Below are 57,671 nucleotides of genomic sequence, written 5' to 3'. Positions count from 1 at the left end.
CACGGAGGTCTTCGTCTCTCCCACGACTAAGGGGATGCCGTTCACCCACAGGACGATGTCGAGCCGGCACGAATGCCCGGGCACCCCGAATGTCACTTCATCCGAAACCACGAGTGTGTTAGCGGCGGGGTTTTCGAAATCGATCAGATGCACCGGCTCGTGAAATGCCGTACCGATGTATTGATGGTTTTCGTGTCCCCGCAGCCAGGACGTAAAAGTTTCATTCGTGTGCACGAGCCCGTCATCGGCCACCGCAAGTGGCAGCATCCGCAGCTGTGACAGAATTTCCTGCACGCGCGTAGTGTCCTCAGCGATCCTCGGGTTCAGCCGGATCAGCGCAGCGGTCAGGTCGTCTTCGATCAGTACTGATTCGGGAGCTCGATCCAGGCTCGTCCCTGAACGATACGTCCATCCGGCGGCCTCGAGCAGTCCCACAATCGGAGCCTGCACAGAATTTGCCTCATTGAATACAGCCGCCACTCGCAACGCTCCCCAGCTTCGTCAGAACCGCAGCTAGACGGCCGCGGACATGATCTCATCATATGTGGACGGAATCTCATGCCCTCCCGCCAGCAGCGCGGTCAGAAGCTCGGAACGAAGGTGGCGGAGCGAATCAGCATAGGCTGATGCGGCCTCCGCTTGGACAAGGAGAGTGCCGAAAAATGAGCCGACGTTTTGTTGAACGGTAAGACCCGGGTTTGGAATGCGAATCGATTTGATGGCTGATTGAGTTATGTTCCTCATATCGGACCCGGTCGTCAAGGCTTCAATTTGTGAGCGGGCCTCAGAGGACCTGAGATATCCGACCAGCCATTCAGCGTCAAGTTTGTCCCGGTTAGGAACGAGTCGCAACGTTTTGTCGCAAAGATAGTAGTTAGCTGGCGCCTCGGTGACCTGACAGACAGCTCCCACACGCGACAGAACGCCATTGGCGCGAACCATCAAAACGTCGCCAGCTTGCACTCGAGTTCGTTCGTCGAGAACCGTCGCCTTCGATACTGTCTTAACTTTGGCGACATCGAATCCCCATGTTCCTACCGCGCTGACCTTTAGTACGGCTCGTTCATTCCCTTCTGGCACCCGCTCCTCACCTTTCGGGCTTTTGCCTGCATCTATAGCAAGGAGTAGTTCGCTCAGCGGAGCAGCGTCCCCGGGCAACGATTGAATTTTTGCTGAATAGGCAGAACGCTGCACAGCTGCGGCGTGGTCAGCGGCCTCGATCGTGTCATCCAATGAAGCGGCTAGGTCCACGATGCGCCGCTGCTCATCGAACGACGGTACAACTACACTCAACGCTGCAAACGTCTTCCAGGGCAGGCTCCGGCGACGATCGATGCTTCCCTGTGCGTTGTCTGCGTACCGATGCAGCATCTCCGTACTGCGGAGCAGTAATTCGAAATAGAGGGGATTGTGCCCTTCTCCGATCCACCGCATGACCGTGTACATCGGGCTGACAACGCCGGCCCGTCCAGACCCATTTCGAGCGATTGAGCCTTCATCGATATGGATTGTTGAGTAAGCCCAGTCGGTCTCGTCAACAACCTTGTACTTGTCTAACTCTGCGGAAGCAATTCTCCGCCCGTGATATTCATCGGCAGGGACGAATCCGTCATACTTCGAGATGGAGAAGACGGTTGGTTCGCTCGTGTAACGCCCAAGTCGTTGAGCAGATGGCTCGAAGACCTCGGACAGTAGAATTTCCCGCCAGGCATCACACATTGAAACCCGCTGCTTTCAGTTTTTCGTCCAAGACAGCTTGGGTGGCGGCGAGCCGCTCTTGGGCTTCACGCATGAGGATGAGGGCTTCCTCCACGTTGGCTTCGGCGGCGGTTTCGCCCTGGATGTACCTTCCTAGGTTTAGGTCGTAATTGTTCTCGATGATCTCGGTAATCGGTACCAGCCGCAAGCTGAGGCCGCTTTCGCCGTCGATGACTTCGCCTCGTTTGTAGGCGGCGTTGACGACTTCGATGTCCTCTTCGGACATGGTGTTTTGGTTCTTGCCGGCCACGAACCGTCTGGTCGCGTCGATGAACAAGACGTGGTCCTTACGGCTGGCGGGTTTCGCGGCGCGGAAGATCAACAGGCACACAGGGATGGACGTGGAGTAAAACAAGTTGTTGGGCAGTCCAATGACCGCTTCAAGACGGTCCTGGTTGAGGATGCACTCGCGGATGCCGGCTTCTTTGCCGCCGCGGAACAAGACGCCGTGCGGCATAACGACGCCGACCCGTCCTGTCCCAGGCTTCATTGTGGCTAGCATGTGCTGGATCCACGCAAAGTCCCCGTTCTTGGCTGGGGGGACGCCGTATGAGGCCCTGTTGTAGGGGTCCTTTGCCCAGGCATCGGCTCCCCAGTTCTGCAGGCTGAACGGCGGGTTAGCCAAGGTGATATCAAACAGCTGAAGACCGTCGTCGTCGAGAAGAAGTTTAGGTTCGCGGAAGGTGTCTCCACGGACGATCCGGAAGTCTTCCAGCCCGTGAAGGTATAGGTTCATTTTCGCGATAGCGGATGTGGTCAGGTTGATTTCCTGGCCAAACAGGCGCAGTGTCCGCGGGTCTCCTCCGGCCACGCGGACAGCCGCAACCGTCTCGACAAGCATGCCGCCGGAGCCACATGCTGGGTCGGCGATCGAGTCGCCGGGCTTGGGATCCAGGATCTTCACCAGCAGGTGAACGACATGACGCGGGGTGAAGAATTCCCCGGCCTTCTTGCCGGACCCTTCAGCGAACTCCCGCAGCAGGTACTCGTAAGCAGAGCCGAGCATGTCACCCTTAACGGAATCCGCATCAAGTCGGACAGGGTGGAAGACGTCCAAAAGTTTGGTTAGAGCCGATTCCGGAAGGCGTTCTTTGTTGGCCCAATTTACGTCGCCGAACACTCCTGAAAGGGTGTCCGGATTTGCCAGCTGAATGCGCTGAAGAGCTTCACTGAGTTTCGCCCCGATCTGCTGCGCGGTCTGGTGCACGTCCGCCCAGTGGCACCCGTCCGGAATGACGAACGCGTGGTAATCCGCTTCAATCTCTTGTGTGAGCGAATCCCCGAAGTCCGCAACTGCCCGGGTGTGCTCGTGGTCCCAGCTGTCCGAAATCCATTTGAAGAACATGACTGGGAAGACGTAAGCCTTGAAGTCCCCCGGGTCCACAGGCCCCCGGAGGGCATTCGCTGCAGCCAACATTGCGGCTTCAAGCTGACGCTGCGTCAGATGCTGCGGCTCGGTGGAGCTAAGGGTCACTGGTTGTTCTCCATGTCTCATTGATCGTGGCAGCGCAAGCCCGCTGATTCTATTGGCTACTATGCCGCACTCGGCCCTCAGCGAGTGAACACGGCACCGTGCTCAAGGCCATCGCGGAACCTAGGGTGGCAACTGCTCCGAGAATATGGCGGTCTTCCTTAGTCCATGCAGTCAATAACGACCGTTTTTGAGGGTGCGAATGTTCTGCTTTCGATGTTTCTTGACACTCCTTTGTTTTCGGCAACTTTCCAGATGCTAGACTCATGCATAACTCGACTACGAAAACTAATTATTGGGTGTTAGTCAAAACATGTGGGGAGATGGTTTTTGATGGGTGCTGGGGTGCCGTCAGTTCTTCAAGTGGTGTTGGGGCTGGGTGCGTTGATAACTGCCTTGTTTGGTCTTTACAAGCACTTCAACGTGAGATCGAGTTCCTATACCCATGCGCTGAACGCTCTAGCGCTGGCTGAGGCGTATGAGAAAGCCCCGGTTCAGGGGGATGATCCTGTGGATGTAGAGCATAGGAAGTTGTTGCAACGGCGCTTGGCTGATGTTGCTTACTATCAGACCGGAATATTTTTGCGAGCTGCATCGCCCACAGTCACCGACTTCTGGCAGCCCGCAATCTTCTTTATTATCGGCATCGGAACTTTCATCGTGTACGCGATAAAGCCCGTTACCGGCGGCGAGCTCGATACAGCATCCTTCGTTGCGACAGCTGTATTGGCCCTGGGGATGCTGGCTTCTGGAGCTATCTTGCTGGAAAGGGTCGAACGGCACAAGATGCTGATGCGCTTGGCAGAGAGTGACCGAAAGAAGGCATTAACGAAAATACTCGGCATAGCTGAAGAAGAATCCAGTGCGGGCGGCCTGATACGAAAGATCTTGGGTATGGATAGCAAGAGAGTTGGTCTTTAGATGGCAACCTTGTTGGGTTACTCCCGGGTCAGTACCACTGATCAATCCGTTGATTTGCAGCATGATGCTTTGCGCGAGGCCGGATGTTTTCGGATATGGACGGACTTTGCCTCAGGTGCCACGGCCGACCGGCCCGAGTGGCAGGACTGCCTTGACCACCTACAGCCAGGCAACGTTTTGGTGGTCAACGACCTTTCAAGGCTGGGCAGGAACACAGCTGACCTAGCAAACATCGTGAAAGCTCTAGATGAGCGGAATGTTGGCTTGCGGTCCTTGACTGAGACGTGGCTGGATACAACGACGTCCCAGGGCTTACTCATGTTCCATTTCTTTTCAGCGATCGCTGAGTACGAACGGAATCGCTTGAGGGAACGAACGATGGCAGGTCTGGTGGCAGCTAAGGCTCGCGGGCGAGTTGGCGGGCGGCCTACGAAGATGACCCCGGACAAGGCCGATGTTGCCCGGAGCATGAGGGCGAAGAAGAAAACCATCGGCGATATTGCCAAGGCCATTGACGTTAGCGAGGCCACTGTGGTCCGTGAGCTTGCAAGGCAGCGTAAAGATCTACAAATTCCCCCTGTTTAGTATGTGTGACTGTTAATCCACCAGCTTTCGTTGTCCAGGAATGAGCGACGCCTTCGATAAGTTCGGCGCAGTCCTGGAACCTGATCCACGCACGAACACCGATCCCATGGACGTCCGTCTCGGAAGGGTTGTTCGCGAAGTCCAGTTCCTCGGGGGTAAGCCCGATAGGTTGGGCACGACGGGCATACCGGGCCTGTAATGCAGGTCTTTGCTCCGCATTCACCGCCCACACCTTTAGAACATATATACCCACAGCAAAAATTCATTACGAACACCAGTTCTAACCGGCGGCCTCTTCAAGTATGAACCCCAGGTCTGACAGTCACAGAAGTTCACGAAACCAAGAACGTAAAAATCCTGGCAAGCGGTAGGAAAACACCCGCCACATAACGACACGCCGCCGGGCACGACACGCGGGTAGCAAAAAATGTGGGGAACTCCTCCACAGGGTGTGGATGAACACACCTTAAACTGCGGAAATCCGGTGCTTTAAGGACCCCGGCCCTGTGGGTTAAAACTGCACAGAATGACATACTTGTAATACATCATCTAGGGGTCGCGGTGCATGTCAGCCCCTACATGTAGGCTTTTTGTTGGAAGATCCACTACATGGTGGATCTCACAAAAAAGCGCCCCAACGGTGTCTAGACCGTTAGAGCGCTTCGGACAAAAAATTAGAGGATCTGCACCACGCACTCAGAGTGAATGCGGTACGGACCACGGCTAAGTTTCTGACCATTCATCGTAGAAGAGGAATGTAAGAACAGGTTACGAGCGCTCTGAGCGACTGTCAAAGTCGCTGCTCACCGTGTTCCCGGTGATCCCGGAAAGGACGTCCAATCATGGCAACTCGTGTTGTGCGGATCCGCATCAAGCGGACCATTCGCATCATCCCCGTCCGACGCTAGGCGTTGAGTATGAGGTGTGCTCTCCGAGTGCTCGGCTCGGAGGGCACACCCAGCCCCTTTCCAATCATCATGAATCCGAGGCACATCATGGCTAAAAATAGCCGACAGACCAGCTCCACCGCAGCAAAAGCTGCCAGTAAAGTCCTGCGCAGCCCAAGTTCGTCAAAGGCCGCAAAAACCGCCGCTGGCAGCGCACTGTCCCAGAAAGGCAAGGGTACCAAGTGATCAAGACATCAGAAGATCACGACGAGTCCTTCTCCTGGGGATCACCTGATCACCCACACCCCTTCACGAAACATGTGGTCTCCGCTAAGTAGCGGAAAGTAATTCGTAGCTGTGGCCCTGCAGTAACTACTGCAGGGCCACAGCTACGCCTCCAACATTGTCCCCACCTCAGCGATGGTCTTCGACGCCTGAAAAGAGCGTCCACGTCGTCGACGCATCATAGAAAAACCCAACAACTACGGCGTCCCGCTGGCGCAGTCCGGCTCTTGGGTAGTGCCGGTCCGTCGCAGAGCTCCTGCCCGCCCCCACCAGTTTCTTTACGTCTTCGACGTTTTGTGGTTGCTGTACCTGAGGGTGATGTACCCACCACCGGTAGCGGGCGGGGGGTACCTGACTGGGATCGGTCAAATCATCTGGCACTCTGTGAGTTATGGGTAGAACACAAATAGCTGCGCAGCAGTCCGGTGAAGGTGCCAGCCTCCCCGAGCTCGCCATGAGCTTTGCGCGGGAAGGACTTCAACCACCTGGGCCGCTGCCGTCATGGCATGGTCCGCGGCGATGGTGGGGTGGACCCTTGGACGTCGAGGGTCTCGCCTTGGCTTCTGTCGCCGTCAGCGCGGCCGCCATTGAGCAATTTACGGGTCCGTCTCTAGCTGTCACTATTGATTCCAGCCGGGTGGCAGCTGCCTTCAACTCACTGGGGCACTTGAGGATTGACGGCAGGCAACCCGAAGGTTTCGCGGCCCTGTCCGGATTCTTTCCAACGTCTGACGGCTGGGTGCGGACTCATGCTAACTATCCTCACCATGCGCACCGCCTCAGCCTGGCTCTGGGAGCCAGAACCGTCGATGGAGTGGCTGGAGCATTGTTGGAAATGCCGGCGTTCGAGGCTGAGGAGCGTATCTGTGCCGCCGGAGGGATAGCAGCCGCCGTCAGGACACGAGAAGGCTGGGTAAGTTCATCCATGGCTACCCCCACGGAATCAGTGCAAAACTGGGCAACGTTCGATCTCTCACCCGCCGGAGGACGGAAGGTCCGTGGCGGGTGCTGGTCACCGACGGACGGTGCAGAGAGGCCTTTGGCTGGGCTTCGGGTACTGGACTTCACCAGGGTCGTCGCCGGGCCGACCTCATCGCGAACGCTCGCGGCCTGGGGCGCCGACGTTCTGCGTGTCGATCCGCCCGGAATGCCGGAGCTGTTGAGCCAACATGTGGACACGGGGTTTGGCAAAAGGTCAGCCATCATTGATCTCACCAACGCCGAGGAAGCCTCTAGGACCCACGCTTTGCTCGAAGCCGCCGATGTCGTCTTGATCGGCTATCGCAACGGCAGTCTGGACCGTTTCGGGCTCTCACCGCTGGAGCTGCGTGAACGCTATCCCCGATTGGTGATCGTGACGCTGGACGCCTGGGGCCAGACCGGCCCGTGGGCGAACAGGCGCGGGTTCGACAGCATCGTCCAGGCGGCTGTAGGGATCGCCGACCTGTATCGCGACGAGGACGGCCGGCCCGGTGCGTTGCCGGTGCAAGCCCTGGACCATGCGACGGGATACGGGATGGCCGCGGCGGCCGTCGCCCTGGTGGCCGCACGCGCCAGAGAAGGAGTCACCGGAACGGCGCGTCTATCCCTGCTCCGGACGTCCGACTCACTGTTTGCCACCCCGATTCCAGACGCACCTGTCGAGAACCTGGGGGATCCGGGTCTGGCGAGAGTCCCGAGTGCTTATGGTGAACTGGTTTACGCCCAGCCGCCGTTCGACCTGAACGGGAAAGCGGTGACCTACCCTTGGCCCCCGCGCAGGTACGGCTCGGACATTCCCATCTGGAGATGACGATCCTGCCTCTCCGAGGCGCATCGTTCATACCTGGCATTAGACATCGACGTCAGTCCACCCTCGGAGAGGGAGCGAATCCGCCGTCCACGCGAACCGCTCCGGCGAGTGTCCCACCGGAGCCGGATACGGGCCTCGCTGCGCTCGGGCAGTAGAAGCATTTTCTCTCTTTTGCTGCTGTCCGTTGGATCCCACGTGCCCGCTCCACCGGCTCAACCGTCCTGCGAACCGGCCACGCAACCGATGGGTTGTGGTCGGCGCTGCGCTGATTGCCTCCCGCAAACCATCCGCTGCTGGCCCTGCGGGTTGCCCCGGCTCCGTCGGGCACAGCTACGCGGTGCTCCGCCAGCAGGCAAAAAACATGGTGGGGGAGAGGGAAGCCGGTACTCAAGGCACCCGCCCTGCCCGAGCGAAACTGAGCCCCACCTCATGACCACACAAACCATGACCCGGACGGTCACAGCCGATATTGCGGAACCGGTCACCGCCCCGGCTCTTCCGGCCGATGACCGGGCCGGGGACGGGTACGACTGGATGGACACCCTCGAAGGCACCTCCTGATCCGTGCTGCCGAACTGGGGCAGCCAGGGCTGGGACGCCGGATCCTGGCTCTACATCATCTTCGCCGTCGCCCGCACCCGGAACGAGGAGCTGTTCAGCTATGGAACCTACGACGAAGGCGACACCGCCACGCATTGGTTCCGGTCCCAGGACGTCTGCTTCGAAGCCATTACCACGGAGGTGTTCTTCCACTGGGCATCCGGCCAATCCGACGGCCCGGACAACCTCCCCGCCACGGCCGCCGGGCTCCCGGCGCGGGACCGCAAACCTTACCCCGGCTGGACGGCCTAGAAACACCTCGGGTGCCCCGGCTGCGAACCGGCCGGAACACCCGAAAGGCCAGCATCCGTTGACAACATCATTGAGATTCCTCGGGATTCTAGGCGTCCGCTCTGCCGTGCCAAGCCAATATCCATTCCAGCACCGTACCGAAAACATGTTCCGCGCAGAGTTTTGCGACGAGTGTTGTGGAATAGATTTTGGGACGGTCGTATGACGCGGAATCTAGCGGTTTTGCCAGCGGTGGAGTGGTGCCGTGGGGGGAGTGTTCCAATTCCAAGGAACTGGAACGGTGTTGGTGGCCGTGTGGGCATCGGCTTTCAGCTAGTTGGTATCCCCGCAGGCCTTAATTGGTAAGGGGCGGGCAAGGAGAGCAAAAAACGCTCTCTACCTGCCCGCCCCGCGATACTGATAGTGCACTGGTCATCTCAAGCTGTCGTATGACCAGGTGTTACTGATGGTGCGCTGGTCATCTCAAGCTGTCGAATGACCAGGTGTTACTGATGGTGCGCTGGTCATCTCAAGCTGTCGTATGACCAGGTGTTACTGGATGGTGCGTGTTACTGATGGTGCGCTGGTCATCTCAAGCTGTCGAATGACCAGGTGTTACTGGATGGTGCTGTGTCCGTCTCCTCGTGCTTGACGGCCTGGTATTGCTGGTACTGCTTTGGTCATCTGTTGTGCTCTGATGACCGGTTGTAGTGCAACGGTTCTTCCCCCTCTGGACAAACAATTAGAGGTACTTCTTGCGGGGGAACATCCGTTCTCTTTTTCTTACGAGAAAAAATATAGTGACTCTCTGAAGACTCGTCAAGTCGCTTCTGGGGTGTGTCTGGAAACGGTTTTTTGAGCGGTTTGCTGGGGTCCACATACCCCTTGTAGGGGTGGGTTCTACAGCCTTCGCCCGTGGAGCCAGATCATTCCTGGCAGCTTCTGAGGTCCTTGTCGGATGGTCTCATTTTTCGGAGACGTTAGGACCGTGTGAGCTAGTGATCTTGGTCAGGCCACTGAAGCTTGGCCTCGTGTCTTATGTCATCTGATGTTGTGTATTTCACGATGATTTCTACGCAGTGATCAGCGGGTGTGAGGAGGCCTAGCTTCACGTGGTGTGATGCGCGGATCCGTGCAAAGTTTCGATCACGTTTGGTTGCTGAGTCCCATTGGTTTACCCGTGCGCGGACGTCGTACGCAGTGGAGCTTCCACTGTTGGTCAGGATTAGGAATCGCTTCGATGCGCGCTGGTGAGTAGGCCTTAGCCCATGGGGTGTTACAGAAGCAGGTATCGGGGTGGGGAGCTTTTCGAGAGATCGTTCAAGCTGGAGTATTGGCTCGTGCTCTAAACGTGTTTTCTGGTTGTTCCGTCGTCTGCTTCTTGAGAAAAACCAGACTCCGCTCAGTAGCAGTAGCGAGGCAGCTATTAGCTCGATAAAGCCCATAAGAGAACCATCTTCGTTGGTGTTCTCGGCAGCGAACGCGATCGCGGCTACGTGTGGGGCCTTCACCAGCTGACTCTATAACTTGCTGGGGAAGAGTTGAGGTTCAACGCTGTCTTGGTGTGGGGCGCCTTGACCGCTGAACAGCCGGCCTTTTTCTTAGAAGGCGGTTCCTGTCCATGGCAGCAGAAAGCCCCAACTGTCAGGGGGGAGAGTTGGGGCTTTCTATGTACTGTCCGAGGAGGATGTACAGGGCAAGAGTAGCCACAGCGACAGGCGTTCTCATAGTTCGTCTCGTCTTTCACGCCCACGCCACCGGCTAATCCTTCTCCCTCACACGGCGTCATTGATGGAGGTCAGCACCCAGCTAGGGGAGTGTGGGCGGCGGCGTATTTCCATGGTCCGCAGCGGGGAGGCTGTGTTGATGCGTACTTGTACGCGCCAGACTTTGACGTTGACGACGTCCACGCCGATGGGTGCCCGTGTCTGTGTGTGCCACCATGGTTCGCGCTCGAACCAGCGCAGCGGGTCTGCTGCCACGGCCCAGATGCGCCCGTCGTGGCGGATGGCCAGGGGAGTGCCGTCGAGAGTGAACCGCACGTCTACTGGTGTTTCTAGGGTTGTTTCGTCGTGTACTGCTGTCATGGCTTGCGTGTCCTTTCACCCAATGTTGTTTGCTTGAGTGTTTCCCTGGTGACGGCTGAGGCCCATACCCACGTCCGGTAGATCACGGGCCCGTCGTACCAGGTGACGTGCACAGCCTTGGAAGTCCAGGAGTGCGCCTCACCCTGCACGAGTTCGGCACAGTCGCTAAACCTGATCCACGCCTTGACGGGAATCCCGTAAATATCGGTCTGGGCAGGGTCGTTGGCGAGGTCCAGTTCCTCAGGGGTGAGTTCTATAGGCAGGGAGCGGCGGGAGTACCGCGCTTGCAGTGCCTTGATTTGATCCCGATCCACCTGAGAGATAACCCTTGTTAGAACTGGTGTACCTATAACACCGGAAAGCAAAGAACATAGTTTCGATTTTCTTACAGTCGTTCACTATGCCCGCAGGCTCTGACATCCGAGGCCGCCGAACGGTTCGGGCACCGCGCGCATGCTCAAGGGCACGCTTCAGACAAGGATCGGCAAGGGGGCCGGAACGGAAATTTTAGGCAGAAATATCGTTCATTCCTACGCTTAGCAAAACGCCGATAACCTATCTTATGTAAGGTAAGCCCCTCTGTACTGCTTCAGATGCATCGTCAGGTGTGCCCTTGGACGCCGTGGCGGGTCGTCGTGATGCGCTCCCGCGCCGTGTCACCCTCGCCGCTTTGAACTTAGTGGTTGAATTGGGCCGGCACGGTCGCCAGTGGACGAATTGGCCAATTCATCCAAGGCGAACGACGATGGTGTCGACATGTTCGGCCGTAGCAGTTGAATTACATTGGGTGCCTGAATGGGATTGGCCCCACCTGTAAGCGCGGCACAACTATGCTGGATAGGTCGGCCGCTTACTGATTGGGGAAACCGCTTGAGCCTGAATCCGCCTCCTCGTGTGATGCAACCCTTCGCCGCTGGCTACGACATCATTTCTTGCAAGGAGTGGGAGGATGCCCCCCGGGCGGAACCCTTCGATCTCGTTGCCGAACAGCGACACATAATCGCGGCTTCGACGAAGGAACTGACCGAAATCCGGTTCCAGGACTACGTGGCCTTTGTGAAGCGCATGACTGCCGGGACTCTCCTGCATGAAGATGACCAGCGAGATGTCTTCCCTGTCAACGGCGGACATGGGGAGATTTGGGAGACAAAGCCATTCGGCGAAGAGGACCTAGCTCGTCAATATCACGGCGAGCCTATCGAAAACGTTCTTCAAGTTGTTTTGTTGCTGTGCCATATGAAGGAGATCCAGGAGGATCACCAACAGACTCTCGACGCTCAGACAAGCTTGATCCAAGAAGCCGATGAGCGCTTCACCAGAGGCCGAAACTTCCAATGGGGTAACCGGCCCATCGACAACATGCGGCGGGAAGCGGCTTCTAGAGAACCGACTGGTTGACCCACACGTTCTTCAAACATAAGCTGGAGCTTATGTTTGAAGAACTGGCCGACAGCCTAGGACTAGACATCGAATCACCTTCGATGCGGCGCGCCGAGTATCTTGCCGAGCAACATCTTGAACTTCTGAGCTCGCTGGTTCGCGTGCGCAAGGAAGCCGGCTTGACACAGCAACAGGTCGCGGATCGTTTGGGGGTCACTCAGGCAAACATTGCCTCGTTCGAACGTCATGGTAATGATCCGAAACTCTCGACGATCAGGAAATATGCACATGCAGTAGGTGCTTTGATCTCGCACAAAGTTGAAGCTGATAGTGGACAGTTGACGGATCACCGCCGTTCAGAGTGGATTCCGCTTCTCAAAACTGAGAATGCTTTCCGAGTCACGGAATTGAACTTTGGAAATGGACGGTCAGGTCGCCAGATGTTCTTGGCTGCTGAATCACTCCGTAGTGATTTTGCGCTCGGCGCATGATGCCGACGTTCTCCAAGCCAGACGTAAGGGAACTGGTGTCCAATGTCGAATTGGTGGGTGTCAAGTACCTCCAGATATCGGGCCAGGCAAAGCCACAAGGGGAGGATTCTCGTTCAGCCAACGAGGATATTTCCTCTGCTGACGTCAACTTCAGCGTTCAAGAATCCCATGGCCCGTCAGCGATCGAGGTGCGCTTCAGGGTGCATGTAGATCACCCCCAGGCGCAGTACGACGTTGAGCTAGCGACCCGCTACACGTCGAATGTCGAGTATGACCTAGAGCAGGAAGTCGTACGCGATTTCATTGAGAAGGTCGCTGTTATGGCCGCCTTTCCATATGTACGCGAGGCGATTAGTTCTATGGCTGCGCGACTTGAGCTGGAGGTCCCTATCCTTGGGGTTCTTCGTCAGGGAGAGTTTTCATTGGGCCCGGTTGACAGTTCTTCTTAAATTTTCCCTGGGTGCGCGGATCAACTTAAGGTCCGACATTCTCTGTAGCTCATCCCCACCCAAAGCCTTAAAAACTCGTGCACTCAACGTTGATTTTGAAGCTTGAGGGTATGGGCCTGTCCTGACGAGCTCCTAGCGGGTGTGCCTCCAATCTGTGTCGCATTAGGCATCGTTGAAGCTTATATTGCCATCCGCCAATTCCTCCGGGCAGGCTTTCGACGGTTTGCCACCCCGTTCCATGAACGGGGTGGGTACCGGGCCGTTGGCAGAAGCAGCCCCTCCAGAGTTTGATCCCCATATTCGTCAACGTCCACGTGGAGGCAACTCTCCCGGCTGGACATTTTTGGCCGATAGCGAACGTTATGACAATCTAGGACTTTGGAGGATACGCTGCGACTTCTGTGCGGTCCGTAATCGAGGAGCCCCTATCCGGCAGTCGCTGGACAGCCGGTTTCGAGGGTGGAGCCTAGAAAATAGGTCATTCACCGTCGGGTAGACCGTCGTTAGCACGCTGTTCGAGGGCGGCTGTGATTGCTTCAGGTGAGGGGAGAGCTTCTCGTTCTTTCTGCGGCAAGGTCTCATAGGTATATGACGCCACGGCCACAGGTTGTGAGGATCCATCAAGTGCGTAGCGCACTGTTGGTTCGTGTTTGGACCCGCAGACAAGGATTCCCACGGTAGGCGCCATGCCTGGGAACTTCACGAGGTCGTTCACGGCGGCTACATAAAAGTTCAGCTGGCCGAGATGCTCGGGTTTGAATCTGCCGGTTTTGAGTTCGACAACGACGAACCTGTTAGTGGGAACATGGACCAGCAGGAGGTCGATGTAGAAGTCTTCGCCTTTTACATCGAGGTGGTACTGGCGGCCGTAGAACGCGAACCCTTTGCCGAATTCAGCTAGGGTTTGGGACATTCGCAGCGTCATGGCCTGCTCGATGGCGAATTCCTCGGCCTCTTCTGTGAGGCCCAGGAAGTCGAGCACTAGCGGATCTTTTGCTACCTCACGTGCCAAGGCAGTCCCTTCGCCTGGCAATCGCGCTTCAAGATTGTTTGGCGCAGCCCCTTCGCGGGTGTGGAGTTGGGTGAGTAGTTGATGTTCGAGGACAGCAACTGACCAGCCGTGTTCGAGGGTCTTGTTGGCATACCATCGACGGAGTTCGTGGTCGGTGAGCTTGTTCAGGAGTGCAACGTTGTGGCTCCAACTCAATTGTCCAGACGGTGTCTGGACAATTGGTTCCGCGTTGTTCCATGCAGCTGCGAAGGCCCGCATGTTGTAGAGGTTGGTGCGGGAAAAACCCCTCATATGCGGAAACTCTGAGCGCAGATCGCGGGCAAGCCGTTCGAGGACCTTACTCCCCCATTGCTCGGACTGCTGTCTGGCCAGAATAGTGTGACCGATGTTCCAGTAAAGCTCGATCATGGCTGTATTAACGACCCGTTGAGCCCGATGCTGGGCATCCCGTACGAGGCTTTTCAACGCCGTCAAAGCCTCGGCGTAGTCTCCGGGGAGTTTGGGTTCAATGTCAGGCATGGCTCCCACAGTAGCCGCAGGCCTTGACTGATTCCCGCATCCGCTTCCACCCGAGAAATGGGCGTCCCGGTGGCGCGGTCCGGCTGTGGGCCGGGGTTGTCGCAGAGCTCCGCCCATGTCCGGCCTGTTCACTTTGGCCTTACATCGGGCTGGGTTCTTCTCCGTACAAGGTCCCTGATCCTAGCGGGGCGGGGGCCCGAGCGTTCAACCCACGCGAGGACACGACCCCCACGCGGTCGCTTCGCTCCCTTATTTCGCGGGGATCGTGAGCTCACTCTTCGGGGTTGAGCGCCCACCCTCGACCGGCTGACTCAGGGGGCCTCGAACGAAAGGGGCGGGAAAGAGGTTGCTACATGAGCACTGATGAGCTGTTCAAGTTCACGACATCGGTCGTCAACGTGATCACAGCAGTCATCGCTCTACTTTCCACGCGGAACGCGCTCTTAACGAGCAAACGCCCCCGGGTTGCACCCCGGAAGCGTAAGCGTAAAGCAAGGAAGGTGTACCTACTCATCCGGTGGTCATAGCCACAAGGGCTATGGCCGCCGGTCTCCTTCCAAGTTTCGCGTCACCTCACCGAAGAGGAAACAGTCATGGACCCGTTCACCATCATCAGTTTCACCTGCTCACTCATCGACCTGGCCGCGACAACCGCGACCTATAGGATCCTGCACACGTCCACCCACAGGCAGGACTAAACGCCCCCGGCTGGGCCTACCCACCAGGTAGGCCCAGCCCCAGCGACCGCGACCAAAATACCCACTTCCGCATCACCCAAGCCTGCCCACGTCCTCGCTCTCGGAATCCCCATCCGAGACGTGCAGAGGACCGCTGCGCTTCGCCCGCCGATTCAGCCACTGCTCACGATACTGCTCAATTTCCTTAGCCCGCTTGTTGCCCCACCTCACGCCAAGCCACGCACCTAGCCCGGTACCTGAACCCAAAAGAACACCGGCGACCCACTCCCACCCAACAACAACCCCCACAATCACTGCGACAACAACGCCCAGGGCGATAACCGCGACTTTTCTCTTATCCACCACGTGACGCTCCGTATAAATAGATCATGACCTCACCCTAAGCTGCTCACCAATTCAGTGCATCGACCGCAAGAATCAGCCATAAACGCTGCGTCCACGTCGTCAACGCATCATGGGAAAACTCAACAACTACGGCGTCCCGCTGGCGCGGTCCGGCTCTTGGGTGGTGTCGGTCCGTCGCAGAGCTCCTGCCCGCCCCCACCTGTTTCTTTACGTCTTCGACGTTTTGTGGTTGCTGTCCTCCGGATTCTAGGGGTCCGCTCCACCCCGTCTAGCCCCGTTCGTTCCTCCGGGGCCTGCGGTGTGGACGATCAGCTACGGCGCTCCTACGTCGCTTATTTCCTCCGCAAATCCCCCACACCTTGCCACAGGTAGACAGGGCTCCGTCGGACCCCGAGCAAGCAAGCTTGCCAGCAACCAAAAAACAACGGGGGGAAGAAAGGCAGTAGCTGGCACAGTGACGCTGCCCCCTCACCTCATTCCTCAGCAAAGGACACAACACTATGACTGCTTCACTGCGCGCTACCGGCCCGGCCGATATTCTCAGCTTCGTTCCTCATACTCTGGGTAAAGTCCCGTCCGAGTCGTTTGTTTTCCTGAGTCTTCAGGGAACCAAGCTCGGCGCCACCCTACGGGTGGACGCCCCGAGCACTTCGGAGCCATTCGCTTTCGCCCATGCCATGCGCGACTACCTCGGCGTTGATACGGCCGCGACAGGTGCCCTGCTGGTGATCTACACAGAACAGACAGGCCAGGACGCGCCGCGCCCGTTCCACGGATTCGTTGAAGCGATCATCGAGGTATTCGAGAGCGCAGGCACACCCGTAAAAGATGGGTGGCTGGTCACTCCCACCCACTGGCAGAACCTGCTCTGTGATGACGAGGCCGCATGCTGTGAACCACACCCTCTGGAGACCATTACCGACAGCGCGCTGAACTCCGAACTGATCTACCGCGGCAGCTCCTACAACCAGAACACCCCCATCACCTACCCGCCGTACGCTGGGGATGAAGAAAGGGGAAACCTCATCGACATCACCACATGGCTGGACGTCGGGGACTTCACCAAGGCCCGTTCACTCTGGGCCACTGCGCTCACTACAGAGGAAGCAGTGAGTGAGGTTGACGCGGTGAGCTTGCTGGCAGCGTTCCAGATCCCGGCACTACGGGATGCGTTGATGGTGAACATCATCGACCCGGACCTTGAAAACGCTGAGGACTCAGGGAACCTGCTTATCGGTACAGGAATCGCACCGGACTGGTCACGCGTGGACAAAGCCCAAGCCCGCGCACAAGAACTAATCCCCCTGGCACCGCACGGATACCGTGCACCGCTGCTGAGCCTGATCGGCTGGATCAACTACCTCAAAGGAAGCTCATCGGTAGCAGCTGAACACTTCAACCTTGCCACCACCGACGCGGGCAGCTACCGCCTCGCGGAACTCCTGAGCGAGCTCATCAACCGGGGAACCGTCGCGCAGGTAGCGACGAACCCAGCCACCGCCTACCAGCGCCTGAACTAACCAGCACAGACGCGACGGGACCGGGCCAACAGGTTCGGTCCCGCCGCGGACGTGGGTGGCGGCGGCCTCCCCCGCAAGCTCCTCCGGCCGCCGGTAACGCTCGCGCGGGCGCAGCACCACCCCACAAGAAACCTCACCACCTGCCGGGTTAGAGTGGAAACACCACCAACCAGGCAGGAACACCATGAGCCACGGATTCATCCTCACGGTCGCCGACGCCGCACCCGAAAGCATCACTGCCATCGAGGAACACCTCGAAATTGCGCTCATGGACAACGACCCCAAAAAGGTCCCGGTGGATCTGACCTGGAAAAACGCAGGACAGCCCTACTAACCCCCAAACTCACCGCGCAGCAGCACTACTGCCCGGGAAAAGATTTCCTTTTGCTGAGGGAAAAACTGTAAGAGCCGACACCTACCAAGGTGCCGGCTCTTACTTTTTGGTCCAATGTTTGTAGTGCATCCACGTGGCCCACACCATGCCAACGAGGCCGATAACAGCAAAGACGATCATTGCAAATAGCTCTTTTGAATCGCTCACGTCAGTTCCCCCGGCATCATCGGATCCTTACACTCAGGAAAGTATAGCTATCTGCGCGGATCTGCTTCGGTCGCTCCATGTATTTCACGCCAACCGCTGATAGAGACTACTGCGGCATAAGCGGCACCCATGAGGATAAGCACCGCATTACCGATGAGCACCCAGCTTCCGTCGGCTATGAGAGCAGTACCGACACCCACAACAGACAAAACGACTGATGCCAGCGCACCAATCACCACCTGCTTCTTCTTACGTTCCATACGATTCAGCCTAGGCCAGGGACGATGATCGCAGGGGTGTTCACGCAGCTCGGTGCCACTCGCCCTGGTCTGCGGATCGGTTTCAACAAGGAAGAACGGGCGTCCCGCTGGCGCGGTCCGGCTCTTGGGTGGTGTCGGTCCGTCGCAGAGCTCCTGCCCGTCCCCACCTTTTTCTTACGTCTTCGACGTTTTGTGGTTGCTGTCCTCCGGATTTTAGGGGTCCGCTCCACCCCGTCTAGCCCCGTTCGTTCCTCCGGGGCCTGCGGTGCGGACGATCAGCTCCGGCGCTCCTGCGTCGCTTATTTCCTCCGCGAATCCCCCCGCACCTTGCCACAGGTAGACAGGGCTCCGTCGGACCCCGAGCAAGCAAGCTTGCCAGCAACCAAAAAACAACGGGGAGGGGCCAAGTAGCTGGCATGGGTTCGCACCGTCCCCTCACCCGTATCGATGAAACAAGGAGAAACAGACATGAGCGCAATCGCAGAAAAGCAGAGCACCACAACCGCTACCGCACCGGTGCTGGAATGGATCGATCCGACCACATTGAGCGTGGACGTCAACGTCCGCAAGGACGCAGCCCTGACGACCTCGTTCATTGCCAGCATCAAGGAACACGGCGTGCTGGAACCGGTGATCGCCCATCGTAAGGACGATGGCACCGTGCACGTGCTGATGGGACAGCGCCGCACCCGCGCTGCCGTCGAAGCCGGACGGAACCTGATCCCGGTCATGGTGATGGACTCCCCGGAAGAAGCGACACGGATCATCACGCAGGTAGTGGAGAACATCCAGCGTTCGGCCCTGACCGACGCTGATGAAGCGGACGCCTATCACCAACTTTCCCTGATCGGCGTGACAGCCGGGCAGATCGCCAAGAAAACCGGACGGACCAAGACCGCAGTCGAGGGTGCTTTGAAGGCCAAAGCATCCGATGCCGGGACCGCCGCGCTGGGCAAGGGATGCACCATCGAAGAAGCACTCATACTCGCTGAGTTCGAAGGAGATACGGACGCTACCGAGGAAATCGAGTCCGTTATCGCTGATGAACCCGAGCAGCTCGCCCACGTCGCCCAACAATTCAGGGACCGCAGGGCACAGGCCGCAGCACTTACTGCACTGATCGCGGAAATTGAAGCGACCGGCAAAACCATTGTTCAGGACGCAAGCTATTACGCAGGAGAGGACAACATCTATCCCACCCACGCACTGCGTGCTGATGGGCAAGACGCGAGTGAGGACGATGCGAACGCGGTCATCATCACCACCGACTACCAAGGCAACCACCGCGTCACAGCAGTCATTGCAGGATTTGAAGCACTTGGCTTTACCGCCAAGCGGGAGCGCTACACCGGGGAAACCACGGCAGCGAAAGGACCAATGACCGATGAAGAAAAAGAGACACGTAGGACCCTGATCGAGAACAACAAGCTCATGGTCTCAGCAACGACCGTCCGCCGAGAATGGGTCACCAGCCTGTTGGCGAAGAAGCAAGCCCCCAAAGGCTGGCAGTACTTCACCATCCACGCCATCACCCACCACAGCGAAGTAGCCAGCGGCTACGACGGCGAGGTGGCCGCAACCATGGCCGGAGCCAAGATGGAGGGAGAGAAGTCGTGGGCGTGGAACCCGCTGCGGGAGCACGTAGCGAAAACCACGACCCGGCCCGAGTTCTCACTGATCGCCCTGATCTGCGCAGGATATGAAAAGACCATCGCCAAAGACTCATGGCGGTCCCCCCACCAGAGCCACCGGGACTACCTCAACCAGCTCGTTCTCTGGGGATACACCGCCTCCGAGACTGAGCAGATCATCATCGACAGCGACAAGTAACACCCACCGGGCATAGAAAAAGCCCGGACCCTAGATATTCGAACTATCTAGGCTCCGGGCTTTTTTCTCCCACTATTCTAACCGAACATCCCCGATGCCCCCCAACAAAACACCGGGCCGGGAAAACAGGGCACAGGAACCGCTGAAAACGCGGGCGGTCCGCCGCACCAGGGCCCACCTCACGTGCGGACTCACCAGCGACGGACCGCCAATAAACCGCGACACATCCTTAGCCTCACCCTGGGTACAGCGCAGCAGTTACCGCCACAGAGTCGTGTACGCGTAACCGTTCCCATTAGGAACACAGCCCTCAACCAGGCGCACGAAAGAACCAAAACCTGGGCGCGCAGCATTCAATCCTGCTTCACACTGAGCCTTTGAACCATGCCAGTACACGTGCCGCTCAGCAGCCTGAGCTGGCAGAGCGACAGCGATTCCTCCTCCAACGAGCATTGATGTAGCAACAGCAGCGGACGCAAGCTTCCTCTTCAGATTCATCATTTCGTTAGAATAATTGCCGACGAAGAGAAGATCAATGGGCACCACTCCCCACCACGGCGCCAACCCCTCGCCCACCTGGGCACGGCAAAAGCTCACCCCTACGGGCTTTTCCCGCACACACCTGGACGACGGGACCCAAAAGTCCGGCTGACCACAACCACCAGGTCACTACCATCGAAGGACCTCACCACAGGTCTGCCGGCGATCATGGACAGCCTCTCAAAATGCTCGGGTACAAACCCCAAACCTCAAAGATCCAACGATCAAAAGATGCCTGGACCATCCACCGGAGCCGCCATGGCCACGAACGCGCCAACGGTCAGGTTTGGGTGCGCGGTGCGGTCTTCACGATGCTCTCTTTTCGAGGACCACGAACAGGGCGGCTCACGCCACAAAAACGACGGACCCACCACCCCAAATAGGCACCTAGAAATGGGATTAAACCGTCTAGAATAAAGGCTAAAACCCTGTTTATTCAGGTCAATAATTGCTAGAATAGAAGTATCAAGTCAAGCAGTCGAACGCAACTAAAACTCATACGAAACCAGGTACTGACAATGACTTCTCCAACCACCGATTACACGGTCTACACCAAGCCGGCCTGCCCCAACTGCGAGAAGACCCGCGCGTACTTCGAGGCCAAGGGCATCACCTACACGGCTATCGACATCACCGAGAACCCTGCCGCCCTTGAATACATCACCGCTGAACTTGGATATTCACAGGCCCCTGTCGTGGTCAGTGCTGCCGATGCCCAGGATCACTGGGCAGGGCTACGTCGGGACAAGTTGGTTCAGGCTGTCATGAACCACGCAACGGCTGCGTGAGTGTCATGGTTGAGTACCAGCGCAGCGCTGACCGGTTTGCCCTGTCTCCGCGAAGGATTACAGATGCTGACTGGTTTGGCTTGGAAGCCAACCAGTCAGGAACCATCCATGTCCCCATCATTAACCACTACACGGTCCAGCCGGCCCAGGGCACTGTCAGGGGCAACGAGAATGATGACGGGCACTGCCGCCGGCCTGCACGCCGACACTGATACCGAACCACTACGGGGGAGAACCTGCCATGACTGACTTTCACGACGAGCTCCGCGCCCGTGTCTACGGTAGCTACACCCTGGAAGCGGGAACTGAAATGCTGATCCGTGCCTTCGAGGGCCGGTTCGCTGAACCTGGCAACCCGTGGGTGGATGAGGATCCGATGAGCCGGAAAGTCTGGATCGACTTCGGGGAAATCCCCAACCACGTCGGCGCGCTCTCCGGTGGGGAACGGCGGTTCCTGATGCTGGCCGCCTCCGTGGCCACGAATGTCCCGGTGGGCATTGGGGAACTCATGGATGGCCTGGACCGGGACCTGATGGACCTTGCGCTGGCCGCGTTCGCGCATGCCTCCGGCTCCCACGAGGTGTGGTTCATGGACAATGGCCGTTCCATCGTCCACGGACAGTGGCCCGGGACCTTGCACCCTTGGCCGGAAACCGAATCCAAGGACTGATCATGGCGACGAAACCGACTTCACATATCACCCCGTACTTCACCCAGGACCAGGCGGACCAGGTGCGGGCAGCCCTGCAGGCCGTCGGTCATGCCGAGAGGTACGCGTCCCTGTCGGATCTGGTAGTCGCCGCGACCATGCGCGAAATCAAAAGACTCCAGCGCAAACACAACGACGGCAAACCCTGGGATCCCGTCCCCGCCGGAACGGCCCGCCCTGGCCGGCGGACTCGCGCCGAAACCGCAGCGAGCGAGGACCGTAAATAGGTTGCTGAGCGTGGTCTGTAGATTCGCTCGCCAGGTCACCATTGGCAGTGATCTTTCCACGGCTGACCGGCGAGAAGTTACCAACCGCTGCTCAGGTACGTGGGCGGCTGAAATTCGAGACAAAACAGTCACATGACTATGTGCCGATATTGTCTGTTGGCCCTCCCGTCCACAGGTGCACGGCGGGACCCATTGGACCGGCTGCACACAATCGCCAGGGAACCAGGGGAGCGCACGCTGCGGGAGGTGGCCGGCGATCATGCACAGCCTCACAGATGCCGGGCCTCTAAGGCCGAAACTGCGCATACCTTTTGTGGAGCTGAGTGTTTGAAAACGCAGAGGGCCACACCTTAGAGTGTGGCCCTCTTTTGTCTGCTGTCATCCCTGCTGAAAAGACGTAAGTAGTATTTGTGGTTTCCCGGCTGGGGCGTGTCTTGGTCCATGAGGAACTGGTCCGTGTTTGTTGCCGCGCTGGGTGGAGACTGTGCACAGCCACGGCTTCGCAACGGTGAGCTGTACTGCCCACGGTGAGGTGGTGGTTGTGTGCAGTCGGTTAGTTGGGTCCCGTCGTCCCCATGTGTGCGGGAAAAGCCCGAAGGTTTAGCTTTTGCCGTGCCCATGGGCGTCGAGGGGCAACGTAAACCCCTTCTCAGCTCACACCTAGTTTTCGTATGTTACCTGTGTAGCTTCGGATGCCTTGCGTGTGGTTTTGGTGCCGCGTGGACGCCCGCCACTCTTGCGTGTCGGTGAGGCGATGCCGAACCCGCGTAGGTCAGCTTCGCTCCACTCTGCACGCAGCGCCGCTGCATGGTCTTTGGCGTACTGCTGTTCGGCAACAGCAAGGGCTTCGGCTGCCTCGGTGACGCGCACGCCCGAGGCGGCGACTGTTTTGACGGCCTGAACTTTCAGGTCGCGGGCGGCGTCGATCTTCGCGGCCGCTTGTGCGGCAATGTCGTTGATGTCCATACCCCGAGCCTACCGAGGGTTTCGGACCCAAGGGAACCCGAGTTTTTCCGGTCGCCCGCAGAGGGCGCGAAAACACCAAAAGCAGACCGTGCGGAGCAAGCTATACATTTACACGGGTGTAAGTGGCTTGTCGCTCTCGACACTGCGTTCTGTTTGCGGCACACTTGTCAGTGTGGTCCCCGGGTTTCGGGGTCGCTGCGCTGGGCCTTTGAGGGAGGTTTCGAGGATGAGTGAAGTGGAAGGCTCTGGCCGTTCCAAGCTTTTTCGCCGTCGTCGTGAGAACACTCCGGCAGGTTCCAAGAAGCGTCGCGACGTGTGGGTCACGGTGGAGGAAGAGGCGGCTCTCGTTGCGAGAGCTGAACGCGAGAAGGTCACTGTCCCGAATCTTTTGATTTCGTCGGCACTGTCTGAGAAGAATGATTCTCCGACGGAGCGCAGGGCGATCATCGCGGAGCTGATGAGGCTTCATTTGTTGCTGGCTCGTTCTTCGAACAACATCAACCAGCTCGCTCGCCAGGCGAACGCGACGGGGGAGTTTCCGGCAGAAGCTTCTGAGGGTTTGCGCCACATTCGTTCTGTGGCGATGCGCATTGACGAAGCCATTGACGGGCTGACGCCGTAATGATTCCGAACATCACACGCGGTTCGCGCATGGGTGGTCTGATGATCTACCTGACGACGACGGACGCAGACCGGACAAAGAACGCGCACACGGACCCGCACCTTGTTGCCGGGGATTCTGCGCTTATGGCGTGGTACGACGATTCAACGCTTGACCGCGAGGATGCGCTGGCGATTGCCAAGCACCTTGACCGGCCCCGCAAGGCTTACGGCGTTGCAGTTCAGGTCAAGGATTTTGACTGGGACCCCGTGAAGAAGGAACGCATTGCGGTCGGCCATAAGGATGCGCATGTGTGGCATTGCTCGCTGAGTCTGCGCGCCGAAGAAGGTGCGCTGACAGATCAGCAGTGGGGCGATATTGCCAATGACTTTGTGGACTCCATGGGCTTCACGGAGACCAGCGGAAAAGCACAGTGCCGGTGGGCTGCGATCAACCACGGAACCTCTGAGAACGGTAACCACCACATCCACTTAGCTGTCTCTCTCGTGCGCGAGGACGGCACGAAAGCCTCCACCCATGGGGACTACAAGAAGGCCCAGCAAACGTGCCGCGAGCTGGAAGTAAAGTACGGCCTGGAACAGCTCTCCACGATCCACGCCACACGCGGCTACGGGCAGGCCGAAAAGGGCGCAGCGGTCCGGGATGAACGCGAAATGCACCGTTCTTCCCTGGCCCGTAAAGTGCGTGCTTGTTCATCGGCTGCTGTCTCCGAGGCAGAGTTTGTGCGCCGTGCCCGCGACACCGGAATGCTGCTTCGTCCGAGGTACGCGAAGAACACCACCGACGTCATCATTGGCTACTCGGTAGCCGAACGCCCCACCCATGGAGAGCGCCCCGTATGGTTTGGTGGCGGCACGCTCGCATCGGATTTGAAGCTGGGTGCCTTGCGTGAGGGATGGCACGATCTTGGCTCCGAAGCGATAGATGCCGCAGCGGAATGGAACGCCGCCGCACGGAACAAACGCACCGTGAAAAGGAACGGTGCCGAGCACTACGTTCCGCGTGAGGGCGACTGGGTTGAGTTCACCCGCAACGCCAACGCGCTGGTGGACAAACTCCGCGCCCATCCACGTGATGATCACGCCACCTGGGCGAAAGCCGCACGGGAGGTTTCCGGTGCGTTCGCCGCATGGTCCTACCGGCTTGAAGCAACACCAGGACCGCTTGCTGCTACCGCTGCTGAACTCTCCCGCACAGCACAACTTCGTGCGCCCAAGGATCACAGCAAACCCGTAGCAATGCCGTCGATCACCGGTACGGCAATGATGTTTATGGCCGCGTCGAGTAAGAGCAAAACAGCGGCCCAGGCCGCGCTGATGATCCAGCTGATCAACACCGCGTTCGCCGTTTATGAAATGCACGAACAGTCCGGACGGACCCGTGAAGCCCAACGCATCCGTTCAGTGATCAAGGACCAGCTTGGCCCGTTCACAGCGACGATGCCTAAGAGTGCTGTGGCGGTTGCTGAGAAGCCTCTGACTGCTGAGGAAAAAGCCGCAGCTGAGTCCAGGAGCCGTCGGCAGACGAGCTTCCCGCAACCACGTTCGGGGATTGTCGTTCCGGGCACGGTGACAAAAGCTTCACCGGCCAAGACTTACCAGCCGAGCCGGGATAGTTCCGGCCCGGGCATGGACAGATAAGAGACCAAGCGCACCACCAATTGCTAAGGGGAACACCATGAGTGAAACCGATGGAATGGACGAGTTCCTGGACGGAGGAATGCGTCAGACATTGATGATGGCCTCCCGCATTGCCGAGACCATTGCGCGCCGACGCCAGGAATCCGCCCGCCAGCAAGAACACCAGGACGCCCAAGCCGCACACGAAGCCCAGGCGCAGCTTGCAGCCCAGCGCACAGCGGCACAGGCAGCACTAGCCCCGGTGGAAAAAGATCAGTGGTGGGACAAAGCAGGGCCACACGATATTGCCACCGCGCACACCATCGCTGAGAGCTGGAAAGAGAACGACCCCATGGCGTTGGCCACGTCGGAGAAGATCCGTGAAGAAGTCCTGACACGCTACGGGATCGACACCCACGACGTCGGCAACGACAGCGAATACCTCGCCTCAGGAATCGAAGCAAGAACCACTGAAAAGACCAGGCAAGATGCCCTGGCACTCAGTGACCAGGAGAAGCGCAAAGCTGCCGCTGAACACGACAAGGCCATGGCACTTCTTGGGGCAGCTCGTGCCGAAGACCTCCGTGCCCAGACAGAGAAGTTCGCCCCTGAGATGGAACGCAATGGAGTCCCCGCTGAGTACCTGGCAAATCCCGATATGGTGACCGCTCTGGAACGGGCGCAGTCGGCCAAGACACCTAAGGCCCTGGCCGCAGCGGACGCGACCGTGCAGGAACGTAAGTACCTGATCGGTAAGGACGGGATCAACGGACCCGACATTGACCAGCTCCGCAAAGAAACAGAGCAGAACGTCGGCAGCGCCGACGCGTTGCACTTCAACGACGCCGATTTCGTTCACGCGGCCAAGAACATGCACGAAGCGAAAATCCTGGCCGAGGGTGGATTCAAGGGCAACGAGTTCTCTTCGATGGAACAACGCTACGAACGCGCTGAGAAGGAACTCTTCGCCCGCATGGAAGGCGTAGGCCGGGAAATCGAGAACCGCGTCACCGGCAACGACAACGCCCGGCTCAAAGACCAAGGACTCAAAACAGAGACCGAATCAGCGGCTAGTTACGGCTCCGCCGAACACAACGAACAGTTCGCAGAATCCCTCAAAGACAGTGGTGCCACCGAAGCGCAGATACACGGACGGGTAATCGCGGCCCGCAGCCAGGGCGCACACCCCGCCGAAGCTGTGGCACTGGGCAAGAACGCAAAGAAAGCACGCAAGAGCAGCACAGGCAAGTCTGTAGGCGCTGAGCGCGCACAGAGCGGTCGAAGCCGCTAACCGGGGGTCGGGGACCAATCGTCTGGAAACTGGCGCTAAGGACATCAGAATCATCCAAATAGAACGATCCCTCGACCTCCGAGCGCTCAAGAACCTCAGAACCAAACCGCCCGATCCCGAACGTCATCGCTGTCTCTGACACAGCACGACCGGAACCGATGACCGCATCCACCAGTGTCTCCCGAAGCCTGCGCGTGGATCGTGCCCGCCGCGGGACCTGGGGTGTCGGTTCGCAAAACGTTTTCCGCTCACACAGACGCTCATCACAGAACCAGCGCCGCTTGTCCCACAGGAGCACCACCGCACCGGCGACCGGAATGTCACGCAGCTTCTGGCACCGGCGCTCCTTGACCCGCGAAGCGATCATTCCGCATCTCGGGCACCCCGGCGGGAGCGTGGACTCCACAGTGACGTGGCGGATCCCGTCAGGGAGCAGGACAGTGCCGGCGACACGGTAATCGGGCAGGTTGAAGATCATGCTGGCAGCGTCATGGCCAGCCCCAGTAGGCTCTAACAAGGCTCGTGGTTCCTGTTCAGGTTGAATGCGTAGTAACACTCATCCCAGCAGGACCACGAGTCCTCTACTAGCTACAACACGAACCAATTTCCCCGGGAACCTTGAAGAGCCTGATTACCGTGATTTTCAGTTTCGTACAGTGTTACCTGGCAAATAATGCCAGGTTGGCCTCAACCTTATTAGGAGACGCATGCGGATTGGGCTGCCTGACCGGGCATATCTAGCTGACATAGAACGGTTCTTGTCCATGGTCGAAGAAGACGGATCACCGGACCTCACGTTCGCTCCTAAACAAGGACTTTTCTCACTTCACCCACTAGTTCTAAGCATGATCGTTTCGATGGCTGATCACTGCCGATTCAAGGGTGGCTCTGTAAAATTGGATGGCCTTGTTTTAAACAGCAGTACTCGTTACCTCGAGCGCATGGGGCTTTTCAAGCTTATGGAACAGGAAACTGGCCTTCCTGTTGTTGAGCACGACCCAGCAGGCAGATTCATACCCCTCACTCGAATTACAAACAATCAGGAATTGACCAAGTTCGTAACAGACTTTGTTCCGCTGCTTCACGCCACTCCGACCGAGGCGGACTCCGTGAAGTATGTACTTTACGAATTGATTAGGAACGTGCTTGAGCACGCCGGAGCAGTTGATCGAGGAGCCATTGCCGCCGCGCAAGTGACCTCAACCGGCCGGCTACTCATCGGGGTAGCAGACTCCGGAATCGGTGTCTGTAAATCTCTGAGTCGTTCACATCCTGTGACGGACCACAAGTCGGCTATCGAACTCGCGTTTCAACCCGGCGTGACCGGGACAACAGCGCGCTTTGGTGGTAACGAAACCAACGGTGGAGCTGGATTGTTCTTTATGAAGGCTATGAGTACCCTCGCTCGGCACCACATGGTCATGGTGACCGGAGATCAGATGATGAAACTGTTGACGCAACCTAAGCATAAGAATGGCAGCACGCCAGCCATCAAGTCGAAACTCGAGGATGACCGTGTGCGGTGGCGAGAAATGCCGTTCATGTACAGCGGGACAGCAGTGGGTGTTGACATCACTGTCAAAGAGACACTTGCTTTCAGTGATCTATTGAAAGAAATCCGGGAGGTTTACCATGTCAATGTTCGTAAATCGACTCGCCAGAGAAATAAAGCGAGATTTGTATGAAAATCGCAGAGCACACAGGTGCTTTTGCCGGGGATAAGGACGCCGCCGCTTCAATACGAGACGAATATATTAAACCGACTCTCGAAAATGGGAAGGATATTCTGTTAGATTTTGAAGGAGTTGACTTAGCAACACAGTCTTTTATACATGCTCTAATTGCAGCAGTAGTGCGAGAAAAATCTGAAAATCTCGATCACATTTCTTTTAAGAACTGCAATGAGAATGTCCAATCACTTATTGAGATTGTCGTGGAGTACGCACAGGATGAATTTGAATAAATATTAGCAGGGACGTTAGAGCAGCAAAATTGGGACCCCTGTCAGTGGTTTCACCCTCGAGCCCAACGCCTCCAGAGTGATTTCTTGCGTGCTGGTTCTGCAGTCTCCGCATGATTCTCATCTGCGCTGGATCGTGGCATAGGGGGTCAGGGACCAACCCTCTAACCCCCCCAGTCCAAAGAGAACGAGAAAGGGAGACCGCCTCATGGCGGTCTCCCTTTGCGTGATCTGTCTTTATGGTTGGTCGAGGCGGGCATCAACAAACCAACCTGGTGGAGCTTTCGCCAGCTCCAGCAGCTCCGGTTCCCTGTGGGTGGCCTTATCGCAGTTATGGAACGGGCCGCGTGGGTTCATCAAGATAGCCATGTGGTGGTCCGCATGATCCTTGTACCAAATGCTCAATCCCGTCGCGGCATCTAGCCGTAGGTTTTCCCAAGCCCGCCACATGGACTCAATCCGCTCGATGGCTTCTGGATGGTAGTACCACTGGGCACACCATGTCAGAGCGCGTCCGTCTATCTCGCGCACATAGTTGGGAAGCAGCTGCTCATGCAGGAACTCCTCAGCGGAGCCGTAGACCAGCTTTGCTGGCTTCTCCTGGCCCTCCTCGGGCACCATGGAGGACGACTGTGGGACGTCAGGGAAGGACTCGTTGAAGAGGCCGGTTTCTTCCTGCATCTTTAGATTCTCCTATTCCGTGACCCAAGGATTTGCCGCAGCGGGGGTTCCTACCGCTAGGGCTGGTTCTTCTGGCCGTGGGCTGTACTTCTTTATTGAAGCGGCAACCGCCTCCTTGTGTGGCCCGTTGTACCAGGGCATGGTTCGGACCAGCGTTGCTGGCGCACCGGAGGCGAGAACGACGGCGCGGCCACGATCCAGCTCCGCGAGGTTGGAGACGTCAAAGATACGTTCCTTACCCTCCTGGCGAGAGCGGGAGGACCCGGACTTACCGGAGGAAACAGAGACGTTGCTGTAGCTGTAGTCGCCAATGAGGTCCGAGAGCGCCCGCAGGAAACCTTCCTCGGCTACGCCGCCTCCGTAGACCTTGACGTTCGCAGCTGACCAGATTTTCCGCATGTTCGCCTCGCCCCAGAGTTCGACGCCTTGGGACCAGGACTGCAAGATGCCCATGACGATCAGGCCCTTGGAGCCGTAGTGGCTGAACTGATCCGGCAGAGCTGCCCACCGGACGACGTTCGCCAATTCATCGAGGGCGAAGAGTGCTGGTTTGGGGAGGCGCCCACCGCTGCGTTCGGCCCGTTCTTCCATGGCCTCAGCAATGGCCACAGTTAGTGCTGTGGTCAGTGGAGATGCCGTGCCAGCACCTTCCTTGGAAAGGATGTAGATCGTTTCCTGGGAGGCGGCGAAATCGTGCGGGTTGAACTGACGGCGGCTATCGGTGGCCACCGATGCCCCACCCGTGGGAGCAACCCAGCGCAGCGTGTTTCTGGATTTGAGGCACTGGATCATCTTCTCTGCGGTGCCGAAGATACCGTCACGCTGCTTGTCAGCGAGCTTCAACGTGGACTCCAGGCCCTTGTACTGGAGTTCGTAGTCATGGTCCCGAAGAATCGCAATCGGCTCTTTACTGACTTGTTCTGTCACCCACAAATAGACCTGGGTGATGGGCAGGTCACCGAGCGCGGCCGCGAGGAAGTACGAGGAAAGAACGTCCTCAGCTTTCGGATCAAAATACGCGTCCGGCTTGGACCCTGGCACACGGGAGCCTACGGAAAAGTGCTGAGTAAGTTTGTAGGCTTTTTCTTCGTCCGTGACGTAGGAGAGGGGGTTCCACCACCAGTGAGGTTCCTCCTGAGCGATCTTCTGAGGATCGAACACCCACACAGGAGCCACGAGCTCCCGGACTCCACGGGTGCCGTCCACGACGTCGCGCTTGTTCGAGGTCGAGACGACAGCGCCGGGAGCGTCCAGGATGGCGGGCATGACCCGGGAGGTGGACTTACCCGTTCGAGGCCCCCAAATATCCAGGGACAAATCCTCCCAGGACTGGAGGAACTTCTGACCCGTGGAGACGACTTTGCCGACAACGATGCCGGGAGTATCCGTCACACCGAGACGGTCAGCGGTGGCTTTTGCTCCCTTTTCGGAGAACGCGGCCAAGGACTTGCCCCGGCCAAGGTAGCGGGCTGCTTTGTCCACGCGGGCACGCTTGGAGGCACCCTTCCGCCACGCAACCAGAACAACAACAGCAAGAACAATAATCACCCCAGCCATGACACAGGCCGCGACCGTAGCCTGTGTTGGCCACGGCACTTCGCCTTTGATCAGACCTGCAATCAGATCAATTGGGTGCGCGGGCGGCGCTGGGAGGCCAGCGGCCCACGAACCCAAGTGCAGCGCAGCGTAGGTCCCGCCACCGAAGACGACGATAAAACCAATCGCCAACCAGACCAGCAGCGCATCGCCTAGGCCAACGCCCTTACGGTTCGGTGCGCTCATGGTGTGCCCTCTTCGATGGAGAGTTCAGAGGTTCCGCTATCAAGGACGGAGACCGGTACGGGTGCGTGCCATTTCTCTTCGGTGTCATTGACCCCGGCATCTCCTGTCTCCAGGGACGTCAGACCGATGACGACGGGGATACCAGGACGGCCGCCGACTTTGATCAAAAACTTTCCCCGTCCGGGAGGTTCAATGTCGGTCCCGCGTGAGTCCCAGGCTGGCGGGTCTTGCCAGGAGATGAGCTTTTTCTGTTCCTTATTTGAGAGCGGCACAGCCGCCGTGAGTAGGGGCATTTCTGAGGCGGGAAGTCCGCCGCAGATAACCATCCCGGAGCGTTCAACGAAGCCGCGAGCCTTCATCCTGTCTTCTTCTGCTGGCAGTGCCAGCAAGTCAGACATCGTGTGAGAAATCATGATCTGCCCGACGCCCACAGAGCGGTTCAGCCTGGTCAATGCATCCACCCGGTCCACCATGCCTTTACCAGCACGCAGGGCACGCCAGAGTTCATCCAGGACAACGAAGTAGTTCCGGCGCGGTTCAAGACCCACGTCCGCGAGAGCGTTGGCAACGTTGATTGTCCCGAACCCGTAAGACCAGCACGCCAGGAGAACCGCTGCTTGAAGCTCCATATCTGTTGGATCAATAGATGAGACGTCAAAGACCACAGCCCGGTCACGCATCATCGGTTCGGTGGTGTGCTGGGAGAATATTTCCCCGAGCTTGCCGCCACCTGTCAGACCCAGCAGGGTTGCTTCCAGAGCGCGGGTTTCCTGGAGGTAGACGTTAATGTCTCCCCTATCGAGTGCGACCTGTCGCAACTCATCTGGGGCCGAAACGATCACATCGAGAAGGTCTTTCAACACCGGAATACCCTCAAACTTTTCATCAAGGACGCGCAGGGCACGGTCCAAGATGGTCTGTTCCTGATCCGTGGGCGGGTTGTTTCGACTGATCGTGATCAGGGAGACGATCATCGCCAAACGACGACTGTGAGCATCCGCCCGGACCCGGGCAGCGTCTTTGTGGTGACCGCCCTCTTCTAGAAGCTTGGCTACTTCCACAGCCTGGCCGGGGTCCAGGATGTTCAAGTAGCCAACGCCACTGCCAACGCTAATGACTTGCCCGCCGAGGGCGCGAACGGCTTTGACGTGCTCGCCTTTAAGGTCCCCCAGGATCAACGGATTCACGCCCTGGGCAGAGAGGCCAATGAACATCCGCCGCACGACCGTGGACTTACCCAGGCCAGGCCTGCCGAGAATGAACGCAGACGGGTTAGAGATCAGCCGGGCACGCTGGAACCAGCTAATCGGATCACAGCAGACCGTGGCCTGTGTTTCCTCATGCCTACCCAGCGGCACCCCAATCATGGGCGAGGACGCGCCCGAAGAGAACGGCCACAACCCGCAGACCTGGACGGTGGTCCCCCGGTATTCCTTGACCGAGGGAACCAACTGGGCCATGCCCCCGCCCCTACCTGACCAACCACGCGGGCCAGGCCCAACCACACGGACAGGCTTCTTTGCTGCGGACTTCTTGGGAGTTGGCTTGGACTCTGTGACGGTTTTGGCGCGTCGGGTGGTGATCTTCATCCATGCCATTAGAGAGCGTCCTTAATCTCAGAGGGAAGCATCGAGTGTTTAGGCAACACCAAACCCAGCGGCAGGGACGCAGCAAACGCGGTGTCCTGTGCCCCGTAGGCTCGGCGCAGCAGCAACCGTGAAGTTCCTGAAGTTTGCTCAACAGCAGCCACGGCGTCCGCGAGGCGTTCCTTATCTGTGACCGTGGCGGTCACGACGAGACCGAAGTTCACCAACCCTGCCCCTTGGGCTTCTTCTTGTGCTGTCTGGACCGCTGAGCGTGCATCAACCAGGGCACGGGCCGAGGGCCTGTTCCCTGAGGTGATGCGGACGTTGGCGTTGTTCTGATCGCGTTCAACGACAGCAGCAGCCCGGGCGGAATCCATGGGCCGGTAGAGCAGGGAAATGCGTTTACGGTCGATGTCCCCGTGCGGGGCCAGAAGCCTGGACAACACAGCAGAGTTCACGGACCCGCGAGGGGCGCTGGTCATCGTCCATGACACGGACACAGCACTATCGTGCCGGTACGTATCCCAGGAGGCTTGTGTTGCGGACGGGCCTACTTCGCCCCAGCTCAAGGAGACAGGGGTTCCGGCTGCGTGGGCTTCGTCAATGATCAGCGCCGCTGGCGGATCATAGGCAACCCGGACAACCTCACAGAGTTCCTGAGCATCCATGGGGCGGGCAATACCGGCCCCGGTGGCCTGCAACCTGGCTGACAAGCCAGGAATGCGGGAGGCCAGATCGCGTGCAACGTCTTCTGCTTCGCGTTTCTTCGTCCCCGTGCGCAGTGAGGCATTGAACGTCAACGACACCCAGGCCCGCACTGTCGCCGAACCTTCCGGGTAGGTACGAACGACCTCGTGCAGAACTTCTTGGGCGAAGGCAGGCGCGTTCGGGTCAATGTTCATCTGGACCTCATTGCGGAGCCGGTACCCAGAATCAGGTGCTGTTTCCACGGTCACCGCCGCAGCGTCAAGGCCCGCTTCATCCCCAAGATCGGCGAGCCAGCCGCCCCAGTTCGCCACCCACGCATCGACCTGTTCAGGATCAACCAACGAGGCCCCATCAGGTTCAGTGGAGAAGATGACGGTGAAGTGGTTCGTCGTTGGAACATGGAGCAGCGCGAACGGACGGTTATAGGAGTCCTTGAACTCATACAGCCTGGACTGTGCTGCCAGTCCTGGGAGCTGATACGTGCCCCACTGGGTGACGCCCAACGGACCAGAGCGATACAGGTTCGTGCCCGATGACTTCGAGACACGGAAACTGAGGCGGGTTCCCAGGCGGTCAACGATGGATTGACCGTGCTTGTCTTTGACGGTCAGCAACAACGCACTCACACCGGCTACGGCGAGGACGCCAAGGCCCGCGAACAGGCCCCAGATAGCGAAGCTGATGATGCCCAGCAAAAGGCCGGCCATGACGATGCCCGTGCCGATAGCGCCAAGATTTCCCAGCCCTGCCGAGCGCGGTACGCGCCAGTTTCCATAGGACGGTTCTTTGTAATCGGTGCTAATTGCTGCCACTGGGTCCCTCCCCGGTTGATTCTTCTGCCGTGCTCTTGACTGCGTCGTGAGCCTTCTTTGCGCCCTGGACTCCTGCGCTTACTGCCATACCAGCCGGACCCGCAGCCGCCGCTGCTCCACCGGCTGCGGCACCACCAGCGGCTGCTGCTCCACCACCGGCTGCTGCTGCGCCGCTGGTTCCGGCTGCACCACTGGTTGCTGCTGCGGCTCCCGTGCTGGCACCGGCTGCACCAGCAGATCCAGCAACTCCAGAGCCTCCAGGTCCCCCTGGTGTTGGTGTGCCTGTTCCGCCCTGCGGGCCAGGAGTTCCACCACTGCCCTGCGGAGAGCTAGAGGAACCCGTTGTAGAGGACGACTGCGTTTTCGACGTTGAATGAGAGGCCGGTGTGGGTGAGGCGTTGCCCCTACCGCTACCGCCACGACCCATGCTGACCGCTCCCGTGGCCACGGCCCCCACTGCGGCCCCAGCAGCTCCCCCGCCGCCTCCGCCAGAAGCCAGCGCACCCACCATGGGGGTCACGAACTTCATCAACGCAGGCAAGGCGAACAACGCCACGATCATCAGAGCGAAGCCCGTGATCGAGGTGATGAGTTGTTCCTGGCCTTCGTTGTTTCCCATCAGCAAAAACGCGACTGAGTACACGATTGCTGCCGCTGGTTTGTAGAGAATGAACGCGATCGTCCAGCCAACAGCTTTCTGGAACCACTGCTTACCCATTTCCGTGTTCGTGAATGCAGCAGTCGTGGGAAGAATCCCGGCAAGAATCACGAGCATCCCGCTACGGACGACCATCAGCACAACCTGGAAGATCGAAGCGAGCAGACCAACAAGGCCCAGGATGATCAGAATGAACACCCCAACACCTGTTTGACCGGTCATCGTCAGCACTTGCAAGGACTCAGCGAATCCTTTGCCGTTCGTGGAACGGGCAATGATCGCCGAGGAGAACGCATCGGCTGCGATCACGAGAATAGAAATAACTCCCAGGCCAAGACCAGAGACGAGAACGAGCGTTATCAGTGAGCGCAGAATGTCCTTTAGCGGTGCCCCGCGCTGTTCCCAGACCATGCGAGTTCCGCCAAGGATGACGGCAAAAACGGCCAGCGTCATCGTCCACGGCAACAACTCGGAATTCACCGTGGCGACCACCGGGCTAGGCCCGGTCCCGTCCGCGCTGGCAAGGTTCACCGTCGGCATCGAAACCCAGAAGGTCGACAGAGTCGTGACCATCTGACTCAGGGCTTCCATGATCGCTTTGGCCATATTGCCCATCGCGTCATCTGCCAATCCAGAAAGCCAGTCCCCGGCTGGATTCCAAACTGTTGGTCTCATGCCCCGCTCCAGGGAATAACGGTCGAGAGGTCACGGACTTGGCGCGGTTCTTCAAGCGGTGCGCCGTTGTCTGCAACGACTCCCTTCCAATCTCCGTCTTCCCAAATGAGGGTTGTTCGGACAGTGGCAAGGGCACCTGTATCAGCTTTAAAGGCCAGTTCTACAACAGCTTGTTTTGCAGTGTAGGAAACATTGAATCCAGCTACCTGGATCTTCGCTGAACTTACTGGAGTCGTTGTCTTTGGTGCATTCATTCCAGCATCGCGGCCAGAGCCTTTTGCTGCGAGCTGATCCGCGACGGAACGTTCCTTAGCTGGATCGCTACCGAGAGCCCAGAGGTTCACTGCGGCGTAGAGGGACCCAGTAGGTGTGTGAGCGAAACATGACCTAATCCCCTCTTCGTCTGTTTTTCCCGGGCCGATTTCTGGATCAGTAGGAGCGGCCATCGTTCCAACTAGCTCCCACGTTGTCTGTGGTGCTGCACCTAACCCCGAATCTGAAGACCCTGGCAATCCGCAGATGCTCTTATCTGCTGAGGCTGGCGCGGACGAGGTTGGTTTTGCTGCCGCAGTGGTACCAGCCGGGGCTGGTGCCGGGTCTGCCGTGTTCTCGCCCTTGGGAAGGAGGAAGATCACGACGGCCCCTGCGATCAGGGCTAGGACCAAGATTGCGGCGATGATGAATCCTGGTTTGGTGAATGGATTGGACTCGTTGGTGTTCTCTGTTGACTCGCTCATAGTGAACCTCCGAAGTTGGTGGTGCTGGTTTAGACGAAGGCCCGGACGATGCCCGCAGCGCCGGTGATGATGATGCAGCCGAGCAGGACCCAGCCGAGCTTGGCAAGGGATTGGCCTCCCTCGCCGCGCTGGAGCTGGATGACCATGGTGATGCCGACGATGATGACGCCCAGGACGCCGAGAACAAGACCGATACCTGAGGCCCAGTTAAGGACGGTGAGCAGACCGCGTGCTTCGTCCGGGACCGTGGGAGTCGGGTTGGGGATGACGGATGCTGTGAGTGTGGAGAAGTAGTTCATGGTGAGAGACCTTTCAGAGTGTGGTGCGTGGTGTGGTGGTGACCAAGGTGGTCACGTCGGTGATGAAGCGTTGATAGTCGCGGTTCAGGGGTGCTGTTGTGTCCCCGTGCCGCCATGGTTCTACCCATGGCAGGAGCCAGAGCCGGGGCGCTCCCCCGCCGATGATGGAGGCGAAGTCCCGCAGCGCTTTGGGAGTCTTGCCGGGTGCGTCCGCGAGGACAGCCAGGCCAAGAAGATCAACCTCTGGCGTGGCTCCCGAAGCCCATTGCGTGAGAGCACGTTGGGCGGCTGTCAGCCCGCGCATATCGGAGCGGCAGACCAGCAGCACGCGGGCCTTGGCGCCTGAGGGTGCCACGGGCCAGCAATGCCCTGTTGGTGCGGCACCGTCGAGAAGATCAGCCAGGCGGCTCTCCCCAGCTCCCCCGTGAACGCCGAGGACCCACACGCTCGCAGCTCCGTTGACGGTGCGGTGTTCGAGGCGGTCAGCGGTGTCTGGTTCGACCATGCCGCGCAATGGCGCACTGATCACAGCAGCGGCGGGCACATCAGTGGCAAGGGTGTCTGATTCTTGCGTTTCTGGTGTGGGAGCGGTGATCCAGGGGTTTGGGAATAGTTCCATGAGCTGTTTCCTCCTTTCGTTATTTCGTCGTGGTGGTGGTTTAGAAGCCCGTGGCGACCGCTGCGGCTGCGGCCAGCCAAGCCCGCTGTGTTGCGGGCTGCAGGGCCTCGTAACGGATGGGTCCGTTGACCATGGCCGGGTCATACGGGATACGCACGACGGCGCGAACGAAAGGCTCAAAGCCCTCAGCAATGCGCCGGGCTTCGTCTTTGGCCCGCTTGAGAGCGTCCCCGCTCATGCTTCGTTTGGCGTCCGTGGACTCGGAGACGATCACCACGGCGTTACGGGCCAGCTCGGCGTCGTGGCCACCACGAGATTCCAAGGTCTGGAGCGTCAGCCGTGCTGCTTCGGCCCGGTCTTCGATGGCCGTGACGGGAACGACGAGCTGGTTGGTGTGATCAATCATTCGACGCCAGTTCGCAGCCCGTGCAGTATTGCCTGAGTCCATGACCACGAGCCGGTAATACCGGGTCAAGACCTGGTGGGCAATGTCCACTTCCTCAGCAGTAACCTCGTGATCGCCTTCCTCGTTCTCGTCCGAGCGCAGCACATCGAACTTGTCCGCTGTCTGGTGGTGAACGAACTTCGCGATTTCGGCGGCGTTCGTTGAGGGTGAGAGCAGTTCGGTGGAGGAATCAATCAAGTCCAGGACGCTACGGTCATGCGCTCCTTTTTCGGTGCGCCAGCCCAAGGTGCCTTGGGATTCGTTGTTGTCCCAGGCGACGGTTGCAGCGCCACTGTAGCGGGCAAGGATTGCTGAGAGCATCACGACCGTGGGGGTCTTGTTCGCTCCGCCCTTACGGTTTACGACGGCGATGGTGCGCGGGCCGGGCCAATGCTGACTGACCGTGCGCACGTCCTCACGCTCGGTGAGTTCCTCCGGTGAGGGGTCCATTCGGAACCCCAACCGAGTCAAGGACCCGCGCCAGCCCTTCGTCGCTGGCTCCAGCACAGGAGCACTGACCAGGAACGAGGTTTCCTTCAAGCTACGCCGCGTCAACGGAGCCTCCACAGCTTCACCCTGAGGTTCCCCAGGTTTCCCCGCAACCACCACAGGAGTCTCTTGTGCGGCTGCTGGTGGCCACGGCTGCGCCGCAGCTACCTCCACCGCATCCTCTTCCACTGCATCTGCTTTCACGACAGCGGCTTGTTCTACAACCGGTTCCTCTGGAGCTGGAGCTGGTACTGGTGTCGTGTGTGTCTCTTCGGGCACGGGCGTTGGTTCTACCGGCGCTGGTGCGGCAAGCGGCACCGTTTGGATGAGCGCCGGTGCCACTGTTTCTGGCGTGGTGGTCGGAGCTTCGGCGCGGCGGCGCGTGGTCCGTGCCTCATAGGCCACGGATTCGATGTTTCCCTGCGGGTGCACGATCAGTTCCCCGCGCCCCTCAGGGTCTTCTATCTCCGCCCGGACCGGGCGCTGGAGCGTCTTCGCCTCAGTGATGATCAACGCCAAGGCATTGTTGCGTAGAGCTTGAAGGGAGTCCCCTTCTGGGACGATGCGGGAGTTACCGGCCACGATGACTTCGGCGGTGCCGTTATCGCGGACGATGGCCTGAATACTGGGGAAAGCCAGAACCTCAACGGATGTGGTGCTCATGTGCCGTACTTCCTTGTTGTGAGTGTGAATGGGGCAGGTGCAGTCTTTTTACTCAGGCGGGGTGAGCCTGTTGACCTTCCACGGCGCGTCTGGGCCGGTGCGTAGGAGTTGGAGTGAATACGCTCCGGCGTTGGTCGGAACAGAAGCGGTGACCCCGTAACCGTTCTCTTCATCAACTGCCAGAGTCGATGCTCCGGTGACGCGGCTGGCAGGAATGTTCGCCGGGTCCACCGATGAGTAATCCGCTGTGGCTTGTGGGGTTAGCCAGCGGGCAAGGTCGTTGGCCCACTGCTTCTCTTCAACCTCAGGCCGGGCAAAGTCGGCCATGGCCTTTTCCGCAACATCACCAGCGGACTTTTTGCTTGCCTCATCCCAGGGAATCCCGATGGTGGCAGGGATGGTCCCACCAGGTGCTTGTGGGCCACTGTTGGCGCTCAGGGAGACCGGGGCGGTGGGTGTGGCCGTCGTGGTTGCTGACGGAGTGGACACGGTGGCTGTGTTCTCTGCTGCTGGCGTGCAGGCCGCGCAGAGAAACGCCACTGCCAGCAGTGCAATAGGCTTTTTCACTTTGTCTCCTCTTGGGTAGGCAGATACAGGAAAGCTGAGGGAACGGAGCTTGAGACGCTCCGGGTGTAGTAGTTGTGATCGTCCGGTGCCGGGTTGCCGTTGTAGCCCTCTTCGACGTAGGTCCCGTCGTCCTTGACTTCCTTGACCACGGCAACGTGACCGAAGCTAGGGTCAGAGCCGCCAGCGCCAGGGGCGTACCAGACAACGGAACCGACGCGGGGAGTTTTCCCGGTGGGCCAGCCCTTGGCGTCCCACCCTGCCTTCCACGTCAACGCCGAGCCAAGGCTCTGTCCGTCGGGGCGGAAGGTGCCGTTGAGAAACTTGAACGGTGCACTGGTGGACCCCATCTGCTGGTTCACCCGCCACAGGGCGAAGTCCACGCACTCGCGGTAATACAGGTTCAGTGGGGACGTGCTGGCCGAGTTTGCGCCCACCTGCAGCCAGGTAGGTGCGTCTTTCCACGGGTAGTCATTACCCTCACCCGAAGCGCCGGTAGCGGAGCATTCACTGCCAGCAAGATCGAACTTTGCGTCCGTGAGTCCCTGGACGATCTTCACGGCCTCAGGCCAGTACTTCGCGTAGTGGTACGGATCAGCGTTGCGCTGGACCTTGTTGGCCGCGATGGTCGGCTCCATCAGCTCCCACCCGGGCACGCCCTGCAAGACCTTGATGAAGCTCGTAGCGCTGCGGGCAGGGTCCATGCGGTCCTCATACGTGCCCCACGCGCCGTTATCCCGCTGCTGGAACAACCCCCGAGAGTCAGGACCAGGACCATCGCCATAGTCCAGGACACGCAACCCCGACTCCCCCAGAGCAACCATCACACTGAGCGTCTGACCCTTAGCCGAAAGATCAAGAGCCTTACCAGCGCCCATGATCGCGGCCGCGTTCTTCAACTGCTCCGCCGAATACCCATCGACCTTCGTGTTCGCATCAATGGCCACAGAAATCGTCGGCCCACAATCAGCAACAGCAGGCTTCGTAGGAGCCAGCAGCAAAAGCATTCCAAAGATCAAGCCGAGTAGCACGACTGGAATCGCTACCCAGCCAGCTGCAGCGGCCGGTGACTTTTGGTTAGTCATGAAAAACCTCGGATAAGTAAGCCCTTGCTCCCCTGCTCGTCGCGCCCAGCGTCAGGCGATCCGTGCCAAACGGTAAAACGTTGCTCATCGTGTCCTCCCCAGACATGAAATCCAAGACCTATCAATGACTACTGACAGCCCCTGAAACCGAACCAACCCGATATTGTCCACACCTTTGCGAAGAAATGCTTGTCATATCGACCTTTGGCGACATAGCCGTGATCGGCATCGAGAGACTATCTATCAATGATATTTAACTCTCTATGAATGGTAGTCTAGGACCAATGGTTTCACATACGAAGGGATCCAAGTGAAAATGGCTTTATGGTTACCCCGATACGCGTTGTCCAGACATGGCCCGAAGAGGTCGATGTGGCTCTGAGCGCGTTCGGAAACCCCGCACGACTTGAAGTCCTTTGTTTTCTCCACGACCAAGGTCCGTCTTACTTTGGAGACATCCTCGATGGCGTTGGATCATCCGCGTCGAGCCTGGCTCGGACACTGAAGTATCTCGAACAAGAGATTGGTGTCATCAGAGGCGACGTTCCCCTGGGCGACCGCAAGGGGAGAGCCCCTAGATACTCTCTGGAGCGCAAAAGGGTTGGCGCGGCCATCGATGCACTTCAGGCCAGATTGCTGGGATAAACCTTGACATGGCCGAAAGCGACACGCCGGGAAGCCAAATCCCACTTAAGGCAATCAGATTGCTATTGGCTGGTCCTCAGTACCTAACAGAGGAGGACTAATGGCACAGCCATACAAAGGCGATCGCCAGACTGTGACAGCCAAGATCCCGCGCGCTGATGCTGAAAAGCTCAACCGCGTTGTCGAGGCGACCTCTGAAAGCCGTTCCGAGCTCTTGGCGCGGCTTCTGCACGCTCACTTGGAAACAGTGGACCTTGATTCTTTCGCCCAGGAGGCATTGCCTATAGCGCGCGCTAGTTAAAAGCAGAAGGCCCGCACTAGGCGGGCCTTCAGAGCTTATGTAGTTCAGATCCTCATCTGCCAGGATCCCGATCTGAACTTTATGAAACACCCACCCTGTGGGTGGCCATTTGCGTACCCTCGGTGAGGAAGGAATGAACCCATCGTACCGCACGTCCTTAATGCGTCAACATCGTCAATGCGGAGTGTCGACTGTCAAGTCACACCCGAGCAGGCGTGGGCTCTTGCTCCGCTGATCGCTGGAGAACCGTCGTTCCGGTTTGGTCGGTGGATTGGTGGCCGGTTCCAGTACCCACGCCCGGCTACTCCCCCAAAGATCACTAGGACCTTGCCTGTCCGTCCTGCTGCGGTGATGATTCACGGCCCTGACGGTTCCGTGGCCACGCTGTGTCTTGACCTGGATACCTCCAAGGCATTGCAGGGTGTTGTTGATGCTGACGCGGCGGCGCTGAGAACGCTTCTGAGTGATTCTGGTGTGGTGTTCGTGGAGGATTTCTCTCCGAGTGGTGGCCGGCACCTGTATATCCCGATCCAGGAGCGTTTGAGCGCGCCGGAGGCCCGTGAGCTTGTTGAGGCGTTGGCGTTGGGTGCGCCGAGTTTGGATGCGAGTCCGCATCAGAACATCACCGATGGGTGTATCCGTGTCCCAGGATCGGTCCACAAATCCGGTGGGCACCAGAGTCTGATCACTCCCCTTTCCCAGGCTTATGAGATCCTGCGCCGGCGGAACACACCGGCAGCTATTGGATCTCTCCGTAGCGCCCTCGCCCCTGAGTTGGCGAGGAACAGGGTCCTCAAAGCCCGCTTGATCAAAGCCGCAGCCACGGCATCAGTGCTGAGGCCGACAGCTGCTCTGGTGCCTTTGACGGGTGCAGGGAGTGAGTCTCCGTTGCGCCGTCTGGCTCGTACTGGGTTGTATGAGGCCACCCGGTATGGGAGTGCTTCTGAGGCCCGGATGGCGGTGTTGAATCACTTCGCCGCGTGCGGGTGGTCCCTGGCTCAGGTGAGGGGTGAGCTCACCGGACAATTCCCGGGCCTTGGCGCCCTGTATGGCACAGAGGCTAAGAGGGCCCGGTTGTTGGAGAAGGAGTGGGCCAAAGCCCAAACCTTCACCAACACGGCACCTAAGAAACCAATCCCCTCAGAACGACGGGGAAAAGATGCCTTTATTAACGACACAAGCCCTACTTACCTCACAGGGGGGGCAACCAAACCAAGCCCAGCTGCAATCCACCAGCTCGTGAACGATCTAGAAAATGTCCTTTACGCAGTCCTTGACCACAGGTTCAAAGAACGCGGCCGAGAAGGCCTGAGCCTTCGCCTCCTGATCAGGGGTCTCCTGGGCTACATGAGGACCAAGGAAACAAACCTGGTGGACGTAGGGTGCCGCACACTCGCAGTCGCACTAGGAAAACATCACGCCACTATCGCTAGGCTCCTTTCCCTTCTTGTACAAGGGTCTGACGGCATCGTCAGCAAAGTCTTCGAAGCGCGCCATAAAGCAGCCGACGTGTACTTGATTCAACTTCCTGAGCAGTACCAACAGCTTGCTCGGGAGCTGACGTGGCGAAAGGGCAAAACCCACGCCGTCAGGCCCGTCTTCCGGTCCCTGGGAGATACTGCAGCACTGGTCTATGAGGCTATTGAACGAGGCCGCCAGTCCCCCACCACAGCAGAAATCATCCGCACCACAGGAATCAGCCGCTCGGCAACAGATACCGCCCTGGCAACAATGGAAAGCCTGGCCATGATCCACCGTGACGGCCGTACTTGGCACATGAAAGCCACAACAAACCTCACTACTCTCGCAACCCGTTTAGGCGTACTTGAGGACTACCAAGCCCAGATCAACCGAAACCGCCGAGAACGAGCCCAATGGCACGCCTATCTCGACAGATTGATTACTTCAACGCTTACAGAAGCAGACTTCTACGAGGCCGAACGAGAACAGCATTGGATCCCACCTGAACAGAACGAGCTGTGGGCCGCCTAGACAGGACATACCCGCATAAAGCTGTCATTGCTCTCATTAAAAGTAATGACAGTAATGACTTTTTTGACAGGATTGCAAGTAAAAAAGTTTATAGTAGTATTACTAGTAATAGAGTCATTGACAGTGATACTAGTAAGGTGTGCTTATGACGACAAGCGAAATTTTCGATCGAACTGGACTGGATAGAGTCTGTGCTTTTGTGAACGGTAAAGGAGGTGTCCTCAAGACAACACTCACTGCCAACCTCGGTGGGCTGCTTGCCGTTGCCGGATGGCGAGTCCTTCTTGTGGACTTTGACCCACAAGGAAATTTGGGTCTCGACTTGGGGTACCGTCACCAGGCTGAAGATGACGATGGACTGGGCATGGCCCAAAGCTTGATGTTTGGAGCCCCTTTGAATCCATTGAAAGGTGTTCGTCCTAATTTGGACGTTGTTCCTGGGGGAGCACACTTGGACCAAGCAGCAGCTGGACTCGTCTCTCTGGCTGGTAAAGACAGTCGAAAAGCTAAATTGGCCCTTGCCTCGGCGCTGGCGCCAGTGGCCACTCAGTACGACATCATTTTCATAGACTGTCCTCCTGGAAACGAGCCCTTGCAGCTAGCTGCGCTTGGTGCCGCTTCTCAGATCATTGTTCCGACAAAAACGGATCGTGGAGGCAGAGAAGGATTATTGGGAGTTGCTAAGCGACTCGACTCAGTCATTGATGTGAACCCTGGAATAGATCTTTTGGGCGTCATCATTGCTGCAACTTCATCGTCAGCGAAGTCAGTCCAACGCACTGTCCGAGAAGCGATCATTGAGGCATTTGGAACAGCCGACGTTCTCTTTGAAAATATGGTCCGTCACGCAGAGTCGCCAGCCCAAGCAGTTCGTGAGCGAGGTGTTCTCGTTCACGAGTTAGAAGAACAAGTAAATTCAGGACCTAAGTGGTACGAGGTTCTAAGAGGCACCGCAAAGGCAGGGCCAAGTCAACCCAGATCGGCAGGAAACGTTGCTGAAGATCTCCACAATGTGGCTCAGGAACTCGTAACCAGGCTAGAAGCAGCTGAGAAGAGGAATGCATCATGAATCAGAAGCGCGAACCGATCGGACCACCGCCTAGCCGGCCTACTTCAGGGGTTCAGAATTTACTCAAAGCCAACAGGACTCAGGTGGTAGAACCATCGACAGCGGACGCCGGTGGCACACCAGAACGTCCACTAGAGCGGAAGCAGGTCACTTTTTATATGTCCGCCGAGGATCGGAGGAGGGCTAAGGCAACATTTCAAGGCACTAGTAATCAAGAAATGGATGCATCATGGTCTGAATTTGTTACTCGCGCCGTAATGACCGAGGTCTTGCGTCGCGAACGTGTTCATAACAATGGAGATCAATTTTCGGGCGGGACGAGGAACCTTACGCCGGGTAGGAAGCTCTCCCCTTAACCGAACTTACTGTCAATGACTGCAATGACAGTAATGACCCTTTTCCTCACTCTCGATCAGTGCAAACGTTTCTTGCCGTCACGAAGAAACCCTGTGACAGGTAAGACCGGGACTTTTCGGTTACGGTAGCGCCCGGATCGTCGAGGTGGGAGAGAAGTCATGGCCGGCAGCAAAAAACAGATCGATGGTCAGATGAGCTTTGATGCTCTCTGGGGGGCACCTGAGGAGGAGCGCGATGAACAAGTACGGCAGGCAGGCTCAGGAGGCTTGGAAGGAAGCAAGCCCGACGCGGTACAGCGAGATTCAGAATCCGGAGGAGTTCTTCACGAACTTGGGGGAGCAAGCCCAGGAACGGATGGACGTGATCTGGCCTCAGATCGCGGGACCGGACCCGAAAGGCGAGGGCTACCTGGAGAAAGTCGGACGGCTGAACGCGTCCCGGAACCAGGCCGAGGAGATGGTGGGGGAAGAACTCCTTTCACCACCGGAGATAGAGGACGAGGACGACTACGTGAGCCCGTCGATCAAGGAGCATCTGAGGTTTATGGCCGAAATGCAGCAGCTCCGCGAAGAGATGTAGAGACTCCGGAGGACAGTTTTCGTCCTGTCTCTCAGGAGGACTTGGCACCATCTGGTGCTAGGAGCAGGATCAGGGCCAACGTGGCGGCTCTGGAAACTCTGCAGAGCTTGCAGCGGGAGAACCGACCGGCCACGGATGCTGAAAAAGCTGTGTTGGCGCGGTGGGGGAGTTGGGGCGCGCAGGGCGTATTCCAAATCTTCGATGAGGCACGCGAGGACTACGCAGCCGATCGTGAGCGTCTTCAGTCGCTGTTGACTGATAAGGAATACACCGAGGCCCGGCGCACTACGGTCAACGCCCACTACACGGACGCAGCCTACGTCCAGGCCATGTGGACTGCTGTGCAGGACCTTGGCTTTACCGGGGGATCAGTGTTGGAGCCTGGCTCCGGTGTGGGCACCTTTATGGGTTTCGCCCCTGAGGGTGCTCAGATGACAGGCGTGGAGCTGGACTCCACGACAGCGGCTATCTCCCAGGCCCTCTATCCGGATGCGGAGATTCGGGCAGAGTCTTTCGCTACAACGAGATTGCCCTCAGGGCACTTTGACGCAACTATCGGCAATGTCCCGTTTGCCCCTGTAGCGCTCCACGATCCACGCCACAACGCTAAAAAGCATTCGATCCACAACCACTTCATTGTGAAGTCTTTGGGGCTGACAAGGCCCGGTGGCATGGTGGCTGTCTTGACGTCCAGCTTCACGCTGGATGCCTCGAACCCCACAGCTCGGCGTGAGATGAACCAGCTCGGGGACCTTGTGGGAGCCGTCAGACTCCCTACTGGTTCGCACCGCAAAGCAGCCGGAACAGACGCTATGACTGACCTGTTGATCTTCCGCCGTCGAGAGCCAGGCAAAGAGCCGGCCTCTACCCTCTGGGAGACCGTTAGCGCCCGGGAAGTCGACGGGACGATCACCCGGCTGAACTCTTATTTTGATGAACACCCAGAGCGGCTACTGGGGGAGCTGCACGTTGGCAACGGCATGTATGGGGCAGAAACACTGCAACTAAGAACCGATGATCTTTCGGCCGTTCCGGCCCGCCTTGAAACAGTTTTGGCCCAGATTGTCACTGAGGCCAAGGCGGACGGACTGGTCCAGAGCGAACGCACCGCAGAGCAAGAACAGCAACGCGCGGCCTACGTCCCGGCAGCAGCTCACGAATGGGACGGGCATATCAGCGCCACGGAGACCGGCTTCACCGTGGTCAGCAACGGTTCCTACACGGATCTTGCAGTCCCTAAAACCCAGGCCGTGGAATTACGGACTTTGTTGGGCTTGCGGGACGCGGCCAGGAAAGTCCTGGTGGCAGAAGCAGACAGCCTGGACGACACTCCTGAAATTGATGACCTCCGGGAACAGCTCCACAGCGCCTACAGCGACTACGCGGCCACCTACGGACCCATCAACCGCTACACCCTCAGAGACACCGGGCGAGTGGACGAAGAAACCCAGGAACCGATCCATGCACGGATGACACCGAAGGCTGTTTCCCTCGTTGCCCGTGACCCGTTCGGGCCACTGGTCACGGCGCTGGAAAACTTCGATGACCCAACACAAAGCGCTTTCCCCGCAGCTCTACTCTCCAGCCGACAAGTACAGCCCCGGCGCCCCGTCCTGGGAGTGGACACGGCAGTTGAAGCTCTCACGGTCACCTTGGACACTGTGGGAGAAGTAGACCTGGACTACGCCGCATCCTTATTGGGCCTTGACCGGGACGAAACCCGTCAAGCCCTGGGCGAGAGCATCTACCAGGTCCCTGGCACGGAGGAACTTTTCCAGCCCCGGGCCGAATACCTGTCTGGGAACGTGAGAGAAAAACTCGACGTCGCCCAGGCCGCTGCACTAACGGATGATACTTACGCCGTGAACGTCCAGGCATTGAAAGCTGTCATCCCGGAACCGCTGCGGATGGACGAAGTAGAAGCCCGCCTTGGTGCCGTGTGGATCGACGCGGCCACCCACCAGGCATTCGCCCAAGAAATACTGACCGACCCTTACGCCACAGTTTCCAACGCGGCCGGGTCCATGTGGGATGTCAAAGCCAACCGGCACACGCTGGCGGCCACGAGTAAATGGGGCACCCAACGGATGCCAGCTTCTGACATTCTCAAACAAGTCCTCGAACAACGCCCCGTGCGTGTCACGGACGAAGGCGAAGACAAACGCCGCGTGCTGAACCCCACCGAAACCGCAGTGGCCCAAGAAAAAGCGCAGCTACTACAGGAGCGATTCAGCGAATGGGTGTGGGAGGAACCAGAACGCGCCACACGTCTGATTGAGGAGTACAACAGACGGTTCAATTCCATTGTTCTCCGGGACTACAAAACCGAGGGCGAGAAGCTGACTTTCCCCGGCAAAGCTAAAGACTGGAATCCGCGCCCACACCAGCGTGAAGCTGTGGCACGGATGCTCTCCGAACCAGCCGTGGGACTCTTCCACCAGGTCGGTGCAGGAAAGACCGGCGAAATGGTCCTAGGCGTGATGGAACTCAAACGCCTAGGAATGGTGAACAAACCAGCCGTGGTCCTCCCGAACCACATGCTTGAACAGTTCTCCCGCGAATGGCTCCAAATCTACCCACAGGCACGGATTCTCGCAGCGTCATCGAAAGACCTGGCAGGGGATAAGCGCCGTCAGTTCGTCGCCCGTGCAGCAGCGAACGACTGGGACGCTGTGGTCATGACACGCACCGCGTTCCAACGCGTGAGCCTTAGCCCAGAAGCCGAAGCAGCCTACATGGCAGAGGAAGTCGCACAGTCTCGCGCCGAACTAGAAGCCTTGCGGGAATCGAGTGCGGAAAAAGGCCAAGCAAACTCAAGTCTCGTAAAACGGATGGAAAAGGCTGTCATGGCTCGGGAAGAGAGTTTGAAAGCCAAACTCGATACCCCAACTGACCCTGGCATCACCTTTGAAGAGACTGGCATTGATTACCTTGTCGTGGACGAGCTGCACGACTTCAAGAACCTGGAAACCCCGAGCAACATCCCAGGGGCAGCAATTCTTGGGTCGGCGCGTGCCTCTGATCTGCACATGAAAACCGAGTTCCTACGCCAACGTGAAGGTAAGCGCGTGATCACCGGAGCCACGGCAACACCGATTGCGAACTCCGTGACGGAAATGTACGTCATGCAGCGCTACCTGCGCCCGGACCTACTCAAAGACGCAGGAATCCAGGACTTCAACACGTGGGCGGCAACGTTCGGGCAAGTCGTGGAAGAAATGGAACTCTCCGTCGCTGGTGGGGACCGCTTCAAACTCAAGAGCAGGTTCACTAAGTTCCAGAACGTGCCCGAGCTGCTGAAAATGTTCCACACGTTCGCGGACGTCAAAACAGCCGAAGACCTGAAACTCCCCGTCCCGGACGTTGCAGCCAGGGCAGAAGATGGACTACGCCAACCAAGCATGATCACCGTTGAACCCAGCGAAGAACTACGCGCCTACATCCAAGACATAGGCAAACGCGTAGAAGCCATCGAACAACGTCTAGTTCCCGCAGAAGAAGACAACATGCTCAAAGTCTCCTCCGACGGGCGTAAAGCGGCCCTCGATATGAGACTCGTTGATCCTTCACTGTTCCAGTCCGGGCCAACGAAGATCACCGCGACCGCTGACCTGCTGGCGAGCGTCTACCAAGAACACAAAAACACCGTCTACACCGACCCCAAGACAGGGGAAGCGAACCCCGTCCCAGGTGGACTGCAACTAGTGTTCTGCGACTTCGGTACGCCGTCCCAGAAGTGGAACGTCTACGGCGAACTCAAAGACCAGCTCCGACGTCGTGGAGTCCCTGAACACATGGTCAGGTTCATCCACGAAGCCAAAAACGACACCGAAAAAGGGCGGATTTTCGCCGCAGCTAGGTCTGGGCAGATTGCCGTTCTCGTTGGCTCAACCTCAAAGATGGGGGTAGGGACAAACATTCAGGACCGCGCCGTGCACCTGGTTGATATGGATGCGCCCTGGCGACCATCGGATGTTGAACAACGCCACGGGCGCGTTATCCGCCAGGGAAACCTGAACCCGGAGGTGCGTATCTCCCAGATCGTCACCAAGGAATCGTTCGATTCCTTCATGTGGCAAGGACTGGAACGAAAGTCGAAGTTCATCAACCAGATCATGCGCGGGAAACTTGATGTCCGCGAGATCGAAGATATAGGGGATAACACCCTGAACTTCGCCCAGGCCAAGGCCATTACCAGTGGCAACCCGCTGGTGCTGGAAAAGGCCGTAGCGGATCAGGAACTTGCCCGCCTGTCCCGGCTCGACAGGGCCTATAACCGCAACATGGTTGCCGTCGCGCACACCAAACGAGGCGAACAAGCCGCCGTCGATACAGCAACCCAGGATCTGCCACTGATCCAAGCAGCAGTAGCCCGCAGCGTGGACACGACAGCGGACGCGTTTAGGGCCACTGTTAACGGCACAACCCTGGAGACCAGGGCAGAAGCAGGGGAAGCCGTAAAAGCATGGGCCGGGCGGCGTGCGCACCAGCTCATGAATATGTACGGCAACGATGACCTCGGGGTCATAGCTACCGTTGGTGGTCACGAACTCCGAGCCAAGCTGGTGCCGGGCCGTGATCTTGACCAGGCAACCGTAGAAGTCCGTATCGACGGAGTGCCAAGGGCAACAACACAGATCAATCGCAGGGCACTACTGAACGCTGACGTGGGGACCATACGGCAACTCGAGAACAGGGTGTCCTCCCTGCCCCGACTCGCCAGTGACGTTGAGGCCCGCAGGCAAGAAGCCCTGAGCCGTATCAGCCAAGCTGACACGGCACTAACGGAACCTTTCAAACACGCTGAATCCCTCAAAGCTGCACAGGTCGATACCGCACGGATCAGTCAGCTCATGGCCGACACTGCGAAACCGGAAGAAGCAGCCAAGGAGGAGGCCGAGATAGAAGTGGACCCGCGGCTGGCACGACAGCAACGACTCCACCAAGCATCCTTCCCACAGAAAGCATCTCCAGGTACAGCGCCAACAGCGAGCAGCTCTCCAGGGAAACCCGTCAACGTGTATGGCTCAAACCGGGACTCTGATTACGGAATGTGAAAAGTGAGCTCGTTAGTCGTCGGGGTGAACTAAAAAGCTGGATCCGTCCGATGCTGGATGCTATGGCCTGCAAAACGAAAAGATTGTGTGCGGGGACTTTTAGTCTTCTCATACGCGCTAAGTGACGTTGTCCGGGCTGGGGACGACTTCAGTTTCAACAGCTCAGGTAGTTTTCCCCGGAGGTGTTGCCGGTAGTGTTGGGATGATTTTGTGTGCTTTGTACGGCTACGAGAGGGAGTCATGGCGGTAGCTGTTCTTGGTGATATTGAATACGGTGATGTCTTTACTCGCCGATGGGTAGTTGAGGCCATTCTCGATCTCGTTGGTTATACAGATGATCGAGATCTTGCGCTCATGAAGCTGGTAGAGCCCTCTATTGGATCGGGGGCCTTTCTCGTACCTGTAGTTGAACGTCTGCTTACCTCCGCCCAAGCTTACGGACGGGGTTGGACTGAAATCAGCTCCGCAGTTTTTGGACTCGACCTTCAAGCGGAGCACGTTAAAACCTGCAGGGAGAAAGTTTCCAAGCTACTCAAGGAGGCTGGTGCGAACGCCGATGAGGTGAAGATGATCACTGATTGTTGGCTGCGCACTGGAGATTTCCTTCTCGATGAAGTGCCCGGTCCCGTTGATTTCGTTGTTGGCAATCCACCGTACATTCGTACAGAAGACCTCGACGACAAAGTTGAAGCGGCATACCGCAATAGGTGGAAAACTATGCGTGGCCGAGCTGACATTTACGTCGGTTTCTATGAGCGTTCACTCGGTCTTCTAGCCTCTGGTGGGCGACTTGGATTCATCTGTGCCGATCGCTGGATGAGAAATGCCTATGGAAAAAATCTTCGGGGTCTAGTGGTCTCGGGATATGCTGTCGAATCCGTCTGGCAGATGCACGATGTCGATGCATTCGAGGCAGAAGTTTCTGCGTACCCAGCCATCACCGTCCTGGCGAATATCCCGCAAGGGAGCGCAACGTTTGTTGACACGACCAAAATCTTCGATGGTCAATCAGCGCGTGAGGTACTGGATTTTTGCAACGACGCACGTACCGAAGCTACCGGGACAGGGTGGGAGGGGGCAAAACTTCCGAGTTGGTTCGAAACTGATGACTTTTGGCCAACGGGTTCACCCCACACCATCAAGTTACTCGAGCGCCTACAAGAGGACTTCCCGACACTGGAATCGGATGGCACAACACGGATTAGCATTGGCGTCGCTACAGGCGCAGACAAGGCCTACATTTTCGACAAGGATCTCGGAATCAACGTAGAAGAAGGACGACTTCTCCCGATTGTCATGGCGAACGATATTCGGGGAGGAACCCTGAAGTCTCCCTCGAAGGTCATGCTGAACCCTTGGGACAGTGATGGTCGGCTGATTGAAATCAGTGATTACCCTCGCTTCGCCGCGGTGCTTGGCTCGCATGAGGCCGTTAGGAAAAGGTTCGTTGCAGTTAAGAACCCGGCCACATGGCATAGAACTATCGACAAAATCAATCCGGGAATAGCGGAGCGGCCTAAGCTCCTCCTCCAAGATATGAAGGCACAGATCACACCTGTACTAGAACCAGGTGGGTTCTATCCGCACCACAACTTGTACTACGTTGTCTCATCGAGCTGGGACCTAGAGGTCCTGGGAGGATTGTTACTTTCGAGAATCGCGGAAGCTTTCATCAGCGCATATGGAGTGAAGATGCAGGGAGGAACCCTCAGGTTCCAAGCCCAGTATCTGCGAAAAATAACAGTGCCGCGTCCCGAAAATATTCCAGAAAATATCTCTGAAAAACTTCGTCAGGCGTTCCGGGATAGAGATCGTGATGCCGCCACACGAGCAGCAGAACAAGCATATGGATTGCCTGCCGGCACCATCTAAGAAAAGAGCGCGATGAAAGATCTGACACCAACTTCCACATGGCAAGCCGCTGTCCTTGGCTACTGGGAAGGCCTCGACCTACAACAAGCAAAACAGGGAGAAGCGACAGGCATCAAAGACACTGGCAATCGTGCTGCTGTAACCGGCGGAAAACAGATGGACGCGATGCAAGAAGTCGTCGCTGGACTCTGGCGGGACGATCCTGAGATCACACTTGAAGTACGCACGACCGGGCACAACAACCTCCCTGCGTACTTCCGCCCAGCAAAGAACTGGGATCTATTGGTCCTCTATCGAGGCTCACTCATCGCTGCAATGGAGTTCAAATCGCAGCGGGGACCTTCCTTCGGTAACAACTACAACAACCGAACCGAGGAAGCCTTAGGGTTAGCAGCTGACTCACAAATGGCGGTAGAGCGAGGACTGTTCGGCCGTCTCAAGCCGTGGTTCGGATTCATCATGATCGTTGAGCGGGCGCAAGGATCGCTAAGCCCAGTCAAGATCCCCAAAAATATGCCTTTCCCAGCAGATGAGATCTTTGAAGGTGCCTCATATATTGGTCGCTACAGCATCTTCTTCGAACGCATGGTTGTAGAAGGAAATTACGATGCAGTCGCACTACTCACTGCCGAAGCTGGCGGCCGCGAATTCGTCGAACCCTCAGTAGGACTGTCACTGGCAAACCTTGAAGCTGCCATCCGATCCCGTATTTCCTACATCAAATCACTGCCAGACAACGTCTTTGACCAGCTGACTGAGTAGAGACAAGATAGCCCGCACCAAAGTGATGGGAACAGATCCCGCCACGAGCGATGCCTGCTCTGCAGAGGAGCCTCCAACTTTCTCGGACGCGTCTTAGGTTACGTCTCGAATTTCCTTGTTGTGGAGATCGTCATTGCAAACTTCTGGGAACGCCCGATATGCGGGGTGGACTCTGAATCGAATTTCCAATTGGGACCGGCTAGCAAATCGTTCTGCCACTTTGAGCTGACGGCGTGCATCTATCCCTCCTTCCGCATAGACGAACTCTCCCGATTTAACCTCCACGCCCAGGAAGGAAGTACAAATTGGCCAGCAGCGAATTTCGGGGACGTTTTCATATGGCTGCAGGAGCTCCTCGAGCTGCTCAAAGGTCATCGTTGAGTCCACTCCAGCAAACTCATAGAGAGCTTCTTCGCGGTCAAAGCCTTCGGCTTCACTTTCAACGAGCAAAGCATCAATTGCAAACCGCGAGTACTACCTCGTGCCTTTCACTTTTCAGCTGCCCTTACTGACATAATCCATACATGTCAGTAGACTCGGGAAATACGTCAGTAGATATTAGCGACCAACAGCGACTTGCGCTTCGTAGAGCAGCTCGAAATGGTGACTACCACCTCATGCTGGGAGCTGGTTCGAGTCTCGACTCCACAGGACCTCAGGGCGCTCCACTTCCAAATAGCGGACAGCTGATCGAAAAGCTTTGTCGCAGGTTCGGTGTTTTGGCAGAGGATGACGATCGTCTTTGGCGCGTCTATGACAGAGCAGTTGAAAGTGCTGGGGAGGCTGCCGTCTATGAATGGTTTAGACAGAATTTTTGGAATGTAGTGCCGCCTTATTGGATGGCGTACTACGCTCGTAGCCCCTGGAGCTCGGTTTGGACTTTGAACGTCGACGACACATTCGAAGCAGCTCATCGATCAATTGTTTCAGACACGAAGCGGACTATTCAGAGTCTCAACTGGGACGATTCCTACCGTCATGGTCGTCAACTAAATGTTATCCATCTGCACGGAATTGTTGATCATATTGAGCCCAGAAAGCTTATATTTTCACTCACCGAGTATACAAGTGCAGGTAAGCAAGATGCTGCATGGCCAGTTAATTTTCGTGACTCGTATGGAAACTCGCCATTCGTGATTCTCGGAGCTAGAATGCGCGATGAACCGGACATAGAAGCAGTCATTTCACGTCGGAGACCAACTCATTTAGCACCAAGTTTTTATGTGGCAAGCACGATTTCTCCGGCCACTCGAGCGGATTTGATTCGCTGGGGACTTGTCCCCATAGAAATGACAGCAGAAGATTTTGTGTTGGAATGGGCCGAGCTGACCGGGCTTGATCTCGAAAAAGGAATTTCCAGTGACATGGAACTTGGAATGCGAGTAACACAAGAGTTTTCGGAACTTCGGTCTGATATCACATCAAAGGCTATGCCGAATCATGATTTCCTCGGTGGAGATGAACCGTTGTGGGAAGATATCCAGAATGGATTGGCCGCCGACCTTCAGTGGGTTTCGGCTGCGAAGACGGACTGCAACCAGATTGGGCAGACAATCGCCAAATCTGCGGTTCTGGCATATGCAGGTCGGCGGCTGTCAGGTCGTTCGACCGGGCTATTGATGTTAGCAAGGCACCTCCGTTCTGCTTCCTGGCGTACATTTCTTTTTCGCGAAAATGGACGGCTCGATATAGAGGCGATCCTAGGTTTCGCATCTAGCGGTGCGCCGGTGGCCTTATTTTTTGACGGCATGTCGGCCGTAGCCGACGACATTGACAAGCTGATTTCGGGGGCTCGAGGTGCTGGACTCAGCATTGTGTGCGTAGCAGTTGATGATGCTGACAGGGAAGCAACTATCCTCGGTCGTATTCGGGCAAACCATTTGGCGCATTCACGCATTGCAAAAATCAACGGGCGACTGACTGGTGTTGATGCATCTCGACTGGTAGACACGCTTGGCCGAGTCGGCAGGCTAGGAATCTTGGAGAGCATGCCGGATCGTCGTCGGCTGGAACATTTCAAGCGTCAGGATCTTTTCGTTTCCATGGCACAACTTGAGAATGCGCCAGGGTTCGGACAACGAGTTGGTGATTTGATAAGTGGAGTTACTGACCAGCAAACGCTGAGCCTTGTCCTGATAGCTGCCTTCGCATCGCAGGCGGGAGGGCACCTCTTGGTTATTGACGCGGCCCGTATGGTGGGCATGGAAAGCGATGAACTAGTCAGACGGGTAGCTTCGGACCCACAACTGTCAGCTCTGCTCTTGACGGACACAAGCCGAGTGAAAACGCGCCATCGGTGGATGGCACTGCAACCTGTGGTCGACCTTTTAGGTCCTGCTCGGGCTGCGGACATTGTCCGGGATGCAATCCGTCGCGTCTCAGTCCGATTGAGTCGGAGAAGTCTCCAGGAACGAAATCCAACCTCATTGCTGGTTGGTTTATTTATGTCTCACCGAAGACTGAATGACGCTTTTCCCGATGTTGACCTCGATAGCTGGTATGAATCCTTGCTCCCCGTTTTTGGTACTTGGAGCGGCAGGTACTGGGAGCAGCGGGCAATCCTTGCACGCAAGTCAGATCCATCTCAGCTGGCCAAGGCAGAATCCTTCGCGCTTCGAGCGGCAGAAATTGTCCCGGACACCTACAGCCTTACCACCCTCGGGACTGTCCTCTTGGAGAAAGCAGCTCGTGCGCAGGTGGATGTAGAAAAATACTATGAACGTGGAAATGCCGCTTTTGAAAGAGCTGTGCGTTTGGATTCGTCAACCAACAGTCTCGTTACTTGGATAGCTTTCTTGCGCTTTTCACTTAAAGTGTTGCAGCGACTATCCGAGTCCAGCGATTCTGATCCAGTTTCTGAAGAGACTCGTGATTTGATGGGGCGAATAAAAAGTGATTGGTCGCGCACATACAGTCAGATTGGTATTTTACGCGACTCGGGTGAAGAAGTTTCAGGCGAGCTGGCGGCTCTTCGACGTAGTTTTGAAACTTTTAACTAGCATGTTTTATTTTTCTCAGCGATGGAATCTTCGTTGGGTGTGCTCTGGTAAAAGTATCTTTTTTGAATCGTCAGAATGGGCCTGACTCGGACGACTAATGCATGCCAGGCGATTGGCCGAGAGTAGTGTCCTGCCTGACGCCCGAGATGGGTAGGCACTCTTGGCTTGCATCGGGAAATTCGTACAAACACCCAGGCGCCGTTCGAATGTATGACAAGAATATTCACGTCTGCTACATGCGGAACGGAAATATTCCACGCGCGAAAGACCATAGCTGGAAAGACTTCTCGCTGTTGCTGCTTCCCGCAATCCGTCATGATTTGGCTAACCAGATGGATCAGTGGCTAGAGATAGCAGCATTGGCTTCGGGCCCAGCTATCACTCTGCTGCGGGCATTGGACGTCATTGGGTGGCACTTGGGCGTGCAAAATCAGAGGACGACGTGAGCCAAGGCCTATCGGATTAGTACAAGGTGCCCCTATTGCCGAGCATGAAGCTATCTGCGCGGACAACTCTGTTTAGTCGTACTTCATCTCGGGCCGACTTTCGACGTAGCGGAAATAAAATGGATTCTTATTCTGCTGCAGAGCTGACCAACCGAAACCGGGCATTTAAGCGGTTAACGGCTTCACTACCGTGAGGGCGCCGATCCGAGGTGTTCCTCTCACTTCAATCCCCGCAATGGCGGTGGCTTTTCGTCCAGGCATTTTGGCGGGGTCTTCTTGCCATCCATCCAACCAGGTTCCGACCCCCTTGGTTGCGAAGATGGCAAACGAGGCTGCATTCCTCGCCGGGTCAAACCTCGGCCGGTAGTAGATGCCGCCATGTCGTGAGTCCGCAAACTGTTGAGCCCAATTTTGGGACAAATCGTAAGGAGCTCCCGCAGTTAGCTCATTTGTCACCCCGAAGGCTGCCGATTTTCCCTCCTCATCGTTGAGGTCTGCAAGTTTGGTCACGGCGGGGAGATGGAGCCGCGAAACACACATTTTGCCCGCATCTTCGTCGTGGATGAATCCGGCCCCGGCCAGAGATTTGCCTATGTGCTCCCTAATGGCGGTGCGAATGTTGTTCGCAAGATAGCAAGTGCCTCCGGATCCGGTCGTGAGGTCGAATCTTCCTCCACCGGAAGACGAGAACCACCAGGCTGACTTGCCTTGGGCGTGCGCCCTATATAGAACATCCGTCGGGGAAACCTCGATCTTGGGGAAATCGTGGAGAGGCTGAGTCGGGTTCCCCTGTGCTGGGGAATCTCTTCGAACCATTGGGGTGCTCAACGGCGCCACCTTAAGATGTCACGCCTAATACAAACTACGACCGCCTGCACAGGGTTTCCCTCCGCGAGCCAACTAATCGGAGTCTTGGAGGCGAGGTCAGGATTTTTGGCAACGAGCCAAATAGCTCGCGTCCATTCGTTGAACGGAACGTCCTCGAAAGCTTGCAACACGGTTTTCAGGCCGGGCACAGCACCGCCGTCTGGGATGAACTGGAAAGCGGGGAACACGGTGAAGCCATCCTCCGTGCGCAGCATAAGAAGCTCCCGTAGCGTGGCTTTTGAACGGACCACCCCCGCAGGGATTTCGAGAAGCTCAGCGACTGACTCTGTGTCGTAGAACGGGCCGAGCAGTGCGTCAAAGTCGTGTGGTTCGTCCGCACGGTTCCTCCGCGCTGCCTCGTGGGCGCGCATGCGTGGAACCGACTTGGAGACGTCTGTCTTGCTCGGCGGACTGTTGCTGCTAACTGCCATGTAGGAAATATACGCCCAAGGCTGTTGATGCCTAGTGCAAAGCTCGTTCAAAGCAGAAGACAAACATGCCCCATGTGCCCGTAAGGCGGTCCTGCGCCGGAACGTAC

The 57,671-nt window shown here is 57.6% G+C and carries 54 protein-coding genes and 1 pseudogene (1 of these 55 running past the window's edge); 31 read left to right on the top strand and 24 right to left on the bottom strand.

The features are described 5' to 3' along the window. The 3 genes in view from QMG79_RS15845 to QMG79_RS15835 are tightly spaced (at most 33 nt apart) and all read right to left on the bottom strand, a layout consistent with a single transcriptional unit that may run on beyond the window. Positions 1-480, bottom strand: the start of a protein-coding gene (locus QMG79_RS15845) for a type I restriction endonuclease subunit R (RefSeq protein WP_283539595.1). It extends 2,550 nt beyond the left edge of the window; only the first 480 of its 3,030 coding nucleotides appear in the window; the start codon lies at positions 478-480; its stop codon lies off the left edge, out of view. Positions 481-513: 33 nt separating this feature from the next. Then, positions 514-1,719: a restriction endonuclease subunit S gene (locus tag QMG79_RS15840; protein ID WP_283539594.1), complete on the bottom strand. Its 1,206-nt coding sequence runs from the start codon at positions 1,717-1,719 to the stop codon at positions 514-516. Beyond that, complete coding sequence (locus tag QMG79_RS15835; protein WP_283539593.1) at positions 1,712-3,232, bottom strand: N-6 DNA methylase; 1,521 nt, start codon at positions 3,230-3,232, stop codon at positions 1,712-1,714. Before QMG79_RS15835 ends, QMG79_RS15840 begins: the two co-directional genes overlap by 8 nt. Before the next feature lie 342 nt (positions 3,233-3,574). Between QMG79_RS15835 and QMG79_RS15830 the strand changes: the two genes are divergently transcribed. The 6 genes from QMG79_RS15830 to QMG79_RS15805 all read left to right on the top strand — a co-directional run bounded on the left by QMG79_RS15830 (position 3,575) and on the right by QMG79_RS15805 (position 8,551). Then, positions 3,575-4,150, top strand: coding sequence for a hypothetical protein (locus tag QMG79_RS15830; protein ID WP_283539592.1), 576 nt, complete (start codon positions 3,575-3,577; stop codon positions 4,148-4,150). Continuing rightward, complete coding sequence (locus tag QMG79_RS15825; protein ID WP_283539591.1) at positions 4,151-4,735, top strand: recombinase family protein; 585 nt, start codon at positions 4,151-4,153, stop codon at positions 4,733-4,735. A gap of 995 nt (positions 4,736-5,730) precedes the next feature. After that, a complete protein-coding gene (locus tag QMG79_RS15820) occupies positions 5,731-5,868 on the top strand; it encodes a hypothetical protein (RefSeq protein ID WP_283539590.1) in 138 nt (45 codons plus the stop codon). A 430-nt stretch (positions 5,869-6,298) separates the two neighbouring features. After that, positions 6,299-7,699 (top strand): CoA transferase, encoded by a 1,401-nt coding sequence (locus QMG79_RS15815; protein ID WP_283539589.1) that lies wholly within the window; start codon positions 6,299-6,301, stop codon positions 7,697-7,699. Between the two features lie 429 nt (positions 7,700-8,128). Next, positions 8,129-8,260: a hypothetical protein gene (locus tag QMG79_RS15810; RefSeq protein WP_283539588.1), complete on the top strand. Its 132-nt coding sequence runs from the start codon at positions 8,129-8,131 to the stop codon at positions 8,258-8,260. Positions 8,261-8,263: 3 nt separating this feature from the next. Then, positions 8,264-8,551: a hypothetical protein gene (locus QMG79_RS15805; protein ID WP_283539587.1), complete on the top strand. Its 288-nt coding sequence runs from the start codon at positions 8,264-8,266 to the stop codon at positions 8,549-8,551. 1,754 nt (positions 8,552-10,305) lie between these two features. Here the strand turns inward: QMG79_RS15805 and QMG79_RS15800 are convergent. Together QMG79_RS15800 and QMG79_RS15795 are read right to left on the bottom strand one after the other, a co-directional pair. Beyond that, the gene (locus tag QMG79_RS15800) at positions 10,306-10,617 is read right to left on the bottom strand and encodes a hypothetical protein (RefSeq protein WP_283539586.1); all 312 of its coding nucleotides are present in this window, start codon (positions 10,615-10,617) and stop codon (positions 10,306-10,308) included. Further along, positions 10,614-10,931 carry a hypothetical protein gene (locus QMG79_RS15795; protein ID WP_283539585.1) on the bottom strand — a complete coding sequence of 106 codons (318 nt, stop codon included), beginning with the start codon at positions 10,929-10,931 and terminating at the stop codon, positions 10,614-10,616. The genes QMG79_RS15800 and QMG79_RS15795 overlap by 4 nt, the downstream gene beginning before the upstream one ends. Positions 10,932-11,487: 556 nt before the next feature. On the opposite strand from QMG79_RS15795, the gene QMG79_RS15790 reads away from it, so the two are divergent. The 3 genes from QMG79_RS15790 to QMG79_RS15780 are packed head-to-tail and all read left to right on the top strand — an operon-like array spanning position 11,488 to position 12,937. Beyond that, positions 11,488-12,015, top strand: a complete 528-nt coding sequence (locus QMG79_RS15790; RefSeq protein WP_283539584.1) for a hypothetical protein — start codon at positions 11,488-11,490, stop codon at positions 12,013-12,015. A 32-nt stretch (positions 12,016-12,047) separates the two neighbouring features. Continuing rightward, positions 12,048-12,488, top strand: coding sequence for a helix-turn-helix domain-containing protein (locus QMG79_RS15785; protein ID WP_283539583.1), 441 nt, complete (start codon positions 12,048-12,050; stop codon positions 12,486-12,488). Beyond that, positions 12,485-12,937: a hypothetical protein gene (locus QMG79_RS15780; protein ID WP_283539582.1), complete on the top strand. Its 453-nt coding sequence runs from the start codon at positions 12,485-12,487 to the stop codon at positions 12,935-12,937. Before QMG79_RS15785 ends, QMG79_RS15780 begins: the two co-directional genes overlap by 4 nt. A gap of 478 nt (positions 12,938-13,415) precedes the next feature. Here the strand turns inward: QMG79_RS15780 and QMG79_RS15775 are convergent, their stop codons facing one another. After that, the gene (locus QMG79_RS15775; protein WP_283539581.1) at positions 13,416-14,468 is read right to left on the bottom strand and encodes a PDDEXK nuclease domain-containing protein; all 1,053 of its coding nucleotides are present in this window, start codon (positions 14,466-14,468) and stop codon (positions 13,416-13,418) included. 770 nt (positions 14,469-15,238) lie between these two features. Next, positions 15,239-15,508 carry a hypothetical protein gene (locus QMG79_RS15770; RefSeq protein ID WP_283539580.1) on the bottom strand — a complete coding sequence of 90 codons (270 nt, stop codon included), beginning with the start codon at positions 15,506-15,508 and terminating at the stop codon, positions 15,239-15,241. Between the two features lie 503 nt (positions 15,509-16,011). On the opposite strand from QMG79_RS15770, the gene QMG79_RS15765 reads away from it, so the two are divergent. Together QMG79_RS15765 and QMG79_RS15760 are read left to right on the top strand one after the other, a co-directional pair. Next, entirely contained in the window at positions 16,012-17,031 is a 1,020-nt protein-coding gene (locus tag QMG79_RS15765) for a DUF4192 family protein (RefSeq protein ID WP_283539579.1), read from the top strand. 184 nt (positions 17,032-17,215) lie between these two features. After that, complete coding sequence (locus tag QMG79_RS15760) at positions 17,216-17,365, top strand: hypothetical protein (RefSeq protein ID WP_283539578.1); 150 nt, start codon at positions 17,216-17,218, stop codon at positions 17,363-17,365. Positions 17,366-17,619: 254 nt separating this feature from the next. On the opposite strand, the gene QMG79_RS15755 is transcribed toward QMG79_RS15760, so the two are convergent. Further along, a complete protein-coding gene (locus QMG79_RS15755; RefSeq protein ID WP_283539577.1) occupies positions 17,620-17,832 on the bottom strand; it encodes a hypothetical protein in 213 nt (70 codons plus the stop codon). A gap of 468 nt (positions 17,833-18,300) precedes the next feature. Between QMG79_RS15755 and QMG79_RS15750 the strand changes: the two genes are divergently transcribed. From QMG79_RS15750 to QMG79_RS15730, 5 genes are all read left to right on the top strand, one after another. Further along, positions 18,301-19,662, top strand: coding sequence for a ParB/RepB/Spo0J family partition protein (locus QMG79_RS15750; RefSeq protein WP_283539576.1), 1,362 nt, complete (start codon positions 18,301-18,303; stop codon positions 19,660-19,662). 1,058 nt (positions 19,663-20,720) lie between these two features. Then, a complete protein-coding gene (locus QMG79_RS15745) occupies positions 20,721-20,990 on the top strand; it encodes a glutaredoxin family protein (RefSeq protein WP_283539575.1) in 270 nt (89 codons plus the stop codon). Then, on the top strand, positions 20,987-21,202 hold the full coding sequence (locus tag QMG79_RS15740; RefSeq protein WP_283539574.1) for a hypothetical protein: 216 nt from the start codon (positions 20,987-20,989) through the stop codon (positions 21,200-21,202). The genes QMG79_RS15745 and QMG79_RS15740 overlap by 4 nt, the downstream gene beginning before the upstream one ends. A gap of 29 nt (positions 21,203-21,231) precedes the next feature. Continuing rightward, entirely contained in the window at positions 21,232-21,660 is a 429-nt protein-coding gene (locus QMG79_RS15735; protein WP_283539573.1) for a P-loop NTPase family protein, read from the top strand. Between the two features lie 2 nt (positions 21,661-21,662). Then, positions 21,663-21,926, top strand: a complete 264-nt coding sequence (locus tag QMG79_RS15730; RefSeq protein ID WP_283539572.1) for a ParB family protein — start codon at positions 21,663-21,665, stop codon at positions 21,924-21,926. A gap of 660 nt (positions 21,927-22,586) precedes the next feature. Here QMG79_RS15730 and QMG79_RS15725 read toward each other — a convergent pair. Continuing rightward, complete coding sequence (locus QMG79_RS15725; protein WP_283539571.1) at positions 22,587-22,892, bottom strand: hypothetical protein; 306 nt, start codon at positions 22,890-22,892, stop codon at positions 22,587-22,589. Between the two features lie 226 nt (positions 22,893-23,118). Here QMG79_RS15725 and mobC point away from each other — a divergent pair, with 226 nt between their 5' ends. The 3 genes from mobC to QMG79_RS15710 are packed head-to-tail and all read left to right on the top strand — an operon-like array spanning position 23,119 to position 26,424. Continuing rightward, positions 23,119-23,514, top strand: coding sequence for a plasmid mobilization relaxosome protein MobC (gene mobC / locus QMG79_RS15720; RefSeq protein ID WP_283539570.1), 396 nt, complete (start codon positions 23,119-23,121; stop codon positions 23,512-23,514). Beyond that, positions 23,514-25,154 (top strand): relaxase/mobilization nuclease domain-containing protein, encoded by a 1,641-nt coding sequence (locus tag QMG79_RS15715; RefSeq protein WP_283539569.1) that lies wholly within the window; start codon positions 23,514-23,516, stop codon positions 25,152-25,154. The genes mobC and QMG79_RS15715 overlap by 1 nt, the downstream gene beginning before the upstream one ends. A 37-nt stretch (positions 25,155-25,191) precedes the next feature. After that, entirely contained in the window at positions 25,192-26,424 is a 1,233-nt protein-coding gene (locus tag QMG79_RS15710) for a hypothetical protein (RefSeq protein WP_283539568.1), read from the top strand. A gap of 262 nt (positions 26,425-26,686) precedes the next feature. Here QMG79_RS15710 and QMG79_RS15705 read toward each other — a convergent pair. Next, positions 26,687-26,902, bottom strand: a pseudogene (locus tag QMG79_RS15705) (transposase family protein); the annotation flags it as partial. Between the two features lie 286 nt (positions 26,903-27,188). Here QMG79_RS15705 and QMG79_RS15700 point away from each other — a divergent pair. Continuing rightward, positions 27,189-28,109, top strand: coding sequence for an ATP-binding protein (locus QMG79_RS15700; RefSeq protein ID WP_283539567.1), 921 nt, complete (start codon positions 27,189-27,191; stop codon positions 28,107-28,109). Continuing rightward, complete coding sequence (locus QMG79_RS15695) at positions 28,106-28,387, top strand: STAS-like domain-containing protein (protein WP_283539566.1); 282 nt, start codon at positions 28,106-28,108, stop codon at positions 28,385-28,387. Before QMG79_RS15700 ends, QMG79_RS15695 begins: the two co-directional genes overlap by 4 nt. Before the next feature lie 234 nt (positions 28,388-28,621). Here QMG79_RS15695 and QMG79_RS15690 read toward each other — a convergent pair whose 3' ends face one another. The 11 genes from QMG79_RS15690 to QMG79_RS15640 are packed head-to-tail and all read right to left on the bottom strand — an operon-like array spanning position 28,622 to position 40,187. Continuing rightward, entirely contained in the window at positions 28,622-29,065 is a 444-nt protein-coding gene (locus QMG79_RS15690; protein ID WP_283539565.1) for a DUF4913 domain-containing protein, read from the bottom strand. Positions 29,066-29,077: 12 nt separating this feature from the next. Then, positions 29,078-30,847 (bottom strand): type IV secretory system conjugative DNA transfer family protein, encoded by a 1,770-nt coding sequence (locus QMG79_RS15685; RefSeq protein ID WP_283539564.1) that lies wholly within the window; start codon positions 30,845-30,847, stop codon positions 29,078-29,080. Then, positions 30,844-32,445, bottom strand: a complete 1,602-nt coding sequence (locus QMG79_RS15680) for a putative type IV secretion/conjugal transfer ATPase (protein WP_283539563.1) — start codon at positions 32,443-32,445, stop codon at positions 30,844-30,846. The genes QMG79_RS15685 and QMG79_RS15680 overlap by 4 nt, the downstream gene beginning before the upstream one ends. Then, positions 32,445-33,953, bottom strand: coding sequence for an SCO6880 family protein (locus QMG79_RS15675; RefSeq protein WP_283539562.1), 1,509 nt, complete (start codon positions 33,951-33,953; stop codon positions 32,445-32,447). Before QMG79_RS15675 ends, QMG79_RS15680 begins: the two co-directional genes overlap by 1 nt. Beyond that, positions 33,940-35,286 (bottom strand): TrbL/VirB6 family protein, encoded by a 1,347-nt coding sequence (locus QMG79_RS15670; protein ID WP_283539561.1) that lies wholly within the window; start codon positions 35,284-35,286, stop codon positions 33,940-33,942. The genes QMG79_RS15675 and QMG79_RS15670 overlap by 14 nt, the downstream gene beginning before the upstream one ends. Next, entirely contained in the window at positions 35,283-36,023 is a 741-nt protein-coding gene (locus tag QMG79_RS15665; protein ID WP_283539560.1) for a DUF8175 domain-containg protein, read from the bottom strand. Before QMG79_RS15665 ends, QMG79_RS15670 begins: the two co-directional genes overlap by 4 nt. A 29-nt stretch (positions 36,024-36,052) precedes the next feature. Further along, positions 36,053-36,322, bottom strand: a complete 270-nt coding sequence (locus QMG79_RS15660) for a hypothetical protein (protein WP_283539559.1) — start codon at positions 36,320-36,322, stop codon at positions 36,053-36,055. 13 nt (positions 36,323-36,335) lie between these two features. Continuing rightward, positions 36,336-36,941, bottom strand: a complete 606-nt coding sequence (locus tag QMG79_RS15655) for a DUF6668 family protein (RefSeq protein WP_283539558.1) — start codon at positions 36,939-36,941, stop codon at positions 36,336-36,338. Between the two features lie 40 nt (positions 36,942-36,981). After that, on the bottom strand, positions 36,982-38,538 hold the full coding sequence (locus tag QMG79_RS15650) for a chromosome partitioning protein ParA (protein ID WP_283539557.1): 1,557 nt from the start codon (positions 38,536-38,538) through the stop codon (positions 36,982-36,984). A gap of 48 nt (positions 38,539-38,586) precedes the next feature. Beyond that, positions 38,587-39,105: a hypothetical protein gene (locus QMG79_RS15645; RefSeq protein WP_283539556.1), complete on the bottom strand. Its 519-nt coding sequence runs from the start codon at positions 39,103-39,105 to the stop codon at positions 38,587-38,589. Next, complete coding sequence (locus QMG79_RS15640) at positions 39,102-40,187, bottom strand: CHAP domain-containing protein (RefSeq protein ID WP_283539555.1); 1,086 nt, start codon at positions 40,185-40,187, stop codon at positions 39,102-39,104. The genes QMG79_RS15645 and QMG79_RS15640 overlap by 4 nt, the downstream gene beginning before the upstream one ends. 745 nt (positions 40,188-40,932) lie before the next feature. Between QMG79_RS15640 and QMG79_RS15635 the strand changes: the two genes are divergently transcribed. The 8 genes from QMG79_RS15635 (at position 40,933) to QMG79_RS15605 (ending at position 52,821) form a co-directional block, all read left to right on the top strand. Further along, positions 40,933-41,133, top strand: a complete 201-nt coding sequence (locus tag QMG79_RS15635) for a hypothetical protein (RefSeq protein WP_283539554.1) — start codon at positions 40,933-40,935, stop codon at positions 41,131-41,133. A 327-nt stretch (positions 41,134-41,460) separates the two neighbouring features. Further along, entirely contained in the window at positions 41,461-43,125 is a 1,665-nt protein-coding gene (locus QMG79_RS15630) for a bifunctional DNA primase/polymerase (RefSeq protein ID WP_283539553.1), read from the top strand. Between the two features lie 145 nt (positions 43,126-43,270). Further along, on the top strand, positions 43,271-44,194 hold the full coding sequence (locus tag QMG79_RS15625; RefSeq protein ID WP_283539552.1) for a ParA family protein: 924 nt from the start codon (positions 43,271-43,273) through the stop codon (positions 44,192-44,194). Beyond that, positions 44,191-44,550 carry a ParB family protein gene (locus QMG79_RS16665; protein ID WP_502934761.1) on the top strand — a complete coding sequence of 120 codons (360 nt, stop codon included), beginning with the start codon at positions 44,191-44,193 and terminating at the stop codon, positions 44,548-44,550. The genes QMG79_RS15625 and QMG79_RS16665 overlap by 4 nt, the downstream gene beginning before the upstream one ends. A gap of 235 nt (positions 44,551-44,785) precedes the next feature. After that, positions 44,786-45,130 (top strand): TnpV protein, encoded by a 345-nt coding sequence (locus QMG79_RS15620; protein WP_283539551.1) that lies wholly within the window; start codon positions 44,786-44,788, stop codon positions 45,128-45,130. A gap of 80 nt (positions 45,131-45,210) precedes the next feature. Beyond that, positions 45,211-50,187 carry a helicase-like domain-containing protein gene (locus QMG79_RS15615; protein ID WP_283539550.1) on the top strand — a complete coding sequence of 1,659 codons (4,977 nt, stop codon included), beginning with the start codon at positions 45,211-45,213 and terminating at the stop codon, positions 50,185-50,187. 240 nt (positions 50,188-50,427) lie between these two features. Continuing rightward, positions 50,428-52,059 (top strand): Eco57I restriction-modification methylase domain-containing protein, encoded by a 1,632-nt coding sequence (locus tag QMG79_RS15610; protein WP_283539549.1) that lies wholly within the window; start codon positions 50,428-50,430, stop codon positions 52,057-52,059. A 12-nt stretch (positions 52,060-52,071) separates the two neighbouring features. Then, entirely contained in the window at positions 52,072-52,821 is a 750-nt protein-coding gene (locus QMG79_RS15605) for a PaeR7I family type II restriction endonuclease (RefSeq protein WP_283539548.1), read from the top strand. Positions 52,822-52,914: 93 nt separating this feature from the next. Here QMG79_RS15605 and QMG79_RS15600 read toward each other — a convergent pair whose 3' ends face one another. Further along, positions 52,915-53,271, bottom strand: a complete 357-nt coding sequence (locus tag QMG79_RS15600; protein WP_283539547.1) for a hypothetical protein — start codon at positions 53,269-53,271, stop codon at positions 52,915-52,917. Positions 53,272-53,345: 74 nt separating this feature from the next. Here QMG79_RS15600 and QMG79_RS15595 point away from each other — a divergent pair, with 74 nt between their 5' ends. Both QMG79_RS15595 and QMG79_RS16660 read left to right on the top strand, forming a co-directional pair. Beyond that, complete coding sequence (locus QMG79_RS15595) at positions 53,346-55,820, top strand: P-loop NTPase (RefSeq protein ID WP_283539546.1); 2,475 nt, start codon at positions 53,346-53,348, stop codon at positions 55,818-55,820. A 101-nt stretch (positions 55,821-55,921) separates the two neighbouring features. After that, positions 55,922-56,266 carry a DUF6308 family protein gene (locus tag QMG79_RS16660; protein ID WP_502934760.1) on the top strand — a complete coding sequence of 115 codons (345 nt, stop codon included), beginning with the start codon at positions 55,922-55,924 and terminating at the stop codon, positions 56,264-56,266. A gap of 165 nt (positions 56,267-56,431) precedes the next feature. On the opposite strand, the gene QMG79_RS16655 is transcribed toward QMG79_RS16660, so the two are convergent. Together QMG79_RS16655 and QMG79_RS15590 are read right to left on the bottom strand one after the other, a co-directional pair. Next, positions 56,432-57,082, bottom strand: coding sequence for an RES family NAD+ phosphorylase (locus QMG79_RS16655; protein ID WP_502934763.1), 651 nt, complete (start codon positions 57,080-57,082; stop codon positions 56,432-56,434). An 8-nt stretch (positions 57,083-57,090) separates the two neighbouring features. After that, the gene (locus QMG79_RS15590; protein WP_283539545.1) at positions 57,091-57,564 is read right to left on the bottom strand and encodes a hypothetical protein; all 474 of its coding nucleotides are present in this window, start codon (positions 57,562-57,564) and stop codon (positions 57,091-57,093) included. Between the last annotated feature and the right edge of the window lie 107 nt (positions 57,565-57,671).

The sequence above is a fragment of the Pseudarthrobacter sp. PS3-L1 genome, assembly GCF_030063285.1.
Classification (GTDB): Bacteria; Actinomycetota; Actinomycetes; order Actinomycetales; family Micrococcaceae; genus Arthrobacter.
The sequence above is the reverse complement of the archived record's forward strand: the minus strand, read 5'-3'. Positions and strand labels throughout refer to the sequence as shown.

Coding starts and splice junctions, on each gene's coding strand:
- QMG79_RS15670 (WP_283539561.1), bottom strand. CDS start 35,286: ATGAGACCAACAGTTTGGAATCCAGCCGGGGACTGGCTTTCTGGATTG.
- QMG79_RS15605 (WP_283539548.1), top strand. CDS start 52,072: ATGAAAGATCTGACACCAACTTCCACATGGCAAGCCGCTGTCCTTGGC.
- QMG79_RS16655 (WP_502934763.1), bottom strand. CDS start 57,082: ATGGTTCGAAGAGATTCCCCAGCACAGGGGAACCCGACTCAGCCTCTC.
- QMG79_RS15785 (WP_283539583.1), top strand. CDS start 12,048: ATGTTTGAAGAACTGGCCGACAGCCTAGGACTAGACATCGAATCACCT.
- QMG79_RS15775 (WP_283539581.1), bottom strand. CDS start 14,468: ATGCCTGACATTGAACCCAAACTCCCCGGAGACTACGCCGAGGCTTTG.
- QMG79_RS15680 (WP_283539563.1), bottom strand. CDS start 32,445: ATGGCATGGATGAAGATCACCACCCGACGCGCCAAAACCGTCACAGAG.
- QMG79_RS15640 (WP_283539555.1), bottom strand. CDS start 40,187: ATGACTAACCAAAAGTCACCGGCCGCTGCAGCTGGCTGGGTAGCGATT.
- QMG79_RS15745 (WP_283539575.1), top strand. CDS start 20,721: ATGACTTCTCCAACCACCGATTACACGGTCTACACCAAGCCGGCCTGC.
- QMG79_RS15710 (WP_283539568.1), top strand. CDS start 25,192: ATGAGTGAAACCGATGGAATGGACGAGTTCCTGGACGGAGGAATGCGT.
- QMG79_RS15755 (WP_283539577.1), bottom strand. CDS start 17,832: ATGGAACGTAAGAAGAAGCAGGTGGTGATTGGTGCGCTGGCATCAGTC.
- QMG79_RS15750 (WP_283539576.1), top strand. CDS start 18,301: ATGAGCGCAATCGCAGAAAAGCAGAGCACCACAACCGCTACCGCACCG.
- QMG79_RS15655 (WP_283539558.1), bottom strand. CDS start 36,941: ATGGAACTATTCCCAAACCCCTGGATCACCGCTCCCACACCAGAAACG.
- QMG79_RS15765 (WP_283539579.1), top strand. CDS start 16,012: ATGACTGCTTCACTGCGCGCTACCGGCCCGGCCGATATTCTCAGCTTC.
- QMG79_RS15595 (WP_283539546.1), top strand. CDS start 53,346: ATGTCAGTAGACTCGGGAAATACGTCAGTAGATATTAGCGACCAACAG.
- QMG79_RS15685 (WP_283539564.1), bottom strand. CDS start 30,847: ATGAGCGCACCGAACCGTAAGGGCGTTGGCCTAGGCGATGCGCTGCTG.
- QMG79_RS15760 (WP_283539578.1), top strand. CDS start 17,216: ATGAGCCACGGATTCATCCTCACGGTCGCCGACGCCGCACCCGAAAGC.
- QMG79_RS15635 (WP_283539554.1), top strand. CDS start 40,933: ATGGCACAGCCATACAAAGGCGATCGCCAGACTGTGACAGCCAAGATC.
- QMG79_RS16660 (WP_502934760.1), top strand. CDS start 55,922: ATGCCAGGCGATTGGCCGAGAGTAGTGTCCTGCCTGACGCCCGAGATG.
- QMG79_RS16665 (WP_502934761.1), top strand. CDS start 44,191: ATGAATCAGAAGCGCGAACCGATCGGACCACCGCCTAGCCGGCCTACT.
- QMG79_RS15690 (WP_283539565.1), bottom strand. CDS start 29,065: ATGCAGGAAGAAACCGGCCTCTTCAACGAGTCCTTCCCTGACGTCCCA.
- QMG79_RS15695 (WP_283539566.1), top strand. CDS start 28,106: ATGAAAATCGCAGAGCACACAGGTGCTTTTGCCGGGGATAAGGACGCC.
- QMG79_RS15665 (WP_283539560.1), bottom strand. CDS start 36,023: ATGAGCGAGTCAACAGAGAACACCAACGAGTCCAATCCATTCACCAAA.
- QMG79_RS15715 (WP_283539569.1), top strand. CDS start 23,514: ATGATTCCGAACATCACACGCGGTTCGCGCATGGGTGGTCTGATGATC.
- QMG79_RS15725 (WP_283539571.1), bottom strand. CDS start 22,892: ATGGACATCAACGACATTGCCGCACAAGCGGCCGCGAAGATCGACGCC.
- QMG79_RS15735 (WP_283539573.1), top strand. CDS start 21,232: ATGACTGACTTTCACGACGAGCTCCGCGCCCGTGTCTACGGTAGCTAC.
- QMG79_RS15815 (WP_283539589.1), top strand. CDS start 6,299: ATGGGTAGAACACAAATAGCTGCGCAGCAGTCCGGTGAAGGTGCCAGC.
- QMG79_RS15660 (WP_283539559.1), bottom strand. CDS start 36,322: ATGAACTACTTCTCCACACTCACAGCATCCGTCATCCCCAACCCGACT.
- QMG79_RS15840 (WP_283539594.1), bottom strand. CDS start 1,719: ATGTGTGATGCCTGGCGGGAAATTCTACTGTCCGAGGTCTTCGAGCCA.
- QMG79_RS15620 (WP_283539551.1), top strand. CDS start 44,786: ATGAACAAGTACGGCAGGCAGGCTCAGGAGGCTTGGAAGGAAGCAAGC.
- QMG79_RS15730 (WP_283539572.1), top strand. CDS start 21,663: ATGGCGACGAAACCGACTTCACATATCACCCCGTACTTCACCCAGGAC.
- QMG79_RS15625 (WP_283539552.1), top strand. CDS start 43,271: ATGACGACAAGCGAAATTTTCGATCGAACTGGACTGGATAGAGTCTGT.
- QMG79_RS15810 (WP_283539588.1), top strand. CDS start 8,129: ATGACCACACAAACCATGACCCGGACGGTCACAGCCGATATTGCGGAA.
- QMG79_RS15780 (WP_283539582.1), top strand. CDS start 12,485: ATGATGCCGACGTTCTCCAAGCCAGACGTAAGGGAACTGGTGTCCAAT.
- QMG79_RS15800 (WP_283539586.1), bottom strand. CDS start 10,617: ATGACAGCAGTACACGACGAAACAACCCTAGAAACACCAGTAGACGTG.
- QMG79_RS15700 (WP_283539567.1), top strand. CDS start 27,189: ATGGTCGAAGAAGACGGATCACCGGACCTCACGTTCGCTCCTAAACAA.
- QMG79_RS15590 (WP_283539545.1), bottom strand. CDS start 57,564: ATGGCAGTTAGCAGCAACAGTCCGCCGAGCAAGACAGACGTCTCCAAG.
- mobC (WP_283539570.1), top strand. CDS start 23,119: ATGAGTGAAGTGGAAGGCTCTGGCCGTTCCAAGCTTTTTCGCCGTCGT.
- QMG79_RS15610 (WP_283539549.1), top strand. CDS start 50,428: ATGGCGGTAGCTGTTCTTGGTGATATTGAATACGGTGATGTCTTTACT.
- QMG79_RS15825 (WP_283539591.1), top strand. CDS start 4,151: ATGGCAACCTTGTTGGGTTACTCCCGGGTCAGTACCACTGATCAATCC.
- QMG79_RS15820 (WP_283539590.1), top strand. CDS start 5,731: ATGGCTAAAAATAGCCGACAGACCAGCTCCACCGCAGCAAAAGCTGCC.
- QMG79_RS15650 (WP_283539557.1), bottom strand. CDS start 38,538: ATGAGCACCACATCCGTTGAGGTTCTGGCTTTCCCCAGTATTCAGGCC.